46 protein-coding genes, 1 pseudogene and 1 other annotated feature (1 of these 48 cut by a window edge) are annotated in these 52254 nt (G+C 44.5%); of the genes and pseudogenes, 23 read left to right on the top strand and 24 right to left on the bottom strand.

All coding sequences use genetic code 11. The features are described from left to right. Positions 1-65: 65 nt before the first annotated feature. From EYS00_RS18660 to EYS00_RS18645, 4 genes are all read left to right on the top strand, one after another. Positions 66-3116: a TonB-dependent receptor gene (locus EYS00_RS18660; RefSeq protein WP_130639387.1), complete on the top strand. Its 3051-nt coding sequence runs from the start codon at positions 66-68 to the stop codon at positions 3114-3116. A gap of 115 nt (positions 3117-3231) precedes the next feature. Continuing rightward, positions 3232-4752, top strand: coding sequence for a tryptophan halogenase family protein (locus EYS00_RS18655; protein ID WP_130639385.1), 1521 nt, complete (start codon positions 3232-3234; stop codon positions 4750-4752). 33 nt (positions 4753-4785) lie between these two features. After that, complete coding sequence (locus EYS00_RS18650) at positions 4786-6300, top strand: tryptophan halogenase family protein (RefSeq protein ID WP_207301732.1); 1515 nt, start codon at positions 4786-4788, stop codon at positions 6298-6300. 99 nt (positions 6301-6399) lie between these two features. Then, positions 6400-7215: an SMP-30/gluconolactonase/LRE family protein gene (locus EYS00_RS18645; RefSeq protein WP_242618832.1), complete on the top strand. Its 816-nt coding sequence runs from the start codon at positions 6400-6402 to the stop codon at positions 7213-7215. Positions 7216-7223: 8 nt separating this feature from the next. Here EYS00_RS18645 and EYS00_RS18640 read toward each other — a convergent pair whose 3' ends face one another. The 3 genes from EYS00_RS18640 to EYS00_RS18630 all read right to left on the bottom strand — a co-directional run bounded on the left by EYS00_RS18640 (position 7224) and on the right by EYS00_RS18630 (position 10618). Further along, entirely contained in the window at positions 7224-8192 is a 969-nt protein-coding gene (locus tag EYS00_RS18640; protein ID WP_258313040.1) for a sensor domain-containing diguanylate cyclase, read from the bottom strand. Positions 8193-8326: 134 nt separating this feature from the next. Continuing rightward, entirely contained in the window at positions 8327-8761 is a 435-nt protein-coding gene (locus EYS00_RS18635; RefSeq protein WP_130639379.1) for a hypothetical protein, read from the bottom strand. Positions 8762-8791: 30 nt separating this feature from the next. Beyond that, a complete protein-coding gene (locus tag EYS00_RS18630) occupies positions 8792-10618 on the bottom strand; it encodes a serine hydrolase (RefSeq protein WP_165399429.1) in 1827 nt (608 codons plus the stop codon). Positions 10619-10788: 170 nt separating this feature from the next. Between EYS00_RS18630 and EYS00_RS18625 the strand changes: the two genes are divergently transcribed. Next, positions 10789-12912 carry a winged helix-turn-helix domain-containing protein gene (locus EYS00_RS18625; protein ID WP_130639375.1) on the top strand — a complete coding sequence of 708 codons (2124 nt, stop codon included), beginning with the start codon at positions 10789-10791 and terminating at the stop codon, positions 12910-12912. 196 nt (positions 12913-13108) lie between these two features. Further along, positions 13109-15343: an ABC transporter substrate-binding protein gene (locus EYS00_RS18620; RefSeq protein ID WP_130639373.1), complete on the top strand. Its 2235-nt coding sequence runs from the start codon at positions 13109-13111 to the stop codon at positions 15341-15343. A gap of 63 nt (positions 15344-15406) precedes the next feature. Here EYS00_RS18620 and EYS00_RS18615 read toward each other — a convergent pair whose 3' ends face one another. From EYS00_RS18615 to EYS00_RS18590, 6 genes are all read right to left on the bottom strand, one after another. After that, positions 15407-15961 carry a hypothetical protein gene (locus EYS00_RS18615; RefSeq protein WP_130639371.1) on the bottom strand — a complete coding sequence of 185 codons (555 nt, stop codon included), beginning with the start codon at positions 15959-15961 and terminating at the stop codon, positions 15407-15409. A gap of 77 nt (positions 15962-16038) precedes the next feature. Beyond that, positions 16039-16299, bottom strand: coding sequence for a hypothetical protein (locus EYS00_RS18610; protein ID WP_130639369.1), 261 nt, complete (start codon positions 16297-16299; stop codon positions 16039-16041). A 192-nt stretch (positions 16300-16491) separates the two neighbouring features. Next, positions 16492-17790 carry an ATP-binding protein gene (locus tag EYS00_RS18605; protein ID WP_130639367.1) on the bottom strand — a complete coding sequence of 433 codons (1299 nt, stop codon included), beginning with the start codon at positions 17788-17790 and terminating at the stop codon, positions 16492-16494. Further along, positions 17791-18423 (bottom strand): RNA ligase family protein, encoded by a 633-nt coding sequence (locus EYS00_RS18600; RefSeq protein ID WP_130639365.1) that lies wholly within the window; start codon positions 18421-18423, stop codon positions 17791-17793. 113 nt (positions 18424-18536) lie between these two features. Further along, positions 18537-19184 (bottom strand): peptide chain release factor H, encoded by a 648-nt coding sequence (prfH, locus tag EYS00_RS18595; RefSeq protein ID WP_130639363.1) that lies wholly within the window; start codon positions 19182-19184, stop codon positions 18537-18539. Continuing rightward, the gene (locus EYS00_RS18590; RefSeq protein WP_130639361.1) at positions 19181-20341 is read right to left on the bottom strand and encodes an RNA ligase RtcB family protein; all 1161 of its coding nucleotides are present in this window, start codon (positions 20339-20341) and stop codon (positions 19181-19183) included. Before EYS00_RS18590 ends, prfH begins: the two co-directional genes overlap by 4 nt. A gap of 424 nt (positions 20342-20765) precedes the next feature. Between EYS00_RS18590 and recR the strand changes: the two genes are divergently transcribed. From recR to EYS00_RS18570, 4 genes are all read left to right on the top strand, one after another. After that, positions 20766-21365, top strand: a complete 600-nt coding sequence (gene recR, locus EYS00_RS18585) for a recombination mediator RecR (RefSeq protein ID WP_130639359.1) — start codon at positions 20766-20768, stop codon at positions 21363-21365. Between the two features lie 108 nt (positions 21366-21473). Then, positions 21474-23396, top strand: a complete 1923-nt coding sequence (gene htpG, locus EYS00_RS18580; protein ID WP_130639357.1) for a molecular chaperone HtpG — start codon at positions 21474-21476, stop codon at positions 23394-23396. 304 nt (positions 23397-23700) lie between these two features. Further along, positions 23701-24345 (top strand): adenylate kinase, encoded by a 645-nt coding sequence (adk, locus tag EYS00_RS18575; protein ID WP_130639355.1) that lies wholly within the window; start codon positions 23701-23703, stop codon positions 24343-24345. Positions 24346-24462: 117 nt separating this feature from the next. Further along, entirely contained in the window at positions 24463-24858 is a 396-nt protein-coding gene (locus EYS00_RS18570; protein ID WP_130639353.1) for an MAPEG family protein, read from the top strand. A gap of 21 nt (positions 24859-24879) precedes the next feature. Here the strand turns inward: EYS00_RS18570 and lepB are convergent, their stop codons facing one another. Then, positions 24880-25527 (bottom strand): signal peptidase I, encoded by a 648-nt coding sequence (gene lepB / locus EYS00_RS18565; protein ID WP_130639351.1) that lies wholly within the window; start codon positions 25525-25527, stop codon positions 24880-24882. A 175-nt stretch (positions 25528-25702) separates the two neighbouring features. On the opposite strand from lepB, the gene EYS00_RS18560 reads away from it, so the two are divergent. Beyond that, entirely contained in the window at positions 25703-26416 is a 714-nt protein-coding gene (locus EYS00_RS18560) for an ABC transporter substrate-binding protein (RefSeq protein WP_165399428.1), read from the top strand. Here the strand turns inward: EYS00_RS18560 and hisIE are convergent, their stop codons facing one another. The 8 genes and pseudogenes from hisIE to hisG form a co-directional block, all read right to left on the bottom strand. Next, the gene (gene hisIE, locus EYS00_RS18555; protein WP_130639347.1) at positions 26417-27034 is read right to left on the bottom strand and encodes a bifunctional phosphoribosyl-AMP cyclohydrolase/phosphoribosyl-ATP diphosphatase HisIE; all 618 of its coding nucleotides are present in this window, start codon (positions 27032-27034) and stop codon (positions 26417-26419) included. A gap of 2 nt (positions 27035-27036) precedes the next feature. After that, entirely contained in the window at positions 27037-27837 is an 801-nt protein-coding gene (gene hisF / locus EYS00_RS18550) for an imidazole glycerol phosphate synthase subunit HisF (RefSeq protein WP_130639345.1), read from the bottom strand. After that, a pseudogene (locus EYS00_RS18545) lies at positions 27819-28495 on the bottom strand (1-(5-phosphoribosyl)-5-[(5-phosphoribosylamino)methylideneamino] imidazole-4-carboxamide isomerase); the annotation flags it as partial. The pseudogene EYS00_RS18545 and the gene hisF, both read right to left, overlap by 19 nt. 59 nt (positions 28496-28554) lie before the next feature. Continuing rightward, positions 28555-29163: an imidazole glycerol phosphate synthase subunit HisH gene (gene hisH / locus EYS00_RS18540; protein WP_130639343.1), complete on the bottom strand. Its 609-nt coding sequence runs from the start codon at positions 29161-29163 to the stop codon at positions 28555-28557. Further along, the gene (gene hisB, locus EYS00_RS18535) at positions 29163-30233 is read right to left on the bottom strand and encodes a bifunctional histidinol-phosphatase/imidazoleglycerol-phosphate dehydratase HisB (protein ID WP_130639341.1); all 1071 of its coding nucleotides are present in this window, start codon (positions 30231-30233) and stop codon (positions 29163-29165) included. The genes hisH and hisB overlap by 1 nt, the downstream gene beginning before the upstream one ends. Continuing rightward, a complete protein-coding gene (gene hisC / locus EYS00_RS18530; protein ID WP_130639339.1) occupies positions 30230-31306 on the bottom strand; it encodes a histidinol-phosphate transaminase in 1077 nt (358 codons plus the stop codon). Before hisC ends, hisB begins: the two co-directional genes overlap by 4 nt. Then, complete coding sequence (hisD, locus tag EYS00_RS18525) at positions 31306-32622, bottom strand: histidinol dehydrogenase (protein ID WP_130639337.1); 1317 nt, start codon at positions 32620-32622, stop codon at positions 31306-31308. The genes hisC and hisD overlap by 1 nt, the downstream gene beginning before the upstream one ends. 9 nt (positions 32623-32631) lie before the next feature. Continuing rightward, positions 32632-33534 (bottom strand): ATP phosphoribosyltransferase, encoded by a 903-nt coding sequence (hisG, locus tag EYS00_RS18520; protein ID WP_130639335.1) that lies wholly within the window; start codon positions 33532-33534, stop codon positions 32632-32634. 38 nt (positions 33535-33572) lie between these two features. Continuing rightward, positions 33573-33690: a sequence feature (His leader region), on the bottom strand. A 197-nt stretch (positions 33691-33887) separates the two neighbouring features. Here hisG and EYS00_RS18515 point away from each other — a divergent pair. Both EYS00_RS18515 and EYS00_RS18510 read left to right on the top strand, forming a co-directional pair. Beyond that, positions 33888-34211 (top strand): hypothetical protein, encoded by a 324-nt coding sequence (locus tag EYS00_RS18515; RefSeq protein WP_130639333.1) that lies wholly within the window; start codon positions 33888-33890, stop codon positions 34209-34211. Between the two features lie 41 nt (positions 34212-34252). Then, positions 34253-34789 (top strand): dihydrofolate reductase family protein, encoded by a 537-nt coding sequence (locus EYS00_RS18510; protein WP_130639331.1) that lies wholly within the window; start codon positions 34253-34255, stop codon positions 34787-34789. Positions 34790-34849: 60 nt separating this feature from the next. Here EYS00_RS18510 and EYS00_RS18505 read toward each other — a convergent pair whose 3' ends face one another. From EYS00_RS18505 to EYS00_RS18495, 3 genes are all read right to left on the bottom strand, one after another. Further along, positions 34850-36007: a carboxylesterase gene (locus tag EYS00_RS18505; RefSeq protein WP_207301731.1), complete on the bottom strand. Its 1158-nt coding sequence runs from the start codon at positions 36005-36007 to the stop codon at positions 34850-34852. A 105-nt stretch (positions 36008-36112) separates the two neighbouring features. Next, complete coding sequence (locus EYS00_RS18500; RefSeq protein ID WP_130639327.1) at positions 36113-36997, bottom strand: AraC family transcriptional regulator; 885 nt, start codon at positions 36995-36997, stop codon at positions 36113-36115. 180 nt (positions 36998-37177) lie between these two features. Next, the gene (locus EYS00_RS18495) at positions 37178-37852 is read right to left on the bottom strand and encodes a hypothetical protein (RefSeq protein ID WP_130639325.1); all 675 of its coding nucleotides are present in this window, start codon (positions 37850-37852) and stop codon (positions 37178-37180) included. Positions 37853-38111: 259 nt separating this feature from the next. Here EYS00_RS18495 and EYS00_RS18490 point away from each other — a divergent pair, with 259 nt between their 5' ends. Beyond that, on the top strand, positions 38112-40247 hold the full coding sequence (locus EYS00_RS18490; protein ID WP_130639323.1) for an ATP-binding protein: 2136 nt from the start codon (positions 38112-38114) through the stop codon (positions 40245-40247). Then, the gene (locus tag EYS00_RS18485) at positions 40244-40912 is read left to right on the top strand and encodes a response regulator (RefSeq protein WP_130639321.1); all 669 of its coding nucleotides are present in this window, start codon (positions 40244-40246) and stop codon (positions 40910-40912) included. The genes EYS00_RS18490 and EYS00_RS18485 overlap by 4 nt, the downstream gene beginning before the upstream one ends. Here the strand turns inward: EYS00_RS18485 and EYS00_RS18480 are convergent. After that, the gene (locus EYS00_RS18480) at positions 40909-41769 is read right to left on the bottom strand and encodes a TraB/GumN family protein (protein ID WP_130639319.1); all 861 of its coding nucleotides are present in this window, start codon (positions 41767-41769) and stop codon (positions 40909-40911) included. The two genes, EYS00_RS18485 and EYS00_RS18480, sit on opposite strands and share 4 nt — an antisense overlap. A gap of 153 nt (positions 41770-41922) precedes the next feature. Between EYS00_RS18480 and EYS00_RS18475 the strand changes: the two genes are divergently transcribed. Both EYS00_RS18475 and EYS00_RS18470 read left to right on the top strand, forming a co-directional pair. Then, on the top strand, positions 41923-42831 hold the full coding sequence (locus EYS00_RS18475) for a sulfite exporter TauE/SafE family protein (protein WP_130639317.1): 909 nt from the start codon (positions 41923-41925) through the stop codon (positions 42829-42831). A gap of 35 nt (positions 42832-42866) precedes the next feature. Beyond that, entirely contained in the window at positions 42867-44156 is a 1290-nt protein-coding gene (locus EYS00_RS18470) for an alpha-amylase family glycosyl hydrolase (protein WP_242618831.1), read from the top strand. Positions 44157-44206: 50 nt separating this feature from the next. On the opposite strand, the gene EYS00_RS18465 is transcribed toward EYS00_RS18470, so the two are convergent. After that, positions 44207-45478: an acetylhydrolase gene (locus EYS00_RS18465; RefSeq protein ID WP_130639313.1), complete on the bottom strand. Its 1272-nt coding sequence runs from the start codon at positions 45476-45478 to the stop codon at positions 44207-44209. 105 nt (positions 45479-45583) lie between these two features. Continuing rightward, complete coding sequence (locus EYS00_RS18460) at positions 45584-45922, bottom strand: hypothetical protein (RefSeq protein WP_130639312.1); 339 nt, start codon at positions 45920-45922, stop codon at positions 45584-45586. A 179-nt stretch (positions 45923-46101) separates the two neighbouring features. Between EYS00_RS18460 and EYS00_RS18455 the strand changes: the two genes are divergently transcribed. The 6 genes from EYS00_RS18455 to EYS00_RS18430 form a co-directional block, all read left to right on the top strand. Further along, positions 46102-46830: a hypothetical protein gene (locus EYS00_RS18455; RefSeq protein WP_242618830.1), complete on the top strand. Its 729-nt coding sequence runs from the start codon at positions 46102-46104 to the stop codon at positions 46828-46830. Positions 46831-47040: 210 nt separating this feature from the next. After that, positions 47041-48300 carry a GGDEF domain-containing protein gene (locus EYS00_RS18450; RefSeq protein WP_130639310.1) on the top strand — a complete coding sequence of 420 codons (1260 nt, stop codon included), beginning with the start codon at positions 47041-47043 and terminating at the stop codon, positions 48298-48300. Positions 48301-48476: 176 nt separating this feature from the next. Continuing rightward, entirely contained in the window at positions 48477-50396 is a 1920-nt protein-coding gene (locus tag EYS00_RS18445) for an ATP-dependent DNA helicase (protein ID WP_130639308.1), read from the top strand. Between the two features lie 4 nt (positions 50397-50400). Next, positions 50401-51090, top strand: a complete 690-nt coding sequence (tsaB, locus tag EYS00_RS18440) for a tRNA (adenosine(37)-N6)-threonylcarbamoyltransferase complex dimerization subunit type 1 TsaB (protein WP_130639306.1) — start codon at positions 50401-50403, stop codon at positions 51088-51090. A gap of 29 nt (positions 51091-51119) precedes the next feature. Next, positions 51120-51461: a hypothetical protein gene (locus EYS00_RS18435; RefSeq protein WP_130639304.1), complete on the top strand. Its 342-nt coding sequence runs from the start codon at positions 51120-51122 to the stop codon at positions 51459-51461. 160 nt (positions 51462-51621) lie between these two features. Next, positions 51622-52254, top strand: the 5' portion of a protein-coding gene (locus EYS00_RS18430) for a Slp family lipoprotein (protein WP_130639302.1). Its footprint extends 81 nt past the window's final position; the window shows 633 of its 714 coding nt (coding positions 1-633); the start codon lies at positions 51622-51624; the stop codon falls past the right edge of the window.

Raw genomic sequence — 52254 nt, 5'->3', positions numbered from 1 at the left:
AGCGCTGTCAATTATCGTGGTATGACAACGTTGTCATAAAATTTAAAAACAACAATGAGGCGATCATGAGAAAACTCAACAAGATCACATTTGCTGTTCAAATGGCCTGCGCCGCAAGCGCAATGGCTGTGGGAACACACGCGTATGCACAAGAATCTCAGCAAGGTGCCACGGCTGATGACATTGAAGTCATTCAGGTAAGCGGTATTCGTGGCTCTACAGTAGCGTCAATTAATACCAAGCGTTTTGCTGGCTCTATGGTTGATGGTATTGCTGCAGAAGACATCGGTAAGCTTCCTGATATCACTATTGCAGAATCACTACAGCGTATTACTGGTGTTCAAATCCAGCGCGTTGCAGGCGAGGGTGGTCCCGTTCAAATTCGTGGTCTACCTCAAGTTGACACCATGTTAAACGGTGAAGTTTTCTTAAGCGCCACGACTATCGACAGTTCAACGGTTGATTTTACAGACTTACCTTCTCAACTTTTCTCTGGCGTAGATGTTTATAAGTCTTCAGAGGCAAACAGCGCGACAGCCGGTATTTCTGGTGCTATTGACCTTCGTACTCGTCGCCCCTTTGATATGGATGAAGGCCTAACGTTCTCTGGCGGTGCCGAGTTGTCTCGTGGCAGTATCAGTGAAGAAAACAACCCAAGCATTAACGGGTTAGTCGCTTACAACAACGGTAAGGTAGGTATCTTATTTACCGCAGTTAGCACTGATGTAGACCTAGCCACCGATTACAACGGTTATTTCGATACCTCTGAAAACGGTGGTATTGGTGCAGCAAACAACAACTTTACGTGGGGCGCAAACCCACGTGGAGATGAAACACGCCATGTTGTTCCGCAAGGATTTGCTGCTTTCAATAAGCAAGAAGAGCGTAACCGTAAAGCATTCCAGCTTTCTGCCCAGGCTGATTTAGGTGAAGGCTTCGAGCTTACTTTTGACGCATTCTACACTGACCAAAGTCGTTTCAATCACCGCAGTGGTTTGTCGCAAAACAACCGTTGGTACACGTTCAACGACTATGCATACCCAACAGCGGATGGCTATACCGGTGACACCTTTACTGATGCCAATGGCGACCAATGGGGTGGGGTAAATGCTTTCAACCTAAGACCTTGGCGTTTACAAACGTTTACTCAGGCGAACAACAACTTTGAAGAGTCTGAAAACTACAACCTAGAGCTTAACTATGATAATGGTGGCCCATTAAGCGGTCAGGTGCGTATGACTCGTGCCCGTGCAACGGCATCAATGCGTCATGGTTACGGCGAAGGCGATTTGCTAAGCATTGATAGCGGTTCACTGGTGACTGGCCCAGGTCAATTCTCTCAAGGTGAAAACTGTGTCAATGGTGAAGATATTGTTGGTGACGGTGGCGGTTGTTTCGCACAGTTCTCACCGGGCGGTATTGCTGACCCAGATTTTATCCTAACCTACGATGCTTCTGGTGCTCACCCAGTATTTGGTGGATTCGATCAGTTGGTTAATGGCGGTATGGGGATGCAATCAGTTGCAGCCTACATGGCCGACATCAACTCATACCACATTGGTGCTTTCTCATCTGAAGGTAACACGGATGATGAAGGTGAAATCAATACCTTCAGTACTAAGTGGAATTATGCGCTCGACCATGATTACATCACCAGCGTTGATTTTGGTGTACGTCATATGGAACGTATTGTCGACCATGACCAGTTCACTTACACATCTGAATTCGGTGATGGTTGTGATATCGCTCAGTGGAAAGCGGTGGACCAATATCACACGGTTGATACCTGTGAAGGCAACCCTGCTGCGGGTGAATACCTAACGCAAGACGTTGTTCACGATGGCAATACCATTGCTGCGGGCACTTGGGTACCTTATACCTTATTGCCGCCAACCCGTTTGGACGAGCACACCACAGTAATGTGGCAAGACAACTTTGGTCCGGTGTCTGGTATTCCTGGTATGTGGGCGATTGATCCAAACAACTTTAGAGATCCTCGTCAGTTCCACCTAAATACGTTCGGTAACGTTCAGCGTATTGAAAATGCGGGTGCAAGTTACGATGTATCACTGGAAGAGCTTAGCTACTTTGCTCAGCTGAACTTCGAAACTGAAAAACTGCGTGGTAATGTGGGTCTACGCGTAATCGAAACCGACCTTTACGTAAAACAAAACCTTGTTGGTTCTAACTTACCGCACAGTGGATTAGGTCCAGATACAGGTGATGTAGTTACTGAGCGCAGCTATACCGATTACTTGCCGTCAGTTAACTTGGCGTATTCAGTAACAGAGGACGTTATCCTTCGTGGTTCTTACTCGAAGAACATGATGGCACTTGACCTATCTCAGTGGGGTGGTGGTAAAACGGTTGGTAAAACTATCGACGGAAGTTGTGACTGTTTGCGTGTAAGAAACGGTACGCTTACTGGTAACCCAGACCTTAATCCATGGCGTTCTGAAAACATGTCATTCTCGGCAGAATGGTATGCGGGTACTGCGACTATGTTGTTCGCAACCTATTTCGACATCGAAATTGAAAGCTTTACAGCCGCCGGTGAAGTACTTATCGACGAGCCAGATGATGATGGTATTCGTCGTGGTCCATGGCCATTCTCGACCAGCGTTCAAGGTAACGGTGGTAACGTAAGTGGTATCGAGCTTGGTGCAAAAGTAGCGTTTAGTGATGTCTCTGAAACGTCGACGTTCCTAGACAACATGGGTGTAGACGTTAACTACACATACACCGACAGTGAACAGGACAACAAAGACGTATTTGGCAACGACTTACCATTTGTAGGTATGTCTAAAGACACGTACAACTTTGTATTGTGGTACGAAGACGACAACTTCTCTACGCGTATTGCTTGGAACAGCCGTAGTCCTCGTTTGATTACGCAGGGTAGCGCAGCAGTAGGTGGTCAGTCACTTTATCAAGACGACTACTCGCAGCTAGACATTAGCTTTAATTACAACGTTAATGAAGACATCAGTGTGTATGTACATGGTGCAAACATCACTGAAGAGTTCCAACAAACCTATTTGGAATTCCCAGACCAAAAGGCGTTCCAAAACGTGTATGAAGCACGCTGGATCCTTGGTACTCGCATTAACTTCTAATGTGTCGCTTTGGCCGAACTACCTTCGGGTAGTCTCGGCCTTTTTTCGTTGTGGTTATTGAAAAAACGTTTTATGTTTTCAAAGCCGTTTTTCAATAGTCAGATGTAAATGTGTTATGACGACAGAAAAGAGAGCAATACAACATATTGCCATTGTGGGCGGCGGTACGGCAGGCTGGATGACAGCCGCTGCACTTAGTCACCACTTTAAACAGTCGAGTGTGTCAATTTCCTTGGTTGAGTCTAGTCAGCTGGGTACAGTTGGCGTGGGCGAGGCGACCATACCTACGTTACGCCGATTTTACGCCAAGCTCGGACTCACCGATCTCGATGTGGTCGCGGCTGCCGATGCTACCTGTAAGCTCGGCATTGAATTTCAAGACTGGCGAGGCAAGGGGAGCAGTTTCATTCATCCTTTTGGCTTGTTTGGTGATAAACAGCAGGATATTGGTTTTCAGCATTTTTGGTCGAAAGGACAGGAGCTGGGTGAAAATGCCGATATCAGCCAATATTCACTGGGCGTAAGTCTAGCTAAAAACAACAAGTTTACCCCGCCCAATCCAAAGCCAAAATCACGATTAGAAATATTCGACTGGGCACTTCATTTCGACGCAGTAAAGTTCGCGGCATTAATGAAGAAAGTAGCCACACAAAACGGTGTGACACACATCGATGGCAAAATAAGTGAAGTCACATTGTGTGCCGACGGAAGCATAGACTCGCTTAAGTTTGAAGATAATATCACGTCAGTAAACGCCGACCTCTACATTGATTGCTCGGGCTTTCATGGTTTATTGATAGATAAAGCCCTTAATACTCCCTACATTGATTGGACCCAATGGTTGTTGTGCGACCGTGCGGTATCAGTACAAACCCATGTTGATGAATCCCCCATTACTCGAACTATCGCAAAAGCAAAACAAGCAGGTTGGCAATGGCGTATTCCTCTGCAAACACGCCAAGGTAATGGCTACGTATACAGCAGCCAGTTTATTGACAAAGCTGACGCTACCGAAAGTCTGCTTAACGATGTAAAAGGCAGTCCGCTGCACGACCCAAGACACTTTTCGTTTACACCGGGTCGGCGTGAAGTTGCGTGGAATAAAAACTGCGTTGCAGTTGGTTTGTCAGCGGGGTTTATTGAACCACTCGAAAGTACGAGTATTGCGCTGATTGAGACCGCTATTGATCACCTGGTTCAAACTTTTAGGCAACCAGCATATAGCGCTGCCGATGTTCAGCGTTTTAATGAAGTGACACGAGACGAATACGAGCGGGTGCGCGACTTTATTATTTTGCATTACAAGCTTAATGGGAGAGATGACAGCGAACTGTGGTGCTATTGTAGAGATATGCCTGTGCCAGATACCTTGCAAGCAAAAATGGACGAATACCAAAGGGAAGGTAAACTCACTCGATACCCGTGGGAGATCTTTGGTGAAGACAGCTGGATAGCGGTGTATCACGGATTGGAATTCTACCCCAAAGGCTACGATAAGCGCTTAGCACGGGTTGATGAAGCCATGTTTGTCGACCAGCTAAAAGCGATGCGAACTTGGATAGCCAATGTCACCGAGCAAGTACCGCCCCATGAAGCGTTTCTTCGCTACGCTAAACAAGCGCAAGCGGCTAAGTGATCATCCGATAAAAAGAATATTAAGGAGCCGACTGTGTCTGCTTATCAACCGATAGAAAACATTGTTATTGCTGGTGGTGGCACCGCAGGTTGGCTGGCAGCCGCTACACTGGGCAATATTTTTGCGAACACGTCGACGCAAATTACCCTGATAGAATCATCGCAAATTGGCACCATTGGTGTGGGTGAAGCAACGATTCCTCCCTTTATTGCAGTCATTGAAAGTTTAGGCATCGACCTAGTCGATTTTATTCAGCAAACCCAAGCGAGTTTTAAATGGGGTATACAGTTTCCCAACTGGCGTAAAAAAGACCATAGCTACTTTCACCCTTTTGGCACCGTAGGCAAAACCATTGACGGTCACGACTTTTTTCAGTGTTGGTTAAAAACACTGGAAGGTAAAGATGCTATGCCACTGATGGCGCATTCAAAAGAAGCGATACTCGCTGAGCAAGGCCGTTTTTTCAAGCCATTTGAGGCTGCTAATACCCCCCTTGCCAGTGCTCAGTTTGCACTCCATGTAGACGCTAATCTTGTGGTTAAATACTTGAAACGTTTTTGCGAAGGTAAGGGCGTTAAGCATATCGATGGAAAAATAGAAAAGGTGAGCACTCATCCCAGTGGCGATATTGCGTCGTTAACACTAGATGACGGTCAACTCGTGAATGGCGACTTTTTTATCGATTGTACTGGTTTTAAGGGACTACTCATTGAGGAAACACTAGCCTCGGGTTACGAAGATTGGCGCTGTTATTTACCGTGTAACAAGGCGGTGACCGTGCCTACCCAAACCAGTGAGCCACTTAACCCCTTCACCATAGCCACTGCACAAGATGCTGGGTGGACATGGAAAATACCACTACAACACCGCACTGGTAATGGCTATGTGTTTGCTGATGATTACATTGATGATGACAGGGCGTTGAATACACTACTCAATCAGGTTGGTGAGCCTTTGCAAGGGGAACCTCAGTTTATCCCGTTTAAAACGGGGATCCGAAAACAGCCTTGGAAAGCCAACTGCCTCTCATTGGGATTAGCACAAGGTTTTCTTGAGCCTCTTGAATCAACTGCTATTCACTTGGTATCTAAGTCGTTAGCGCTGTTTGTGCGTACGTTTCCCAACAAAGAAAATAACGAACTATTGCGCAACGAGTTTAATCGCCGTTTGCGCGCTGATTATGAGGAAATTCGCGACTTTCTGATCCTTCATTATTGCGAGACTGAGCGGGAAGACACACCGTTTTGGCGCTGGTGTAAACATGAAATGCCCATACCAGCGTCGCTTCAACAAAAGTTGGATTTCTTCAAACGAGGAGGGGGTTTAATCCCTCAAGTAGAGGCACTTTTTCAGCCAACCAGCTGGTATGCCGTTTTTGAGGGGATGGGCGTTCGACCTGATGCGTATAATCCTACGCTTAATGCACTAGATGCTAATGCGTTAGGTAAAAGCTTATCGGCTGGGGCCAAATCACTACAAACGCTCGCGAATACTCAGCCGCTACACAAGGCTTTTCTTGACCAGTACTGCTGCGCGCCTAAGCCTTGAATGAGACGTTAGGGATTAAAGCTATAAATGTACGAGTTCAATACACGTTTTAAATGTTTTCTGACAATCCTATTAGTGGCAGTAAGCTGCAGCACACTAGTGTTAGCTGCATCACAAATTGATTCGACAGATTGGGTGACTGACAAAGTTTTCACTCAAGGTGTTGAAGGGCCTGTGGTTGATGAAAAAGGCAACTTGTATGCGGTGAACTATCAACAACAGGGCACGATTGGTGTTGTTGCGCCAAACGGTGAACATGCCTTGTTTGTTACGTTACCTGAAGGCTCCATTGGTAATGGCTTGAGATTTAACTCCCACGGACAGCTTTTGGTCGCTGATTACAATAGTCACAAGGTGCTTGTGATAGATATGCAAACGAAAGCAATATCGGTGTTAGCGCACAACACAAATATGAATCAACCCAACGACATTGCCATTAGTTCGAACGATGTGGTTTATGCCAGTGATCCAAACTGGGCAGACAACTCGGGGCAATTGTGGATGATCACACCGAGCGGCCAGTCTGTGTTGGTAGAATCTGATATGGGTACCACCAATGGCATTGAGGTTAGCCCCAGCGGCAAGGTGCTATATGTGAATGAGAGTGTTCAGCGCAGAGTATGGCGCTATGATATTAATGCTGAAGGTATGCCGATTAACAAATCGCTGTTCTATCAGTTTGACGATCATGGTTTAGATGGCATGCGCACAGACAACCAAGGTAACTTGTTCATTGCCCGTTACGGTGCGGGAGAAATTGCCGTGCTGTCGCCTAACGGAACACTGATAACAACCTATCATCTCAAAGGGCAGTTTCCTACCAATGTTGCCTTTGGCGGTGCGCATAAGAACGTGCTTTACGTTACCATGCAAAAGCGAGGTGCTATTGAGCGGTTAATGCTATCAGCGCAATAAAGGTGGCATCACTTGGCCTGTGACTTCTTAACAGTGGTTGATTGTTGGACTTTGTTTCTGCCTGCGTCTTTAGCTAGATACATTTGCTCATCAGCTTCTTTGAACAAACAATCAATAGTGAGTCCATCCTCGGCAAGTTGAGTGGTAATACCAATGCTTACCGTGACTGTACCTTCCATTTGATTTTCTTGCTGTTGCGTTAAAGAGGCTTGAATTTTTTGAGCAACGAGCAATGCTTGATCGTCTGCAGTATTCGGCAATATCACTACAAACTCTTCGCCACCAAATCGTGCTATTAGGTCACTGCCTCTGGTGGAAGATTTTAGAACGTTGGCAACCAAGCGCAGCACTTCATCACCAGTCTTGTGGCCATATTTGTCATTGAATATTTTGAAATGGTCGATATCGATGACCATGAAAGAAATTTGCCATTGGTGCCTGATAGCCTGCTCAGACAATGACTGCCAGCTCAAGTGCAGACCATGGCGGTTCGATACATTGGTCAGTGAATCTGTCAGCGCCATCGACGATAATTTTTCGTGCAAAATCGCGTTGTCTACTGACACCGCAATGTTGTCGCTGATTTTCGAAATGGTGTTGTACTCTTCGATAGAGAATGCGTTTGGCCGTCTCTGTTCGAGTATTAACATGCCAATAAGCTTTTTTCTTGAAACCAAAGGCACACCGATAACACTTTTTGCGGGACGGTTGCCATCGATTTGTATGAAGTTACTGAACTGAGAATCGATGTCGTTACACATTAACGACTTTTTGTACGTTGTAAGGATTGCGTGAAAACTGCGTCTATCCTCAATGGTGAGTATTTTTGACGCTAGCTCGCTTCTAACCCGATTAAACTCTGCCTCGTAGGAAATAATGACTTCTAAGTTGTCATTATTGAGTACCAATAAGGAACCCATATCAAAATTCACTAGGTTTTTAATTTCTTTCAAAATCTCTAAAGACAGAGTGTTGATATCGAGAGAAGACGCAATCGTTGCACCTATTTTAAGTAGTGTTTCAGACTCTCTGGCGAGCTTTTCAGCTTTTTGTTTTGCTTCGATTAACTCGAACTCACGTTGCTTTAACGCTGAAATATCAACTTCAGCACCTATATAGGCAACCGGAGCGCCAGATGTGTCGAAAGCGATAAATTTTCCTCGTGAAATAATCCAAGCGTAGTCGCCATTTTTTTTCGATAGCGATATATCTCTCGTTGCATATCGTTTTTGGCGTTATCTTCTAGGTGAATTCGTTTGACTAAAGTTTCCGCTTTGTCTTCTGGATGAATATTGTTCATCCAGTCGTTATCTAAGCTCATCTCTTTTTCAGTGTAGCCCCAGTTTTTCCACAACTGATTAGATAACACGCGGTTGTCTTTGTAATTGACGGCAAATACGCCAAGTTCAGACAGTAAACGCTTCAGCGTTTCATTGCCGTCAATTAACTCAAATAGGTTGTTTGGTTGATCATCCATCTTCTGTCGACATCCATTCTGTTGAGCTAGCTCACCTATTGGTATAGCAGCAAAACCTTGCCTTGTCATCGGAATGCCGTTTGAAAATATTGTTGGTTTTTACACCCATGTTTGAATACCAATAACACCAAACCAGGCGAGGTAGCACACGACCGCACTTTGACAAAGTACAAGAACTCCACTTGTCACGGTAGCGATACGACTGGTTTGGTTGCCTAGGTGTTTGATATAAAAATAGATGGCGGCGGCAGTGCATAATGCCATGAGGATAGTCGCGAGCATTAAGCCCACTGAAATCACGTTCATTGCGCCCAACCTCGGTATTGGGGCCTGCATTCCAATGAAGAGAAAAATCAGTACCAGCCACCCCGATAGAGCGACATACATAGTAATTAGTCGAGCGTTTTTTTGAATTGGAGAAGAATATTTTTTGGTCACTAACTTTACGAGCCAAAATAACGATATTGGAATCATGGCAACAAGCATTAGTAGCCAAAGCACAAGAACGACTTTATCTATCCAAGCAGCAAACATGGTCGTTTTAACGAGCACACGGTCGCCATAGTGTAGTACTTCACCCAATAACGGATCGACAGTATGCATTGCAACAGGTTCGCCTTTATCGTTGTACCAGGTGCCATCCTCTTGGTAGTGAAGTTTCCTATTCCATCCTATGGGTAACACACTAGAAAACACGGCTGAATCGTCGTATATGGTTAGCTGGTAAGGTGAAACCAGTCGCTCTAAAAACCAACGCATTTGGTTGCGAGGGTTTTGGTAGCGATAGTAACCTTGCAAAGACTTTGGTGGCGCTTGAAACGATTGTTCATCTGTCTTAGTTGAGAAATGACTGGTTGCGAAAGTGCGAATCTTATCAACAATGGCTCTAAAGGCTGCATTATTTTCAGTGTTTTGTAACACCACAAAGCCGGTACTGTTGTTTGGTGAATAACTCAGTTCAGAGCGCCAGCCTCGCATTGCGCCGTCGTGCCCTCGGAATCGCCAGCCGTCATAAAATCGCGCGTGGTTGAAGATACCGTACCCGGCATTGAAGTTCCCTACATTGGTTGATGTAGAGTATTCCATTCGTTTATAACTCGACTCAGATAGTAGCAGAGGATCCCTTGACACCAGAGCGCTTAGCAGCTTGGCCATGTCTGAAATGTTCATGATTAAACTGCCGGCGTGTGACATTAGTACTGGCTTATAGGGTTGGGGCGTAAGTTGTTGGGTATAACCAGTCGCAAGGAGTGGTGGTGCAATTTCATAGCTTGCGTTGGTTATATTCAACGGTGCGAAGATGTATTGTTGCGCATAGCGTTCAAAGGTCATTCCTGTCACGCGCTCTACAATTAAGGCTGCGACAGCTGCTGTAGAATTGGTATATGCATGGCGGGTACCTGGCGGCCAACGGGAGGTTCTGCTCGCAGGGTTAATGGCCAACACCTCGATAAGAGGAAGTTGTGCGCTGTTGTCGTAGGCAAATTCACGCAGTGAAATATCGTCCCACCCTGTCGTGTTTTCTACCAGATGAACTAGTTTAAGCGGGTGGCTGGAAGACCACGAATTTTCGAATTTAAGGTCAGGCAAAAGCGTCTTTATATTATCGCTCAATTGTAACTGTTTCGACTCTACCAGTTGCATAACAGCAATACCGACAATCATCTTGCTAATGGAGGCGATACGATAGCTAGTAGAATCGTTAACGGCAGAGTGTGTCTCTAGATTTGCAAAACCCAGGGTGTTGATGTGGGTCGGTTGTCCATTTTTTATGATGGCGTAGCTTACCGATGCAACGTTGTGTTGCTTTACCAGTGCATTGATTTCCTCATCAAGCTGATTCAATGTAGTGGTGTTTTGGGCGTGGGTATTCACGCTGATAAAAAGCGAGCAAATGATCCAAACGGCATTAATTAAACGGTACACAATGGACTCCTGTAATCTCTGTTAATTGATGTCCGTTGGAACCTTAGCGAGGCCCTTAGGTGTTTAGGTACAAAACTTTTGTTATCTCTTGTTATGCTGTGTCACACTGGTGACTTCACAAAAAGTCACAATGCTAAGTGTCTAATATAAATAGAGTTATGGAATAGAACGTGGAATCGAAAGGTTTTTATGAATTTGGTGAATTTCGTTTGTGCCCATCTACAGAACGGCTATGGAAAGGCGACGAAGCGTTAAAAATTGAACCACAACTGTATTCGCTACTTTTATTGTTTGTGAAACAACCAGGGGTGGTAGTGACCCGAGACACTATTGAACGAATAGTATGGGCTGGAAGACCTGTCTCAGATGAAGCGATAAGAGCTGCACTAAAAAAGCTCCGTGATGTTCTGGCAGATGACGCTCGATCACCACGATTTATAAAAACCATACCAAAGCAAGGTTACAAATGGTTGGCTCCTGTTTCTGAGAACCTCGACACAGGCAAACAGGATATAATAAACAAACCTGTCGTCTGGACTATTATCGCTATATGCATTGCATGTGTTACTTCACTGTTCTTGGTGACGAGTTTTTCTGTCGAAAAAACATATGACAGTGATAAAACGGCTTCTCCGGTCGTTAACCGTCTTACTCAGCTCACGGGCTCCGAGGTAAATGCAGACTATAATGCAGCGCAGAATAAGCTGGCATTTTTACATCGAGACTCTCGTTCTAGTCCCCAGCAACTTTATATCAAAACGCTCAATGATGGTGTGGTCACTCGGCTAAGTTGGGATAATGCCAACTACAGTGATAGCCGTTGGTGTCCCAAAGGTGAAAAGCTAGCGTTTACTCGACTAGATGAGCAAGGTTACAGTTTTCATATCGCTCATTTTCTTCCTGACGGAGAAGTATCGCGGGTTGAAAACATAGATTCAGAATTGCTACAAAACAAATTTGTAGTGGGGTGGTTAGCCGACGACAAGGGCCTTTTACTGGCAGAAAAACTCACTCAGGGCCAACAGCATAGTATTTATGCGTTTACTTTTAGTGACAATCGCTTGCAAGCACTTACGTCCCCTAATGTTGCTGGGCGAGGCGACTACAATGCCGCGCTGTCATTTAACGGAGAAATGTTGGCGGTATTGAGAGAGGAGGTTGCCAAAGAGGCGAGTTTGATTATCACGTCTTTGGTGAGTGGTGATATGGTCGCCAAAACAAGGCTTCCATTTGTGCCCAGTCGCCTTGCATGGCACGAAAACACGTCAGTAGCCATGACCAACTTTTACGGCGAACACGTGCGATTTAATCTCTCAACTCAGTCATTAAATGAGGCACCAGTATTGCCAGACAATAGTCTGGACATATTTTCAACCTGCGGTGAACAATGTTATGTGCTCAGGCAACACAATGGAAACTTCTTGGACTTGCAAGAACAACCAATGTCGTCTTTATTGAAATCAGTTCCAAAGTCAGAACAAACTCCTCTATTGCAACAAGGTCGACTCATTAGGAGAGCTGGTGCGCAAGACTTTCCCCAGTATTTTAGTCAAGGCAATGGATTGTTATTTGTATCGCTCCACGGTAAGCGACTGCTGTTTCAAAGAACGTCAACGAGTAACATCATTGAAAGCATTGCGAGTTTGGATGCTACGAATCCAATTAGCGCGATTGCACTATCTCCAGACAGTACGCGTTTTGTAGGTATTAGTAATGGACGTATTTTTACATCGTCGCTTAATAACGATTCTGCTGATGTTGAGCATTCGGTGAACTTCATCACTTCCGCTATGGAACGCTATGAAAATCCTGTGTGGGACTCAGACAGCCAACATCTCTTTGTTACACGTATCTCTGGGAATGTGCCGAGTATTGTTAGACTAAATATTGATACATTGGAATCGAGCCATGTAGTGGACGGACTCATTGCATTTACTCTCGAACCTGATACTACCGATATGGCGTATGGTATTTTGTCTACGCTATCGCTCGTAGAATTGCATCGACAGGACGGGCAATGGGTAAGGGGACAAACCATGGGCCAAGTTGCTGCTGCCAGCCCAAATCGCTGGAAGATTGCCAATAATATCTTCTACTATACCAAACACGTAATGCCTGAGGCATTTATGTGTGCAATACCATTGGGAAAAGTGCAAGCAGCAACAGAGGAAGTCTGTTGGAGTATCGGCGACAATAGATTTCGACTACATTTTGATATTGATTTTCATCGACAAAAAGTGATGTTAGTGGAGTCATTAAGCGCTGAAAGCGATGTTATTAAGTTAACCTGGTAGTTGGTTAACTTTTTGCGAATTTTTGAATGAATAGCTAGTCTTTATAGAGTGTTATTGTATCGAAAATGGTCGCAAGTTATTTATTGGGTCTCGTTTGTAGATTTGCTCTACAGACACTAATTAGCAAAACATTAAGATAAGTTGGGAGAGCTCAATCACACTGCAAAAATTTGGTAGTTACATCGCCGTGCTACTTATGTCCATGTTATCTGCATCTGTCATTGCCGACGAGCGAGTCGTAGTGCAATTGAAATGGTACCACAGCTTCCAGTTTGCGGGTTATTACGCCGCCCAGAAACAAGGTTACTTCAAAGATGCAGGTATGGACGTTATTCTCAGAGAAATTCAGCCTGGTCGATCCGTTGTCGATGAAGTGCTGAATAATAGTGCTGATTTTGGTGTTGCTGACTCGAGTATCGTGTTGCATCGATTGAACAATAAACCGGTTGTTATCGCTTCAACTATATTCCAAAGTACTCCTTTCGTTTTTATCGCCCTACAATCTTCTGAAATACGTACGCCCTATGATTTTGTCGGCAAAAAGGTTATGTATATCCGCAACGCAGATGATGCAGTATTACAAGCGCTGTTAATGCAGGCCGGGGTGGCCGAGAGCGACTTCCAATATGTTTCTCATACCTACAATGATTGGGCGTTAAGAGACGGTCATGTTGATGTGATGTCGGCCTACCGCTCTGATCAACCACTGCTTTATAACGAGAAAGGGATTGGGATAAATATTATCGATCCTGCCAGTTACGGTATCGACTTTTATGGCGATATGGTGTTTACCAGTGAGAAAATGGTCAAATCTGACCGCGTGAAAGTTGATCGCTTCGTGAGTGCATTACATAGAGGTTGGCTATATGCACTAGAAAACCCGCTAGAGATTGCTCAGTGGATTGCCAAAGAATACCAACAGCCCTTCAATGAATCGCTAGCACTGGAAGAAGCGCGGGTAATTAGCAGTTTAATCAACGCCAAGTTTGTACCTATTGGTACCGCTTCGAATTCACGCCTACAACAAATTACCAATATTTATCGCCAGTTAGATATGGTTGACGGTTCCGCCAGCATTGACGGCATACTCCTAAGTGATTACGACGACAAGCCTTTTGAATGGGATGTGCGATATTGGTATGGCATTGTTATTATTATTGGTGCAAGCCTGTTGATATTTTTTGCCCAACATAGCTTTAATTTGCGCTTAAAGAAAATCGTCACCGAGAAAACCCTAGAACTGGCGGAAAAAAATACTCTTTTGCAAGCCAATAATCAGGCGCTGAGCGATGCAAAGATAGAAGCGGATGCCGCTAATCAGGCCAAGTCGACGTTTTTATCCAATATGAGTCATGAAATCCGCACGCCACTAAATGCCATTCACGGCGTGCTACAAATCCTCAAACAGCGCAATACGGATACCCAAAATACCCAGCTCATTGAAAAAGCGACGCTGTCTAGTAGCAGCTTGATGACTATCATCAACGATATTTTAGATGTTTCGAAAATAGAATCAGGCAACATAAATCTCGAAATTGTGCCCTTCGAAATGACGAAAGTCATTGAGTTGGTGATGTCAGAGCAATTGCCTTTGGCACTCAATAAGGGAGTTTCAATTAGTCAGTCCATGCCAGATAACTGGACGGATGGTTGGCTTGGTGACCCCGTTCGCGTTAAACAGATACTGCTCAACTTGGTGTCTAATGCAGTGAAGTTTACCGATGCTGGTAATATCACAATAGAAATTCAGGAAGATAATGAAAATCTTAATTTTAAGGTGACTGACACTGGCATTGGTATGAACCAAAATGCCATCGATAAGTTATTCCAGCGCTTTGAGCAAGCAGATGAAACCATTACGCGTCGCTTCGGTGGTACGGGGTTAGGTATGTCGATTACCGCCTCATTGGTATCTTTGATGAAGGGGGATATCAAAGTGAAAAGTGTGGAGGGCAAAGGCAGCACCTTCACGGTAAGTCTTCCATTAGTGCCAGCCGATATCAGCTCAACGAACAATGGAAAGGAATCTGATCTGACCCCTCCAGCATTAGCCAACCATTATGTTGTGATTGCCGAAGACAACGAAATCAATCAGGTGATTATACGCAACATGTTAGAGCCCACTGAGGTAGACATTGTTATTGTGGACAATGGCCAACTAGCGATTGAACAGGTCGAACTACGCCAACCTTCGTTACTCTTGATGGATATCCAAATGCCGGTTATGGGGGGCATGGCAGCATGCCAGGCGATAAAAAGGCACTACCCAAACTTGCCGATTATTGCGCTAACCGCCAATGTGATGGAAGACGATGTTAGAGCTTATTACGATGCTGGCTTTGATGGTCACATTGGTAAGCCTATCGATTTAGGTACTTTGTATCGGGAATTAAAGCGCTGGTTAGTGTTAGATGAGAGTAGCGCTCATTGAGTAGACAGCTGCGTATTTGATTGCTAGCTGTGTACCTAGAGCGCTCTTGTTGTCATAAAGCCTTTATAGTTCCTCAGTAAAGTTACTCCACGAACCATATGTTTCGGCGTGAGCAAGCTCGTAATTTGATTTTGCTATAGTTAACTCGGTCAAGACTGCCTTAAATGCCTCGTTTTCGGCGGCCAAGTTTTTAATGAGTTCACTCTTTTTTTGTTTCAAGAGCTCCATTTCTTGCGTACCTAAAAAGGATGAGGTCTGCGCTCTGTTGAGTCGTGAAAGTAAACCCCACGAATTATTAATCTCTCTTCTGAACAGCTCTTCTTTAATTCTGATATCGAAGGCGTTCTGACAGATCGTATGGTGAATTCGTGAGTTGATTAAACGCTCCCTCGCACATATGTAATGCATGTCCGTATCTTCAACATAGTTGTTGAAAGTTTCAAAAACGGCAAGTCTTGCGTCATTATATTCATCGCGAAAACGCGCTAGGGGTTTTTGCCCCATTACCTCTATTAAATCCACTTTCTCATACTTAACAATATCTTGCTCAATCGCCTTCGCTTCAGAGACCAAGAGAAATCCGAGAAATAGAATAACAACCGTATAGTATTTGTTCACTGTACTAATCTCCTTTAAATACAGGGTGGTACTTGACGTAAAAAATTTACGCGATTTAGTAATATGAGTACACGCAGTTACTCAGATCCAAAAAGTATGTCTCCAGTCGGGTAGGCTCCGAACCTATCAGCAAACCACGGCTGAGAACCATAGTAATCACCCTCAAGTGTTCTAAATTCAACAATAAACTCAGCACTAGTTCCGTTGTTTGAATTATAGCCAAAATCCCAACTGACAGCGGTATAAGGTGTAAATAATCCCGAGCTTGTCGTTCTTATTGACTGCTCGTCGGCAATAATAATCACAGCCACGTCTTCAAACGCATGAGAATTAGACACAGTGGAAGTAAAAACTACCCCCAATGCAAATAGACATTTTTTTGAACATCTATCTTCCTTGAAAGTTGTATTTAAATGGTTGCACAAACGACGAATATGATTTCGTTTGTTACATCTCTAAGCTTAGGAAGCAGCAGTAAATGAGTCAATCGGGGGCAATTAACATGAATCAAATTTAACCTGTGTAGTCTCTCATATAGTATTCAGGAGCTCCGTGGTATTGATAGATAAACTAAAAGAACCATGTCGGCTTAGCTCAACACCCTGGTTATCTATGACTAGCATTCGGTGAGCTTCTGTTCTTGACGGCCACTGAAACCTCTCAATCTGCTGGTGGAGTACTTTGTCTGGAACACTGCTTTTACGTTTTGCGTTGTTCTTGATTAGCATGTCTGTAGATAACTGAAATGCGACTATTGTGGTTAGCGCATTGTATTGCATACCGATCTGACAAATCATTTCTCTAAAGTCCGTTCGAAGATTAGTGGCATCCCAAACAATGCTTTGTTTCTTCGCGAGCGCGGCTTTCAAGCGTTGCTTGGCTAACTGCAATACCTGTCCCTTGTTTTTCTGACATTCCCTTTTGCCGTTCAATTCTTCACGAATGTCATCTAACGACACTACCTCAACGCCTTCGAGGTTACGTTGTATCCAAGTGGATTTGCCACTACCACTGACGCCACACATTAAGAAAAGATGTGAGTACTGCTGGCTAGCTTCAAAGTTCTTAGCGATAGCCTCCTCAATTTGATAGATCTGATTGAAGGCTAATTGACGCAACCCACAGCCATTCGTGTAAATCTGCTCATCGGGTGACGTCTTAATTTGAATGCTACTTAGTAATTCGTGTTCTGACCAATCGATCTCCCATAAACCATAGTCCTCTGCGAACATTCGAAACTGTTCAAGTAACTCTATTTGGGTAGCTTTGTCTTTACATATACGGCCTTGCATATCTGCTAGCTCCAGCCAGTACATCAGCTCAAGATTGGTATTCAGTGCAAGTTGCAGATAATCTCCATAGCCCTTGTTTTTGATAACCAACAACTTGGGCATTTGATGGTGCCCCACGAGACCCATTATCGATTCAATGCTCTGCTGACTTAGTCCAAGCAACGGGAGGCGAGTTGCAAGATAACTCATTCCCATGGCTTCATGCCTGCTCGCAACGACTCGTTCTATACCGTTAATCTCACGCCGTACTGTACTAATGGGTTTGGCAATATCATGTAGCAATGCCGCTAATATCAAAATTAAGCGTTGTTCTCCATGAATATGTGTGGCGTTGTTTTCCAACAATTGATAAAGGGCTTTCAGTACCATGTTTGTATGAATGGCGACGTTACCTTCTGCGTGCCATTCATTGTCTTGTTCAGTGCTTTCAAAATCATGGAGTAATGGAAAGTAACTCCCTAATACTGCCAGACATTCACTAAAATCTGGGCTATGGCTTCGTGCCAGTGTGTTCAACCATAGGTTAACTTTGTCCATTTATTGGCCCTCCTTTTGTTTAAGGCCATTGGGCGTAACATCGACGTGCATCCAGTGTTTATCGGTGGTGACGTGATTTGGCCTTACCCATTTGGCAATAGATTTGGCGAAATCCTTATAGTCAAAGCTAGCTGCTAGCCTTACCACGTAGCCTTCTTGTTTGTCTGTGTCTAACACTAGATTCCTTATTGTGGTTTCGTCCCAGATCCCGTCATAAAGTACTTCAGGCGTTGCTAATCCTAACTGTTTCGAAAAACATACTGTTTCTTCCCACGATAGGCTGTAATTTTGGTCGTTCCACACCGAAAATACGAGAAAGTAGCTCGGTAAATTCGCGTAGTAAATCGAATGTTTTGCGTAAAGGTTTTCTCCACACACACGCCAGCCATCAGGTATTTGATAGCCAATTTTTCCCTGTAGTGCTTTTACCCAAGCACGAGACGGATGAAAACGACCATCAACAGAACGGGCGTGGGTGTAATCGGTGTAGAGCGTGGTGTTCTCACCATCCATTTTTTCTGTGACGATGACCTTTTTGCCAACAAAGCACGAAGTGCTCGTGGTGCATAGGTCATCCTTGGTCGCACCCTTTGACCATGGTAAATGTGGGGTGCGAGGGTATTTAACTCTCATTATGTTATTCCTTCTATTAGTTCAAATGTTTGAAGCTCACACAGCACCACACTCATCGAGTGCGCTACACTCAATGGTGTGATGGTGCCAGCGATAGAAGGAATTACATTGTCTTATCCTCGTACTTCTATGAATTTAATGCCGCGGAATAACCTAGTTGGGTTACCTCGCTCTAAGGCAGTGTGTTGTTGCCAGCGAGCTTTTTCACTAACGCTTCGGCTCTCGGTGCGTAGCTCGTCTAGTTTTTGGTAGAGCAGTGCTAGTGCTCTGCGCTTGTTAGCATGTTGGCTCCGCTCGTTTTCTACCCGTACACTTATACCCGTTTCATTGTGTATAGCTTGTACGGCAGAGTCGGTGGTGTTGACGTGCTGACCGCCAGCGCCGGATGCTCTGCATGTTTTGAACGACACCTCCCGACCAAACGCAGGTTCGTCTATCTCAAAAACGCTCCCACTGAAAAACCAGTTTTTGCGTTTGTGTTTCGGTCTTAACTGACTCTCGCAAACCCAAAGCATAGTTCCACTCCAACGTTGCGCTAGTGTCTTCGCCTCCCTCTCGTTTGCTGTAGCCGCGCGTGGCGAAGCTCCAAGCTTTAATAGCACTGATTTGTAACAATGCCTGTGGGATGTAGTCACCATCTCCATTGGCTCTAGATTTACCTTGCTTTCGGCGCACTCTTTTTCAATATGCTTGAGTGCGTGGCCTACCGCCTGACAACATTCAAGCGGGCCTTGGCCCGCTGATATTTGGAGTAAAATCATGACGAACACTCCCCATGAGTTTTGAATGTCAACACGGGTTTCAGTCGTGCTAAAACTTCAACAAGCCCAGCATCAACTAAATCCGAGATGATAGATGCACATTTTTTATAAGCCTGAGGTGCTTCTTCATACAACAGATCTTTACTTCCACAAACCACTCGGCTGCCAAATGTCGTGCGGGTTAAGTCCTCCCGTTTGAATTTGTGACTTAACCGGCTTTGACAGTCTCCACGTTTCCATTTTCTTCCTGCGCCATGGGCCAGAGAATACAAACTGGTTGTGTTACCAACATTTTCTATCGGCTTCACAAGGTAGCTGTAATCACCACGAGATCCAGGAATCACCACACAACCTTTGTCACTGGGCGTTGCGCCTTTTCTATGTAACCAACCATCAATGCCATCAATCTGTTTTTGGCATACCAGATTGTGGTTGACGTCCAATACACATTTTCCTGAAGTCCGTGTAGCTTCTAAAAACCTGAGTGCAATAAGCTCTCGGTTTAGCTCTGCCCAACGCAATGCTTCGTTATGTCTTTGCATGTAATCAGTGAACTCGTCACTTTCAATCTGCAAACCATGGTGATTAAAGGCTGCAACATGTTCAACCAATATGCGCTGTCCAAGACCTCGAGAGCCAGAATGCACTAGTAGTTGTAAAGCATCTTTAACCAACCCAAGCTCGTTAACTGCGCTCTGGTTGTATATCTCGTCAATGGCTTGGAATTCGGCGAAATGATTTCCACCTCCAATGGTGCCAAGTGCTTTATCAAAGCTATCAATATTTATCTGACGGCGTGCTTTTTGCTCATTAACGTAATCGCTCCAGCTTTCATCAAGGGGAGACTCTACATCTGAGAGCTTTTTCACCATTTTGTCGAGATTAACTTTTGACACTTTCATTGTGGTTTGCCACTGAGACATACCACAACCAATGTCATTCCCCACCAATGCGGGGTAAATAGTATTTTTAGAAAAAAATGCAGCCCCAATGGGATAGCCTCTACCGGGGTGCAAGTCAGGCATGCCAGCAACACGCTGCATGCCAATAAGCTCTGATGTTTTAGTGAGTTGTTGAATTGCGTCCCCTTCAATCCAGGTGTCGGCGGATGCAATAAGACTCACCCTATCAGTTATTTTTTGGACGGATTTGCCCATAGTACCAATTCCTTGCCCATAACAATGAGCGAGTAAATTTTTAAATCAAAAACGAATTGGCAGATCTATTTACACACGTATCTGAATATCGCGTGACCGAAATATAGCTTTCAGAAAAAGCTAATCGATGGTTTGAAAAGCTTTTAGCTATTTAGCGGGCTAGACCTGCAAAGGAATTTGATAAATACAACATAATATTTTCTCCTCTGCTGGTGATGTGATGATAATTGCTGAAAAAATGTTCGCTTGTTGAGTGAACGGGCGCAGTCTATTTCTTCATCAATGTGATTGCAAGAAAAACTAAAGATTAAATATTGTCGATTATTCGTTATAAGGTTCAGTTGCATTCAGTTCAGCTAGTTACAAAGTTCGATAACCGTATTAGAATGAGCGGGATTTTCGTAGCTGATGAGTACCCACGCCCTTGAAATACAGTCCTTTGTTAACCGAGCTAATAGACAACTTAACCTGCCTTTCAGGTGTTGGTAAAAAAACAGCTCAGCGCATGGCATTTCAACTACTTGAACGCAACAGGGATGGGGGCAAAGCGTTGAGTGCTGCACTGCATAACGCAATGGAGCACATCGGACATTGCCAACAGTGTCGTAATTTTTCAGAGAATCCATTGTGCGAAATCTGCGCCCATCCGCAACGTGCAGAAAGCCGGCAGCTGTGCGTGGTTGAGAGCCCGCAAGATGTGATGGCTATTGAACAAACGTTGACCTTCAAAGGAACGTATTTTGTGCTAATGGGACATTTGTCACCCATTGACGGTATCGGCCCAAATGAGATTGGCCTAGATATACTTGAAGGGCAGATTGGTGATGACCGTTACGATGAAGTCATTCTAGCGACAAACCCCACGGTCGAAGGGGAAGCCACCGCCCACTACATTGGTCAGTTGTGTGATAAACACGGTGTAGAGGCAAGCCGTATAGCGCATGGTGTTCCTGTAGGTGGAGAACTAGAGTTTATCGATGGCAATACGCTCACCCACGCTTTTTCAGGGCGAAGAAAACTGTAATTTCGAACCGGTTGCCAATATTTTTTTGTCCCTACTGTTGAAAAATATCTTCTCTGACCACACCTGTCTGAATGTAACAAAATCCATTCAACGAGGAGATCGTGGATTATGGCTGAAGCAGCCCAAAGAGAAACCCATGGCTTTCAGACAGAAGTAAAGCAACTTCTACATTTGATGATCCATTCTTTGTATTCAAACAAAGAAATCTTTTTACGTGAGTTAGTATCAAACGCTGCTGACGCAGCTGACAAACTTCGTTTCCGTGCACTTGAAAACGACAGCCTTTATGAAAATGACGGCGAGCTTAACGTTAAGCTAAGTGTTGATTCTGATGCGAACACCATTACCATTACTGACAATGGTATTGGTATGAGCCGCGAAGAAGTGATCGCCAACCTTGGTACTATCGCAAAGTCTGGTACTAAAGACTTCTTTAGCAAGTTATCAGGCGACAGTGCAAAAGACTCTCAGTTGATTGGTCAATTCGGTGTTGGTTTTTATTCTGCATTCATCGTAGCTAGTAAAGTCACTGTTCGCACTCGTGCAGCAGGTGCAGATGCTTCTGCTGGTGTAGAGTGGATTTCAGAGGGTGAGGGCGAATTCACCCTTGCTGAAATCAACAAGCCTACTCGTGGTACTGAAATTACGCTTCACCTTCGCGAAGAAGAAAAAGAATTCGCCGACGCATGGCGTTTGCGTTCTATTGTAAGTAAGTACTCTGACCACATCAGCATTCCTGTGCAAATGTGGAAAGACGAAGTGCCTGAGAGCGACGACCCAGATGGTGAAAAAGTACCAGCTCAGCCGGGCGAATGGGAAGTGGTAAACAAAGCAACTGCGCTTTGGACACGCGACAAGTCAGATATTTCTGACGAAGAGTACAGCGAATTCTACAAGCATATTTCACACGATTTTGCTGATCCGCTTTCATGGGCCCACAACAAAGTCGAAGGTAAAACTGAATATACGAGTTTGCTTTATATTCCGGCAAAAGCGCCTTTTGATATGTGGAATCGCGAGCAAAGCCACGGCCTTAAACTTTATGTTCAACGCGTATTCATTATGGATGACGCAGAACAGTTTATGCCGACATACCTACGATTCGTTAAAGGTTTACTAGACAGCAACGATTTACCGTTGAACGTATCTCGCGAAATTTTGCAAGACAACAAGATCACTCAAGCGTTACGCCAAGGTTGTACTAAGCGCGTTTTACAGATGCTTGAGCGTATGGCGAAGAACGATGCTGAAAAGTACCAGTCTTTCTGGAATGAATTCGGCAACGTACTTAAAGAAGGCCCTGCGGAAGATTTTGGTAACAAAGAAAAGATTGCTGGATTGCTTCGCTTCTCATCGACACACGATGAGTCAGATGCACAAACTGTGTCACTCGCTGACTACATTGAGCGCATGAAAGACGGCCAAGAGAAGATTTATTATGTGACTGCTGACAGCCTACAAGCGGCTAAGTCTAGTCCACACCTTGAGATCTTCCGCAAGAAAGGCATTGAAGTGTTGCTAATGGGCGAGCGCATTGACGAGTGGTTGATGTCTCACTTAACTGAGTTTAGCGAAAAACAGTTCGAGTCTATTGCGAAGGCAAACTTAGATCTTGGTGATTTAGAAGACGAAGAGTCTAAGAAAGCGCAAGAAGATGCCGAAAAGCAAGTAGAAGGTATTCTAGAACGCGCTAAAGCGGCATTAGGTGAAAAAGTCATTGATGTTAAATTTACCCATCGCTTGACTGATTCTCCTGCATGTATTGTGGCTGATGACAATGGCATGACTACGCAAATGATGAAGCTGATGCAAGCGGCAGGTCAAACCGTACCAGATGTGAAGTATCACTTCGAGCTTAACCCAGAGCACGCGCTAGTTAAGTTACTCGCTGATACGCAGGAAGAGCAACTGTTCAATGAGTGGGTGAGCGTACTGTTTGATCAGGCTGCACTATCTGAACAAGGTAGCTTAAAAGACCCAGCGACCTTTGTGCAAAATCTAAACACTTTACTAATGAAGTTGGCTAAATAGGGCTGATTTTCTATAGTTTTGATACGAAAAAGCGGACTTAGTGTCCGCTTTTTGATTTAAGACAGTTTATTTTAAATTTTACCTAAGAAAATAAACCTACTTTGATTTGCTTAGGTTTATAATTTATCAAGTTTACGTTGGACAGATAGAGATCTTTAGTTGTTCTCGCATTTTTCGAATACATATTCGCTATTAGTCTTATGATAGGTATGAGTATATGGCTTACACTTGTCACTCGACTTATGAATGTGTAAAGTGCCGACAGTTTAAAAAAGTTTAAATAATACTAGCGGAGAACGCACACATGCGAATCATTCTTCTCGGCGCACCAGGCGCGGGTAAGGGCACTCAAGCTCAGTTTTTAATGGGCAAATTTGGTATTCCACAAATTTCTACCGGCGATATGCTGCGTTCGGCAATCAAAGCAGGCACAGAGCTTGGTTTGGCGGCTAAAAAGGTCATGGACGAAGGCAAGCTAGTTTCAGATGATATTATTATTGGCTTAGTAAAAGAGCGTATAGCACAAGATGACTGTGCAAAAGGCTTTTTACTTGACGGTTTTCCTCGCACCATTCCACAGGCAGACGCAATGAAAGACGCGGGTGTTTCTGTTGATCACTGCATTGAATTTGACGTTGCTGATGACGTCATTGTTGAGCGTATGGGCGGTCGTCGTGTGCATCCAGCGTCGGGTCGTGTTTACCATGTTGTTTACAACCCACCAACGGTTGAAGGTAAAGATAACGAGACTGGCGAAGATCTCATTATTCGCGATGACGACAAAGAAGAAACCGTTCGCAAGCGTCTTGGTATTTACCATGAACAAACAAAACCGCTAGTGGACTACTATTCAGCAGAAGCTGAGGCGGGTAACTGTGAGTACCACAAACTTGACGGTACACGTCCTGTTGCTGAAGTAAGTGAAGAACTTGGTTCACTACTAGGTTAATAGTTTCAGTAATCTACTGAGCATTGTAAAGGTCGCTTCGGCGGCCTTTTTGTTGCTTGTAAGTTAGACCTAAATAGCGTTTAATCGCTTTACATTTATTTTACAAGGAACCGGTGGATGATACTGCCAATTACCGCATTTTACGTAAGCCTACTTGGCATATGCTATTTGTACCTTTCATTTTTGGTGATAGGCGGTCGCAGAAAGTTTCAAGTCAGCTTGGGTGACGGTGGTAACGAAGACCTCAAGAGACTGACTCGGGCCCACGGTAATTTCAGTGAATACGTTCCGATTACTCTGATAATGGTTGCCTGTGTGGAAGCCAATACGGGACCACACTGGACCATTCATGGTTTAGGCTGTGCGCTACTCTTTGGTCGCGTATTACATGCCTATGGGTTGCGTAATCATGGTGGAGCGAGCTGGCAGCGAGTTTCAGGCATGTTACTCACCTTTGCGGCCATGGCCTGCTCGGCGGTAGCCAATTTAGTACTCATTCACTACAGCCTGTAAATGAGCCCTATTGACGCGCTGTTAATTCAGCGCGCTAAAAAAACGGTCGCTACGAGGCAAGTAGCTATCCTCTTTATCTAGTGAAAAGGCGACGCCAAATGCTCGCCCTTGTACTTCAGAAGTTGGTATAAAGCCGTAGTAACGTGAATCTACACTGTTGTTTCGGTTGTCCCCCATCACCAATATATGCCCCTCAGGAACTGTAGTTTGCTCAAATGAAGGGAACTGGGGTTCAATTGGCATCATTTTAATCGTGCGTTGGTGGCCCGCTATCTTCTCAACGACTAAGTCTTCTCCCTTTTCGGAAGTTGTCCAATCTGCGCGATCACCGTTAATGTAAAGTCGATTGTTTCGCAATGCAATTGAATCTCCAGCCGTGGCAATAACTCGTTTCACAAGGCGCATATCAGCAGCGGTGCTATCAATAATAACGATATCACCTTTCTCAATATCACCAGTATTAGCAATTACTGCGTCTGTGAAAGGAAATTCAAAGGTGTAGGCGACTTTATTGACCATGATTCGGTCGCCCACCATTATCCCTGGTTCCATGGAACCCGATGGCACGTCATACCAATCGGCTAAACTGCTTCTCACTGAAAACAGTGCAAGAATTAATACAACGAAAGAGATATTTTCTCGAATGAAGGTTTTTACCGATTTATTCATGATCTATCCATTTGCCTCGCAAGTTTATATATTATTGGTAGTTGTTGAAGGTCAATAACTTAGCCATTAGTTTAAAGTTTAGACTAGTGAAGCATAAATTGATTCAAATCACTTTGTATCAATATGTTTCGGTGGTTAAATACTCACCAGACTCAAACGTTTTAGGGACAAGTTAGTGATACGGACAACTTTTGTAGCCATACTATGGTTTGCTTTAGCCGATGTGGCTTGTTCTCAGACATTGCCTGTATTTACAGAGTTCTCGCCACCGTATCAGTATACTGACGAAGACAACAGAGTTGTGGGATTGTCTACTCAGCGGGTGGAAACTATCTTTGAATTAGCTCAGGTGACTCCCGACTTCTATCTGTTTCCTTGGGCTCGAAGTCTTCATCTAGCCCAAACCACACCATCGGCGTTAATTTATTCCATAGCGCGCACACCTGAAAGAGAGTCACGCTTTTTTTGGATTGCGCCAGTAGCTAAGTTTAAGCTTGCTTTGGTGTCTCAAAACAACGACAGATTACCCGCTATCACCGATTGGTCTCAGCTAACCAATTTTCGCTTTGCCGTGCAGCGAGGAGATGTAGGCATGGCCTGGCTGGAATCTCAGGGGCTCACCGAAGGTAATGAGTTAGTTGTTTGTACAGATATAGCCTGCTCCTGGGAATATCTAGATAAAGGTGTTGTAGACTTTATTATCGAAGACCCTGCATTAATTAAAGAAACTGCGGAGAAACTCAACTTACCTATCGATAGGTTTAAGGCAAATGCAGTGATTCCAGAGTTGGAAGTGGTAGGGTATTTGGCGGCTAATAGGGCTACGCCAAAGAATATTGTTGAGCGACTACAAAAAGCAGCCGCACAACTTGCACAAGCAAACCATTAATTACTTGTGTCGCTCTCGCAGCACGCTCAGTGCATCGTCGAGAGACATATCGCTCGCTTGAAGCAATACCGTTAGGTGATACAACAAGTCAGCCGCTTCATTTTTGAGCTCTTCTTTGTCATGCACCGTTGCGGCAAGCGCTGTTTCTACGCCTTCTTCCCCGACCTTTTGCGCAATACGTTTAATCCCTTTATTGTACAAACGCGCTGTGTAGCTACTCTCTGGATCTGCACCTTTACGAGCCGCAAGTACACGTTCTAAATCTGCCAAGAACGTGAAGCTCGGCGTGTTGCCTGAAAACCAACAGCTTTCAACGCCTGTGTGACAAGTAGGGCCATTTGGGTTAGCCAATACCAACAGTGAATCTTTGTCACAGTCGGCGGCCACACTGACTAAATCAAGTGTATTACCTGAGGTTTCGCCTTTTTGCCACAAGCGCAACTTAGAGCGGCTAAAAAAGGTGACTTTTTCTTGCTCTAATGTGGTCTTCAAGGCTTCTGGATTCATATAGCCTTGCATTAACACTTTACCTGACAGGGCGTCTTGAACGATGGCGGGTAGCATATTGTCCATTTTTTCCCAGGCTAATTCTTGACTGTTTTCTAGCGTGACTAGCATGGTTATGCTCCTACTACATTGAAATTTGGACGTTTACGCATTGGTACGTCATTGCTGACTAGCACGGCTTTTAACTCGTCGATATCGATGATCCCTTTGTGGAATACCGATGCCGCGAGCGCGCCATCCACATCAGCTTGCTGAAACACTTGGGTAAAGTGTTCTATTTCTCCAGCACCACCGGAAGCGATAAGTGGGATATTACACACATCTCGCACTGCTTTGAGCTGTGTTACGTCATAGCCCTTGCGCACGCCGTCTTGGTTCATACAATTCAGCACTATTTCGCCAGCGCCACGTGATTGAACTTCTTTTACCCAATCCAATGTTTGCCAAGCGGTTTGCTGTGTGCGACTTTCGTCGCCAGTGAATTTGTAAACTTCGTATTGGTTGGTGTCGTTGTTGTAAAAACTGTCAATTCCAATAACCACACATTGCTGTCCGTAAACATCGTGCAGTTCGTTGATTAAATCTGGGTTGGTCAATGCAGGCGAGTTAATGGATATCTTGTCGGCTCCCATTTCCAGAATACGACCCGCATCTTCAACAGATTTAATCCCGCCAGCTACGCAAAACGGAATATCTATCACTTGTGCGATACGACTTACCCAGCTTTTATCAACCACTCGTTGGTCTGAGCTTGCGGTAATATCATAAAAAACCAATTCATCAGCACCTGCTTTAGCGTACTGCTCTGCAAGTGGAACAATATCGCCAATGATTTCGTGGTTGCGAAATTGCACACCTTTAACCACTTTACCATCGCGAACATCAAGACAAGGTATTATGCGTTTTGCCAGCATGATATTGCCTCCTTCACGGTAAATTTACCTTCGAGCAATGCACGGCCCAGAATAACACCACCCACATTAGTAGGCTTAAGCGCGCTGATATCATTCAGGCTACCAATGCCACCCGACGCCTGCCAGCTCACATTGGGGAAGCGTGCTGCCATTTCTTGGTATAGCTCTACATTCGCACCCTGAAGCGTGCCATCACGGCTTATATCAGTACACAGTACGTGTTTAGCACCAACGCTTGCAAAATCATCCAAAAGCCCTTCTAGCGCAACGCCTGAGTTTTCTTGCCAACCGTGAGTGGCAATAAGCTTTTCGCCAGTCTCGCTAATGTTGATATCTAGCGCCAACACGATGTGCTCTGGGCCATACTTTTCTACCCAAGATTTTACCAATTCAGGCTGCTTTACTGCGAGTGAACCAATCACAACACGACTAACACCTGTGTCTAAAAGTTGTGCTACTTCGTCTTCACTGCGAATACCGCCACCAGCTTGAAACTGCATGCGTTTGGTTTCTACCATACGCTTGATAAGTGCGAGTTGGCGTTTGCTGGTGTCTTTTGCGCCGGTTAGGTCAACAATGTGTAACCAGTTTGCGCCTTGGTCAGCATAGTCATGAACAACCTCAACAGGGTCAAGTTCATACTGGGTTTTTGTTCGTAGTCGCCCTGATACAAACGGACGACTTTTCCTTCGATTAGGTCTATTGCTGGAATAATCATTAGAGGTTCACAAAGTTAGTCAATAACTGCGCACCAGCTTCGCCCGAGCGTTCAGGGTGAAATTGTACGCCAAAGAAGTTGTCTTTATTTATCGCTGCCGAGAAAACACCGCCGTAATCACAGCGGGCCAAGGTGTGTTCGTACTCGGTGACTGCAAAGCTGTGTACAAAGTAGAAATAGGTGCCTTGGTCAATGCCTTTAAATAAGGTCTCGTCGCTGTGGGTAATGGTATTCCATCCCATATGCGGTAACCGCTGACCTTCGGCAGTCATTCTGGCTACGTGGCCTGGCATCAACGACAAACATTCAATATCACTTTGGGTTTGTGCGCGTTCAGCTGAAGTCTCAACCATCAATTGCATACCCAAACACACACCAAGTACAGGTTGGGTTAATGACTGCAACGTACTTACTAGGTCTTTTTGTGCAATACTGGACATCGCCGCAGCGGCTGTACCTACGCCTGGAAGGAAGACTTTGTCAGCGGAAGTGATCACCGACTTATTGTCAGAAACTTCTACTGCCACGCCCAAACGTTCCAGTGCGAATCGTACTGAAGAAATGTTGGCGCAACCGGTATTTACAATAACGATTTTCTGTTTTTGCATTACAGCGCTCCTTTGCTGCTCGGTAGTGCATCGCCCTGACGTGTTACGGCTTGACGCAGCGCGCGACCAAACACTTTAAACAAGCTTTCTACTTGGTGGTGAGCGTTACCTTCTGTGGTTGATAGGTGCAGCGACAAACCCATGCTCTGTGCCAATGAGTAGAAAAAGTGCGGCACCATTTCAGTGGCCATTTCACCCACTTGGTCACGGGTGAACTCAGCGTCAAATTTGAGGTGAGGGCGATTAGAAATGTCCATAATGCATTCAGCACGGCACTCATCCATTGGCAGTGCAAAACCAAATCGACCGATACCGCGTTTGTTACCTAAGGCTTTCTTCAGTGCTTCGCCGATGGCTAATGCAGTATCTTCAACGCTGTGGTGGTCGTCGATGTGCAAGTCACCGTCAACAGTAACGTCTAATTGAATACCACCGTGAGTGGCTATTTGGTCAAGCATGTGGTCAAAAAAGCCTAAGCCCGTTTGAATCGTCGACTTTTTCGTTGAATCCAAGTCTACAACCACTTTAATGTCGGTTTCTGAGGTGGTACGAACCACTTCTGCAATACGAGACGATGCCAGCAGTGATTTCTCAATATCATTCCAGTTCAGGCTTTTAGGGTTATACTGCAGGCCTCGAATACCCATATTTTCGGCAAGTTGCATGTCAGTAATGCGATCGCCGATAACATAAGAACGGGTGAAGTCGACTTTACCCTGTTGAAGATATTCTTGTACCAAACCAAGTTTAGGCTTACGGCAGGTACAATTGTCTTCGTCGAAGTGCGGGCAAATCAGTACGTCATCAAAGGTAACGCCTTGGCTTTCGAATACCGCCATCATAGCATTATGAGGTGCGTCGAAGTCCGCTTGCGGGAAACTGTCGGTACCTAAGCCATCTTGGTTACTTACCATCACCAACTTAAAGCCAGCGGCTTTTAGTTTGAGCAGTACAGGAATGACATTTGGCTCAAAAGCGAGTTTTTCTAGACTATCGAGCTGCTTGTCTATGGGTGGTTCTTCAACGAGCGTGCCGTCACGGTCAATAAATAAAATAGCTTGCTGACTCATGCCGCGTCCTCTTGTAAAAATGCGTTAATCAAATTCATTAAACGTTGGTTTTGCGCTTTGGTACCAATACTGACCCGTAGACAGTTCGACAAATTTAACTGTTTTGATTGGTCGCGAATTAGCATACCTTGCGAAACCAAATACGCCATCAGCGCTGAAGCTTTAGCAAAGCGGAACAATATGAAGTTGGCTTTGGTATCGCCGACCAACGTTATACCGTCTACAGCCGCTAGCGCAGCGGCAAGTGCAGCTTTTTCTTGATTAAGCTCACTCACTTGCTGTTGTAATCGCTCGAGTGCATCGCTACTCAGTGCTTGGGCAGCAATTTGTGCTACCGGTTCTGGAATAGGGTAAGGTGCAATAACTTTTAATAGCGCCTGAATTACCGGCGCTTGCGCCAACGTAAAACCACAGCGTAGGCCGGCTAACGCAAATGCCTTAGACAGAGTACGCAGTACCACAAGGTTGGGGTAGTTGTTTATTTCAGTGGCCCACGTGTTGTCGGCATCAAACTCAATATAGGCCTCGTCGACAACAACGAGCGCACTTTCACTAAAGTGTTCCAAAACTGTTTTGATGTCGGCTCTAGCGACCTGTGTTCCGGTAGGGTTATTTGGCGCACAAATAAATACCAAATTAACATTATCCGTGGCACAAATACCTTCTACATCTAAGTTGAAATCGCTTTTCAGCGGCACCGTTTTTACGCCAATATCACACGTTTCTGCGCTAATAGCGTACATACCATAAGTCGGTGGGCAGATAAGAATATTATCTTTTCCCGGGGTGCAGAAGGTACGAATGAGTAGTTCAATACCTTCATCAGCTCCGCGAGTAACAATGAGTTGCTCTTTTGTTACGTTTGCATAACTGGCGTAGCCATTAACTACACTCTTTGGTTGGCAAGATGGGTAGCGATTGAAGCTACTGCTATCTACGCCATAATCATTTGCAAAAGGCGACTCGTTGGCATTCAACCAATCTTGACCGCCAGAAAACAAACGTCGCGCTGATTCGTAAGGTTTTAACGGCACTAGGTTGTCGTTAATCAGTGTATCGATGAGCGTGGACATTACTTTCCTTCCTCGTTGCTCAAAGCATTGAGCTTGGCCATTCTTACCGCCACAGCTTGCTCGTGAGCGTCTAAACCTTCTGCTCGGGCTAGCGTCATAATTGCAGGTCCCAGATTGCGCATACCATCAGCAGATAAAGTCTGAATCGTATAACGGCGCATAAAGTCGAGTAGACCTAAACTAGAATAGTTCTTTGCATAGCCATAGGTAGGCAGAACGTGGTTAGTACCCGACGCGTAATCACCAGCAGATTCTGGAGACCACGGGCCCAAAAATATAGAGCCTGCGTACTTAATTTGATTGAGATAGCGCTCTGCGTCATCAAATTGAACAATCAAGTGTTCCGGTGCATAGGCATTGCTAATGAGTACTGCGTCGTCAACGGATTCTGCAAGAATGTAGCGCGCGTTTTCCATGGCCGGGCGAGCAATATCAGCTCGACTTAACGAGGCTAATTGGCGCTCTACCGCGGCTTTGCTGGCTTCGATGACCTCGGCACTGTTACTGACTAAAATAGCTTGTGAATCAGGACCGTGTTCAGCTTGAGATAAAAGATCAGCGGCAACAAATTCTGGGTCGGCATTGTCGTCAGCAAGGACAAGCACTTCTGAAGGTCCTGCCGGCATATCAATGGCAGCACCGTCAGCGCGTAAACTCACTTGCTGTTTTGCTTCAGTGACAAAGCTGTTGCCTGGGCCAAAGATCTTATCTACTTGAGGAATGGAGTTTGTACCTAGCGCCATGGCTGCAATAGCTTGTGCACCGCCGCATAAGAATATGCTGTCGATGCCACATTTGCGCGCTGCATAAGCGATTTCAGGCGCGATTAAACCTTTGCTATTGGGCGGTGTACACAATACTTTCTGCTCACAACCCGCAACAAGGGCAGGTACGCCAAGCATTAATACAGTTGAAGGCAACGGCGCGCTGCCTCCTGGGATATATAGGCCCACTTTATCAAGGGCGGTAAAACGCAGTTCGCAATTCACCCCAGGGGTGGTGGTCAATGCAATGTCAGTGGGCTGTTGTGCGTCGTGAAATGCTTTGATGTTATTGAACGCAGTGTCTATTGCCTGAGCAACATCATCAGCTACGCTGTCAGCGAGTGTATCTGCAGCGTCTTGTGAAAGCACTAATGAGGTAAGCCCTTCGCAGTCAAATTGCTGCGTGTATCGCAATACGGCGTCGTCACCTTGCTGCTCAACGTTTGAAATTATGTCTTTCACTGTCGCAGCAAGTTTGGCACTTTCAGCCATAGCAGGGCGGGCAAGCGCCTGCTTTTTTTCGTCGTTGGAAAGTGATGACCAAGTAATCATAATCGGTCCTTAACCCATCATTTTTTCAATTGGCATAACAAGAATTGAGCTACAACCTAGGGCTTTCAGCTTTTCCATAGTTTCCCAGAATAAATCCTCTGTGCTCACTACGTGTATTGCAACACTCTCTTCGTTACCGGCAAGTGGTAATACCGTTGGGTTTTCTGCACCTGGTAATAGGCTTTTCACTTGCTCTAGATACGCTTTTGGTGCATGTAGCATGATGTACTTACTTTCTTTTGCTAGCATTACACCGTCAACACGTGGCATTAGACGATTAATAAGCGCTTGCTTTTCTGCGCTCATACCGCCGTCGGCACGTTGAATTAAGACTGCTTTTGAACGGAAGATAACATCTTCTTCCACAAGGCCATTGGCTTCAAGTGTTGCGCCAGTTGACACTAAATCACAGATGGCTTCTGCAACACCTGCGCGCGGTGCAACCTCTACTGACCCTGTTAGCATGACGGCTTTAGCGTTGATGTTTTTCTCTTCGAAATAACGCTCAAGAAGGTAGGGGTAAGTAGTAGCAACGCGCTTGCCTTCAAGAGATTGAATGCCCGCGTATTCCATTTCGTTAGGTACGGCGATAGACAAGCGGCAACCGCCGTAATCGAGGCGACGCAATACTTCATAGCTAGAAGGTTTGTTTGCCGCTTTGCGTTCTAGCATCTTTTCTTCAAGTTCGTTTTCGCCGATAAAACCAAGGTCGGCTACACCATCCATGACTAGACCTGGAATGTCATCGTCACGAACGCGAAGTAGATCAATTTCTTCGTTAGTAGAGTGAGCAATCAGCAAACGGTCGCGGATATTCAGTTTTATCCCGATTGCTTTGAGAAGGGCAATGCTGTCATCACTTAAGCGACCTGATTTTTGGATCGCAATTCTAAGTCTGTTGCTATTACTCATTGATAATTCCTTAACACTTTATTGTGCGCCTAAAAACGAAAAACCCCCGAAAGTTGCCTTCCGAGGGTCGAGAATTTTTTCATCTGCGCCGTTGGAAGGAAACAATAACCTTCCAGCACGAACCTGAAAGGTTATGCTTTGTGATGATGGTGGTGTAGCGCAGCGCAATTTAACATTTAGATAGACAATACCTGTTTTTTGAACGAGCGAAACATTATCGTTTTGCTTGTGGTTTTGCAAGGCGAAATTGAACTCTTTTCGCCCAAAGCGTCTAAATTTTAGTATATAAGCTAAAACTATTTAGTATGAATGCCGATGATCCATGTACTAATCGCGTGATTTTGGAGTAAATCATGAGCAATGATCTATTGTTTTCAGTGCTGCCAAGAAATACTAGGCCGACTATTAAGCCTGACGAACGTCTCAAAAAAGTGGACAAAAGTAAGCGTGACGAGCAGCTCAATGAGGACGAAAAAGAACAGCATGAAACTGTGCATCATGTCGACGACGATGCGCAACGAGCATTACACAAACGAGTAGAGGAGCGAACGGGAGACAGACAAGGAAACGATCAAAAACAGTCAAAGGAGCATTCTTCTAAAGCACAAGAGACGTCTGATGAAGAAGGGGAAAATAGTAAGCCTGACGCGCGTAAGCATTTTGATATTTACATCTAGTATCATGAGCTTACCGTTGCCCAGTACTTAGTGGAGTTACAATGGCGAATATTGTTTTTATCGCGGTAAGTCTTGATGGTTACATTGCTGATAAGCAGGGTAGCTTAGAATGGCTCGATGCTATACCTAACCCTGACAATGTAGATACTGGCTTCGGGTGTCTTATCAACCGAGTAGATGCGGTAGTGATGGGGCGAAAAACCTTCGATGTTGTAGCGGGTTTTAGTGGTGAGTGGCCGTATACTAAACCAGTATTTGTTGTCAGCAAGACGTTGACACAGCTCCCCAACGGTTACGAGAACAAAGCAACACTAATCAACGGTACTCCAACCTTCATCGTAAGCCATCTCGCTGAAAAGGGTTTTACTAAGCTCTACATAGACGGAGGCACTACGATTCAGCACTTTTTAGCGGCTGATTTGATTGACGAGATGGTAATCACTCAGTTTCCTATTTTACTCGGTGGAGGTTCCCCCTTGTTTGGAGCGTTGGTGCAACCACTGTATTTCAACGTTAGTAAAAGTGAAGTCGTGCTTGATAATCTGGTACAAACCACATTTTTGAGAGAAAAAACGTAAACACAGATTTATTAACGAATGCTGGTTTAACTGCGGTTCATACCCAATTGTTTATTCGTGCTACAACCTACTCATTGCATCTTCTAACGCTCGGTAGTAGGGGTTCCACGTTAACCTTGCGTGAATCTTTCCGTCCTCCTGATAGCCCCAGGCTGAGAACCACACTCCTTCACCTCGCTCACAGGCCTCTACTGCGTTTTTGTCAAACGAATTAGCACACATTTTATGTTCGCCACCAACACCGTAAAAGGAATTGTCGGGAGAGAATAGCGGACTCATGTGAGACCCCGTGCTAATTCTGTTATCCGGTAAACGCATACTCAGGGACGTTATTGAATCGTGTGTAAACTCAGATTCGCCATACCACAGCATGTGATTTTTTGGATTGTTGAATCTGTTGAGGTAAAGATCTTTAATTGCAAAGGGGTCGACTACACTGTCGGCTTCACTTATCGCAATAAGCGTTGGAATATCAATCGTCTTGTCTTTGAGTAACTCGCGGACTTTAACCGCACTATTTGAATAGGCGATTGCGCCATTTAGAGGAGCGGAGGTATAACGCGCGGCATTGCGCTCTTCGGCTTTGTAACCGTCGATAAACACTGCTGCTAGCGGTGCCAAACGCTCGAGTTTGGGTGTTTTAGACTGAAAACCTGGTGAAAACAGTACTAGCCCATCTATATTGCCCTGCTCGATAGCGTGAATAGTCACTAGGTTTGCTCCGGTTGAGAAACCACCCAGCAACACAGTATCGAAATCTTGCTTCAACAAATTGGCGTAGTGGTCAACAATGCGTTGCCAGTCCGTATAGTTTGGCAGCATCAAATCTTCAGGTTTACTACCGTGACCTGGTAACAAAAGCGTTTGTACGTAAAAGCCCTCACCTTCGAGTGATTTTCCAATGTCAGAAAATGAATATGGAGAGTCACCAAGACCATGAACAAGTAACACTGCCTTTCGGCTGGTGTTCTTATTACCTCGCTCCGAAGGCATATTCATGGCAAGTTCTTTATCGGAGTTATTAGAAATAAAGTTTCGGTTTGAGACTAGCCATTCGCGTGTGGCGACAACATATTCAGTAAAAGAAGGTTGGATGTAATCATAGTAATAACTCGACTCATGTAACGCATCATCGCTTGCACTGTGAGACACCGAACATCCAACAAGACCGATAACTGACACGATCGCAATAATACCTACAACAATATTTACCCACATTCTCATACCCTAATTTTACCTCCGCCTATTTCGTAGTGCGCATAATAGTGAATGTTGTAGCTCGAGTCGTTACACAAAACCGCGTATTTTGTATACATAACTTCTTTAATGAACTTGATTGCGAAATTGTGTTGGGGTTTTGCCGACTTTTTTCTTGAACAAACGAGCAAAATACTGCGGATACTCAAATCCTAGAGCGTAGGCAATAGTGGCTACAGAATCATCGGAGCCTAACAGCATATTCTTGGCTCGTTCTATTTGATAGGCGTGAATGTTTTCCAGCGCCGTTTTTCCTGTTTCTACTTTCAAGCCGTCACTTAAGTAACGTGGTGTCACGTGAAGTTTATCAGCTATCTCTTCGACTGAGGGGATATGATCGGTAGCTAGTGCTTTCAAGCAACTAAAAAACCTATCCTCTAACGAGGACATTGGACTTTCCATTCTTTGCTGAAACTGCCGCTGATAAAACCTGTCAGTATACGAGAGCAAGGTTGCCAACTGAGATACCATAATGTCTTTGCTGAAAGCATCGTGATTCTGCGAGTATTCTTGCTCTAAAGCATCTAACAAACCTTTGACCAGGCCTTCTTCTCTAGGGGACAAATGAAGTGCTTCATTGACGGCATAGGTGAAATAGTTTGCCGATTCAATTGTCTTTTGAATACTAGTGCCGCGCAGAAAATCCTCATGAATTAGAATCGTCCTCGCGTCTGATTTAATATTGAGTTTGGCTATTCGTACAATTTGACGAGGCGACATGCAAAGTAGACTTCCCCCCTTAAAGTCGTATTGTGTCCTGCCGTAATGAATTTCCCCCTCAATAATGTGTTTCAAGCTTATGGCGTAAAAATCCGTACTAAGCTCTATTTCTTCATCAACACAACTCGCATCAGAATCAACACTAGACACGGATATTAAGGGGTGTTCTGGTGCGGGCATACCAAAATAATCATGATACTCTCGAATAGAACTAAAATGTTTTTTCTTCATTTTTGACCCCCTAAGTACTTTAGAAAAAACGTTATTCTAGATGTAAATTATTGCCAGTTTAGCGTGTTGAGATAGAGAGTCAGTGCACAAAACAGTTCAATCTGTGCACATTTTTGCGAAAAAGTAGTTTTGTTGATAAATGAGGGTTAGTAATTATATACGGAAAAGCGATAGCAGCGATCAATCACTTATTTTGTTTTTGTAAATTTTACCTAGCTTGACCACAGGACTTTTTCTAGTTCGGACTCTGTGGGTGGTGATTGAACCAAATAGCAAAATGACAAACACTATGGTGATGATAAGTGCCTGCATACCCGGAGAGGACACTTCGGTGATTGCAGTGTAAGACAGCGCATCAAAGCCGTAAGTGGAATTGTTAGTTAGGTCACCACTTCCTACCAAGGAAAAAGATGTAATAGCGGTATCGCTAATAATTCCAAAGAAAGTACTTTCGTTCCAAACACTGGTGACCTGAAATGCCTCGAGTATTTCGTTACCAGCGCTGTCTATGTAGTCCAAACTTGTTGAATTGAGCTCATTTAGGTCAAATCCAATGGCAAATACCTCGTGGTTAAAGGTGATTGTGAGCGTGTCTCTTTCACGAAGTGATAGCGCGTGAGTACCTTCACTCACGTGGCTAGTTGTTGTTCTGTAGCGCTTGAATCCTGAGGTGGTGTCGATTGATATGACTGTGAGCGCACTATCGTTAAAGCCGTCAAAGTCTAGTTCTCCCCCTACGGCGTTTTCGAAGGCTTCTCTATCCGTAAATAGAATATAGCCCGCTTGAACAGATTGACTTATTAGGCAAATAATTATTAGTAAAGTTGTTCTTAAACGGTAGCTTCTCACAATCATATCTCTCGACGACAAAGCATAATTAAATCGGAAAACTGGTTATTGGGTTGAGGTGTTGCTTTTGCGGATTTAACGTGAGTAATACATCCACGGGGACAGTATCGCAGGCAATTGTGAGTAAATTATGAGGTGATCAAAAAAGCTAAATTTTAATAGTTTCCGAGGTTTTTTTTGATTATCTTTGAGCCATAATTTTTTGTTAAGCATTAAGCAAACTTTCGTTGATGCGAGTTTGTGAGGCTCATAAGGTTGTTTATTTATGTTTCGCTGGCTTTTACTCCTGATGTGTATTTCGCTTCTTTGCGATGAGTTAATGGCCCAGCAGGCAATACCTCCTGAGAGTGAGGAAGTGCGATCGCAGATTCTGGACAGCTCCTTATCGAATTCAAAGCGTCTGGCTACCATCATAGAATTTATTAAAACGCACCGAAGAAGCGATCCAGATACCTCACTGGAGTACGCTGATCTCGGATTCGAACTTCTCAAAATTACCGCTGACCCATCTCTCGAATCACAACTCGTCGGGTACATGACTAAGATCTATTTAGAGCGAGGGGAACTTAATCGTGCAGAAAGCCTGATCAAACATGGGCTATCAGCGGCAGATCGTGCAAATTCGCCGCAAGGGTTAGCGATAAATCTATTCAATCAGGCATTACTTTATCAGCTAGATAATAAGCTTGTACTGGCACTCGATAGCTACAACGAATTGAAACGAGCCTATATCGCTACAAAGGATATTAGTGGATTAGCGGCAGCCCATAACAACATGGGTATTATCTATCAGAACTTAGGTAATTTAGAAGACGCACTGTCCCACTTTCAACAGGCTCTTCCTTATTACACGGAGTCAGGAAGTAAGGTACACGAAGCCAATACTATTATGAATATTGGTGAGTTACTGTATTTGATTGGTGATGTAAAACAGGCCGAGCAAAACTATCAACAGGGATTAAGTTTAATTACACGGGATAGCGCACCTCTCAGTTTTCTTGAAGGGCACCTGCGGCTCGCTATCTTGTATGGCGACCAACAAGCATTGAGCCTTGCATCAGAGCATCTGTCTCTGGCCACTTCTGTCGCTAAAGAGTACGACTTAATTGCCTCCCTGTTGAGTATCAACTATGAAGAAATAAAGCTATTGAGTAAACAAGGTGATGCTGACAAGGCATATGCTGTATTGCTAAACGTGGAGGAACTTCTGCGAGATGACGTTCAACCTGAGCTCGCATTGGGGGCATTCTATTTCAGAGCGCTTGTTGCCGTGGAACAAAAAAGATGGAGTGACGCTGAGAGGTACATAGATGCACTGTTTGAGAATCATGTGTATGACTTTAGGTTTTTTGAACTTCAAGATGCTTTGTCGTTGGCATTTTTGATTAAACGTCAATTGGGCAAAGACGCACAGGCGAATGCCATTATTTCTGAATGGTTCAGTCGATATCGAGATCATCAGAAAGACAACCGAGATGCACTTATTGCTCAATATGCGCAGCTTTACAAAGTCAATGAAGCAGAACGTGAAGTAGAAGCACTCACTCAGCAAGCTATCGAAAATGAAAATGAAAAGTTGCGCTCTCAACAGCAAACCCGGCAAGTCGTGTTCATTTTTGTTGTAGTGAGTGTAGTGCTATCAGCATGCCTATTATTGATATGGCAGAGAGGTAAAGCGCTAAAACGAGAAAACTCCTTAACTAACGAGCTAATTACGCAGAAAAAGCGCTTTTTTGCAGACATTTCTCATGAACTTAGAACACCCTTGACCGTGTTCAAGTTAAAGATGCAAGAGCTTGAATACAATATTGCGGATGATCCAAAACGAATATACAAGCTGCTCAACGAGAGAATAGATAGCTTTAATAGTTTGATTAACGACATATCTTTGCTCGCTCAAAATGACAAAGGCGAAATAGAGCTACACTTTGAGCACGTCAATCTGCGAGAATTTTTTGAACGGCGAGGCGATGAATTGTCTAGCCTCGCCGCCGAGAATGGCTTAAATGCAATAGTTGATATCAGACTGACTAATGCCGACGAAGGCATCATCGATGCAGCTAGGGTGCGGCAAGTGTTGGCAAATTTGTTTAGCAATGCTTGCCGTTACACCCATGCTCCCGGAAAGGTGCGATTCAAAGTTAAACTGTCTGAAAGTCGATTGTATTTTCGAGTTGAGGATAGCGCTCCCGGCCTGAGTATTTACGAGCAGCGCAGAGTGTTTGATCCCTTGTATCGCGTAGATAAATCTCGCAGCCGAAAATTGGGTGGTAGCGGGTTAGGGTTGTCAATTTGTAACGACCTTATCAAAGCACAGAATGGAACTATCTCTATCGACAACAGCGAACTAGGCGGCGTTATGCTGTCAGTTGTACTACCGAGAAATGGCGGGAATACATGAATAATAAACATATTCTGATTGTAGAAGACGAAGTAGATGTGGCAGATAGTGTAAAAAACTTTCTGCATAAAGCTGGATTCAAAACGTCGCATTTGGAATCCGGTGAGCCAGTGATCGAGTTCGTCAATAGCACACCTGTAGACCTAATCCTACTGGACATAATGCTGCCAGGCATGTCTGGGTTAGAAGTATGTAAAGGGCTGCGTAGTTTCTCAAATATACCCATATTCATGTTAACAGCCTGTGCAGAGGAATCGCAGAGACTAGAGGGGTTAGAGCTGGGGGCAGATGATTACATCAGTAAGCCATTTAGCGCGCCGGAGCTGGTACTCAGAGTAACCAATTTTTTAAAGCGATTTGGCGGGGGAGAGCCAACGCTTGGATTGAGCGTCAACAAAGACGAATTTTCCGCGTCATTCAACGGTGAAAAGATTGGGCTGACGAAAGCTGAGTTGGAGTTGATTGCACTTTTACAAAAGCGGCCCAATCAGGCGTTTACACGTGAGCAGATCCTAAATTCAATTTACAGCGACTACCGAGATGTGAGTGACAGAACTGTCGACACTCACATAAAGAACTTACGCAAGAAGCTAAAAGCGGTATCTCCAGAGCATGAGTATATACAAGCTGTATATGGCGTAGGATACCGCTACGTGCTGGCTTAGCCTTTTACCTTCTCGACGGTATAGCCTTGAGCTTCAAGTAATGCCAATACACCGCCATTGCCAGGTAGATGAAGTGCACCGACTAGCACGAACTCAACCTCAGGAGAGTCAAAGAAGCTGATTAAGTGAGGGAGCCAGTTGTGGTTTCTCTCTACTAGAATGCTCTTGTAAACTTCAGGGTAATCCTTCGCAAAAACGTCCAGAATGTCTGTGGTCATTCCTTTTAAATCACCTTTGAACCAATAGTCTTTCATCAAGGAGAGGTTCTCTGGCAGAGTTTTGATATCTTCCAAGGTGTACTGAATTAGTCCATCAGGATCGTCTTCACCCATGGCGACAATAAATGCGAGTTGTTGCTCTGGCGACTCTAACCATGCCAGTGTCTTGCCCGCGCCTTTGGCTTTTTGTGCATAGTGAGAATCAACGCCTTCGAGTGTCAGTCCTAAACGCTGAAGTTCACCAATCGTCAAAGTGAGAGAAACAAGCTGTGGCTTTAGCAAACTCACACTCTCAATTGGCCAGCCCCTTGATGCAAAATGACTCGCTAGCGCATTGTATGTGTCTTCCGATAGATGTGATTGTATGGTTGAACCGTCAGAGTAGCTTAATTGCTGAAGCAATTGCTGAGAAAAAGCGGGTGAGTTAACAGCGTCAAGATCGGTCTCTAGAACAATACTTGATGCCTTATCAAAAGCGATTTCATAGGGTGTTGGTAACGGATAGTCGCCTTCACTTAACAGGTGAAGTGTGCCGCCGACAAATATCGTACTTTCACCCTTTGAAACCTTCCACACGGATGCTGAGAATGCAGGAGCCGCAACTACCACTGCAGCTAAGAGCAAGAATATCCTTTTCATTTTTAAATACTGATTAAGAGTTAGGGGGCACTTACTCTAACGATAACGTCTAAGGAAAACAAAGGTTTCATAAATTTATTGTTTAAAAGATTGTATTTTTATCGCTGTCTGGCAAAGTGCCTCAAAATGTAAATTTATTGTGTGGAGGTTCGTTTGCGTCGTTTTGTTAATCTGGTTGTGGCTCACCCGATAAGAGCATTATTGCTCGTTGTGTGGCTATGTGCAGTTGCTGTTCAACAAAACGCTGTCTCGCTGATTACTGATTACGGACTCTTTACGGTATTGGGTATCATCGGTGCAATTTTTGCCAATGCCACTGGCGCAGGTGGTGGAGTAGTCTTTGTTCCCTTTTTTAATTACTTGGCGTTTGATGCAACAAGCATTGTTGCCACGAGTTTCGCTATTCAATGCTGTGGTATGACAGCAGGAGCAATCACTTGGTGGCGATACAAGCAGCATAACCACCCATCTGATCCAGAATGGCATCCGGTAGTCTCAGGCTTGGGGCTAACCTTGCCATTTTCTGCGTTAGGTTTGTTCTTCGCTCAGTTTGGACCTCAGTATTTTTCGCTATTGGCTTGGCTACAGGGCGGAGTAGCTGAACTGCATATAGGTTTTGGTATCTTTTCTATATTTCTCGCCGTTGCGATTTTTGCCTCTATTCCCTTAATGGGAAACAAAAGCTATCACTACAGATTTACGCGATTGGACACGCTTTGCTTACCTGTGATTGGTTTCGTGGGGGGGATTATCACTGCATGGCTCTCAGTGGGCGTCGGCGAGCTAGTGGCTGTGTATTTAATCATTCGTGGCTTTAATATTACTATGGCAATTGCAACTGCAGTTATCTTGTCTGCATTGTCAGTTTGGTGCGCAATTATTTACCACATTACTATTACTGAGGCGGTGATATGGCCGGTTGTTCTATTTGCCGGAGCAGGTGCTATTATGGGAGGAATGATAGCAAAATATGTAGTGCTGGCATTTTCACCGCAAAAATTGAAAATTTTCTTTGGTGCTTGGGTCTTAGTACTCGGTGTTGCAGGACTACCCGTGTTCTAAAAATTTAACGAGAGACTGCTATGAATGAGTTTTCAATGGATAATAAGCGCTCGTCTAATCAGCCTCAATGGTCAAAAAACGCTGTAATTTACCAGGTCAATACCCGTCAGTTCTCACCTCAAGGTACCTTTGAGCAAGTCACCAAAAAGTTAAACCATATAAAATCTCTCGGCGCTGACATTGTGTGGCTTATGCCTATTCACCCCATCGGTGAAATGCATCGCAAAGGCACATTAGGCAGCCCTTACTCCGTTAAAGATTATTACGGTATCAATAGTGATTTCGGAACAGACTGCGACCTAAGAACACTTATAACGGCTGCCCATGATTTGGACCTCAAGATTATCCTAGATTGGGTGCCAAACCATAGTGCATGGGATAACGCACTCGCAGACCTCCATCCTGATTGGTATGCCAAAGATCATCACGGTAATTTTCGACCGTCACCTTGGTGGGATTGGTCAGATATTATTGAGTTTGATTACAGTGTCCCTGAACTGCGAATTTACATGATTGATGCAATGAAATACTGGGTCGACAATTTCGACATAGATGGATTTCGTTGTGATGTGGCGGGTTATGTACCGAACGATTTCTGGCAGCAAGCCTGTGATTCACTGTGTGAGATAAAGCCAGTCTTCATGTTAGCCGAGTGGGAAAATCGCGACCTTCATAGTGCTGGTTTTAACATGACTTATGCGTGGTCTTGGAATGAGACTGTTCATGAAGTTACCCAAGGAAGGTGCTCACTCGATAGGCTGAGAAAGTATTATTCGTGGAATGAGCGTTCGTGGCCTGCCGACGCTTATCGCATGACCTTCGTGAGTAACCATGACAAAAATGCATGGGATGGTACTCAGCATGAACAGTTTGGTGAAGGTCTGGAAGCGGCGATTGTGTTATCAGTGGTGGGGGAGGGAATGCCACTGATTTACAATTCTCAAGAAGCAGGTGAATCTAAGCGGTTAGCCTTTTTTGAGAAAGATTGTATAGCGTGGAAAAAACACTCCATTGGAACCTTGTATCAAGAATTGATTGCGTTCAAAAAGCGCACTTCGGCCCTATGGAACGGTGATTTTGGTGCAAGAATGATTCACGTACCAAATTCTAAAATGGCGCAAGTAATTAGCTTTGTTCGTCAAGATAATGCGAGTAAAGTCGCCGTTTTGATTAACTTCTCTGGTTCATGCGTACGGGTATACTTGCAAGATACTGTGGTGGAAGGTCAATACGAAAATGTGCTCACCAGAACACCATGCAAATTGGATACGCAAAGTGAAGTGACTTTAGGGCCTTGGTGTTATCTGGTTGCTGTTCAAAGCTGAGCTCCAAAGGAAGAGCCCAGCGGGTTAAACAATCTAAAAAGAGTATATGACTAGCGTTTAGATTCCATGGTTAAACCCAGTGCATAACGATGGTCGAATCCTTTCCACTGCTCAGGTACTTCACCATTTACCGGTGCTTGATTGCTGTTACCTTCAACATTCAGATAGTCGCAGAAGTCTGCTTGCGCTTTTACGTGGCAATTCATCAGTGCGAGTGCAAAATGCTCATTAATGGCATTCATGCTCTGTGAGCGCCATGCAGGCTCGATGTAATGACCAATATCAAGCTCGTTACCAAACGCCGCGCTTGGTGCCGGATGGGGCGCAATGTTGTGTCTAGCATTGATAAAGGTGAGTAATTTCGAGTCTTTGTTGCCTGTGCTCTCGAACAACCAACGCATGCCCTCGTAACCTGATACGTCATCGTGATCACCGGCCACATAAAGCACGGGCACCTTTACTTGATTTAACGCTTCTTCAGAAAATACGCGATGTTGACCACCCCAAGGTGCTAGCGCCATCATAGCTTTCCAGCGTGAATCTACTGCAGACGCGTCTGCGTTACCACCTGCACAGGTGTTAAGTAAACCTTTGATGGCTTGAATCGTCTGTATATCTTCAATGCCAGTAAATGCACCAACAGCCTGGTCCGAGAAGGCAAAGCAGCCGCCCACAGTATTCACTGCGCCGTATCCACCCATTGAATAACCGATCAATCCTGCGCTGTTTGGATCTGACACCTGCTTAAATTTATCGTGTTCAATAATGCTGCTAAGTGTCAATACTTGGTCTCTGGAACGATTTAGTAATGTACTTGGAAACCCTGTGAAAGGGGCATTTATGAGGTCGACGTCCATATTGGTTGAATCGGTGTGGTCTATCCCGGCAACAATATAACCGTGTGACGCAAGGTGCTCTCCGAGGTAGTACATAATTGTACGATAGCCAGTGTAACCGTGAGATAGCACAATAACGGGGAACTTAGCATCAGTAGCAGCGACGTCTGCATCTCGATACGAAGTACCTTGAATGCTAAAAGGAATACCACTACGGGTTTCATTGTCGTAAACGGCAAGTTGACCTTCCGCCTCGGCTGGGTACCACACTTCAAGAGTCAAGGCTCTATCCACGGTTTGTCCCGTGAGTGTCATTGTGGGCTGAGGGTAAGCTATAGAAAGTGTGGTTACACCAACGGAGTATTCCCCCTTATCACTAAGCTCTGGAGTAATATCGGCGGGGTAATTTTTGTATAAATTTTCAGTAGCTTTTAGTTGTGGAGTCACTAATACCAACAGCGTTACAAGTAGGGTAAACGTTTTCATTGTTTTGTCTATTTTTGGGCAGATTTGCTTGTAGATATTACGTTGGCGTTTTTCAATTACAATAGCTTGCCTATTCTATCTATTGATACTTAGCTATAACGATATTCAATGGCTAATCGTCCGATTGTGTCTGTCTTGCCATGGCAATATGGCTTCAATACGTCGATGCATAGCGCGCTGACATATATCTGCACATATGGCTTCTAGCTCTTGCTCAGTGACGGGCTGGTTTAATTCTAGTGAAACCTCTGCTTTTCCAGCAACGTGATGAAGCGATGTTGATAATACTTGCAGATCATCCACTGCAATAGACTCAACGATAGGGTTTTCAGTATTAAAACACAGTCTTCCTGCCACTGTGGCAATATCTATTTTCTTTGAAAAACGGGTGAACACTTCAACTTTGTAAACGTTGAACGGGTATTCGTTAGCAGTATTGAACATTTTTTAGTCCTCGTTTGAGCTGCAAAAAATCACTCACACACCTCGACACTTTTCCGATACGACTATTGAACATACACAGTTCATTCATTAAATATTTAAAATGTAGCTACCTGGTTTTTTCGATCAATCTCATGACTTTGAGCGTAAAAAGAGTGATGTAAATATAAGGTGTGATTATTGTGAGGCTGCTACTTGTTAAGTTTGTTGTTACTACTGGTATGTTTACAGGTTCCGGTGTGAATGCAGCGTATCTAGAAGGTTGTGATGATCCAAAGTATCACCAATACATCGAACAGCGGTTTGAGTATTTTGAGTCGCGAAATAGACGATTGTTAAATGACACACAGCGCGATTATCAAATGAGTGTGTCACTCAATAACAACGCTTATCAAGTACTCACTCACCTAAGCCGACACATTAAATACAGTGCCCAGTTTGAACCGATTGAAACAGCGCAAGAGAAAATTGGTCTCGCCTTTGAACATGCTGCCCAGATGAGTATTGAACAAAAGATTGCGGGTGAGGTTTATGACGGATTTAGTGTTGAAAATCACAACGTCGAAATTGCGCGAGCATGGATTGCATACAGGCAAGGAGACATCAAACGAGCCATTGAAAAGCTGAGTAGTGCAATAGAGGGGGTAGACTCAGCACTGTTGGGCGCTTTTGGTCCAGACTTTGATTTTGCGCGACAACTCTACCGCGACGGTCACACTGCGTCCGTGGTGGAATATATTAAACAGACTGAATATTTCTGGACGGGCGAGCGTCCGGACGCATTGCGTGCGGCTTGGTTAAATATGATCGAGGCTGGCTGTAAAATTCAATTTGATTCCATAGATGTCATTACCGCCGAGCAATTAGGGCTGGGTACTGTTGATGTTCAACACGTATTGGGACTAGATTGATACATCTTATTGGCGTTGACCATTTAACCAACTCTTCTCATTTGAAGGCTAAATCTAGTTCTTCGTCACTTATTGTTTCAAACCTTCTATAATACTAACGGTGGCTACTCACACAGCAGGGTTTCGGAATCGGAGATTTCTTAAGTCTGTTGCACCTATATCCGCTTAACTGAACGAGACAACTTTTTCTGCAATTTGGAGTACTTCAAAATGCCCAGTGAATACATTCCTTTGTCACAGCAGTGTTGTTTTAAGTTGTTTGATAGTTTGGTTGACTCAATTGTTGTATTCGATAGTGAAGGAAAACGGGTATATAGCAATAAAGTATTTGATAATCATAGTGATAGCTTTAAGCAAACAGTGGTTGCAGAAGCAAAACTTCACGCTAGTCCAGAAGCAACGACGTTTTGGAAGGACGAAAAGCTTATTAAACAAGTTGATTTGGACGACGGCTTTGCATACATAATTTCTCCTGCACGAATGGAAACGTCCATTGCAGACTCGACACTGAAAATGCTGTCAAATGCCCTAGAACACTCAGACAATGTTTTCGATGCAGCGGTTGAAGCTATCTATGAAAGCTTGGGGTGGAGGTGGGTCTCTGTTACTCGTTTTCTTTCAAAAGATAGGGTTGAAGTGCTGTCTTCTTGGGACACCAATAAGCGAACGGATAACTATGAATTTAGTGTTTTAGGAACGCCCTGTGAGCAGGTGGTGAATACCAACAAATTCATCCAGTTCGACGATGTAATTAGCGCTTTTCCAACATATCAACCACTGCATGACATTGGAGCGAAAGTCTATGCTGGATTAGTCTACAGAGGCGCCGATAATCAACCATTGGGCCACATCATGGTAATGCATGATCACAAAGATGTAGATTTTGTGCTTGCAGAAGAAGTCATCAGTGTCGCTACATTAGCTTTATCGTCTTATCTTCAGTTGCACAAAACCAACAACAAGTTGAGAGAGGTCGAAGCCAAAGCAAACATTGATGGCTTAACTGGCATAGGTAACAGACATGCTTACCAAGAGGCGATGAAGCAAGTCAGCAAGGATTATCTTATCCAAGGCAAAGGAGAGATGACCATTGCCGTATTAGACTTGGATAACCTCAAGCCATTGAATGATAAATTTGGCCACGCTGCCGGAGACAAATTTATAAAGCTAATGGCATCAGAACTTTCTCAGATTGGTAGGCAAAGTGATTGTGCATTTAGGATAGGTGGTGACGAGTTTGCAGTTATTTTTAGCGAATATTCTGAGGAATTTGTTGAACAACTTAAGCAAAGGATTAGTGAAATTACTCAACGAGTATCTGAGCAATTAAGTTACAACGTTGGGGCAAGTGTTGGTTTCTCCTCTTTATCTGAGGTCAATGGAGATGTTGTAAGATGGGCCTCGCTCGCAGATGAGCGAATGTATGAAGCAAAGAAACTAAAAGCTGTTGAAAGCTATACAGGCGAGTAAAGCTTTACCCTCCAAAGGTGCTTAATTCTGCGCGGGTGATTTCATTGCTGCGTTTTCAAAAATATTCTATCAATTGTATCTGTTTGTACCTGAAATCTTATTTAATTGTGCCACTTACTCATGATTATTTGGCATAATGCGACGCTTTAACATCTGAGCACATAAAGTTTCAATTTATGCCTTCAATTAACGACGTTTTTTCTTCTGATGGTTTGCTTGCCAAGGCGATCAATGGATTTGTTCCACGCCAAGCGCAAACAGATATGGCCATTGGTGTTAAGAAGGCAATCGATGACAGTAGCAGTTTGATTGTTGAGGCCGGTACGGGAACAGGTAAAACCTTCGCTTACCTAGTGCCTGCGCTGTTAAGTGAAGGCAAAGCTATTGTTTCAACGGGAACCAAAAACCTTCAAGAACAACTGTTTCACAGGGACTTACCCATAGTAAAAAAGGCGCTTAAAAGTCGCCGTAAAACCGCATTGTTAAAAGGGCGTGCTAACTATTTATGCTTGCACCGGATGGGGCAACATGGCGGTAACTCCACCCTTGTCGAAAAGGAAGTGCTAGGGCAATTATCCGAAGTGCGGCGTTGGTCTACTACGACGAAAACCGGTGACATGGGAGAGTTAAAAACACTGCCCGAAGATGCCAAAGTGTTACCACTGGTGACATCAACTGTCGACAATTGCTTGGGTAGAGACTGTCCCGATTATGAGGAATGTTATTTAGTTCAAGCTCGCCGAAAAGCCCTTGATGCCGATATTATCGTGGTAAACCATCATCTGTTTTTTGCAGACATGGCGCTCAAAGACACCGGATTCGGTGAGTTGATCCCTGAAGCTGATGCCATTATCTTCGATGAAGCTCATCAGATTCCCGATATCGCGAGTGATTACTTTGGAGAGTCACTTTCAACTCGCCAGATTAGTGAGCTCGCAAAAGATATCACTCTAATCGTGCGGACCGTACTGAAAGACGCTGGGCAATTGGATAAAGCAGCGGATAAATGCAAGATGATTGCTGCTGACTTACGCTTGTTGTTCCCAGAAACGCCCCATCGAGGTAACTGGGCTGAAGCGCTCCAGCGAGATGATGTAAGAGATTTAATTGGTCGATTGAGTGAAGCGCTTGGCGTGCTTCACGATGTTTGCAAGCTGCATGTGTCTCGCGATAAAGATCTGGATAATTTGTACGAACGAGTCGTGGCTGCTCGAGAACAGCTCGACGCCTTGAGCGATGATAAACAAGAAAACGTCAGTCTTTGGTACGAAACGACTAACCGTCATCTGATCATGCACCTGACTCCTTTATCTATAGCGGCAAAGTTTAGACGTTTTGTATCTTCACCACCTCGGGGATGGATTTTTACTTCTGCGACGTTAATGGTTAATGAGGGATTCGAGCATTTTCAACGCCGAATGGGTTTGGAAGACGCAGCCACCTTAGGTTTGGACAGCCCTTTTGACTACCAACAGCAAGCTATGCTTTGCGTGCCTCGATACCTGCCTGAACCCAATAGCCCAGGTATGAAAAAGACCCTTTTTGACACCGCTAAACGGTTAATTAAAGCGAGTCGGGGGCGTTGTTTCTTGTTGTTCACTAGCCATGCCATGCTGCGGGAAATCGCTGCTAAATTAGAAGATGCTATCGACAACCCATTGCTTGTGCAGGGTACTACCACAAAACAGGCATTATTGGATGCGTACCTAGCTGATGAAAAAGCTGTGCTTATGGGGACTGGCGCTTTTTGGGAGGGCGTTGACGTTCGCGGCAGTGATTTGGTGTGTGTGATGATAGATAAACTCCCTTTTGCGTCGCCAGACGACCCCTTGCTTCAAGCCCGGATGGACGACGTGAAAAAAAGAGGTGCTAATCCTTTCGCTATTATTCAAATTCCCCAGGCTGTCATTACTTTAAAACAAGGTGCGGGGCGATTAATTCGAGATCCATCAGATAAAGGTGTTTTAGTAATTTGTGACAACAGGTTAGTCACCAAACATTACGCCCAGTCATTTGTGGGTAGCTTGCCTGACATGCGAAGAACGCGAAGCTTAGATGAAGTAGAAGCCTTCCTTGAGACAATTGATAATGAGTAACACTATGAATATTTTGGCCATAGATACCGCCACCGAAGCCTGCTCAGTAGCTTTGAAAACTGAAGACGGCACCGTATTCAGTCGTTTTGAAATTTGTCCACAACAACATAGCCAGCGTTTGCTACCCATGGTTGATGAAGTATTGGCTGAATCCGGACGTACACTCGCTTCACTTGATCTACTGACTTATGGTCGTGGGCCGGGGAGTTTTACGGGAGTGCGTATTGCCACAGGTATGATTCAAGGGTTGGCCCTAGGCACTGGGCATTCAGTTGTGGGCGTAAGTACACTCGCGGCAATGGCGCAGCAACAGATTGCGGCTACCAGTGCTCGTTTTGTCGCAAGTGCCATCGATGCGAGGATGGGCGAAGTCTATTTTGCCGTGTACGAAAATACCAACCAAGGTTTGGTACTTGTTGTCGAAGAGCAAGTTTGTCCCCCTGAAACCGCCGCTGAATTACTCCAATCTCTCAGTATTGAGTTTGATACGGTAGGAACGGGATGGGCCGCTTATGAGGCTCTTGGTTCACTTACTAATATTGACAAAACATCCGTGCTGTATCCGAGTGCCGAACATATGCTCTCACTTGCGTTAGTGGCTAACGATAATGGAGAGGCAACGAAAGCCATCGATATTGAGCCTGTATATTTGCGTGACAAAGTGACGTGGAAAAAGCTTCCCGGAAGAGAGTAATCGTTATTTCTACCGCTCAGGCGTGATTATTGCTACAGCACTTTTTTGCGTCAAAAAGTGTTGGTAGATTAACGTCAATGGAAATTCGCTCCACAGGGCTGGTCTCGTTATCTGACCCTACATCTGGGAAAAGCACCAGAGTAGAGAAGGCTGGTGATCGCCCCTCATCTGACAATAGTTCGCCCAGTCGAGGGGGCGTAGTCATTGCGCCCGATGAGCAGTCTGCGAACAACGCGCAAGCTTATCAGCGGTTTGTCAAAGAGGAATATAGCTCGTTTAGTCAAAACGCCATCGCTTCATATCAACACTTTGAAAAACAATCTGAGCGCGAGAACCTTCAAGCCATGTTCGGCGTAGACATTTATGCTTGAGAAGTGTAAATCCTACATATTATTCATATTTAATGACGGCACTTTTCTTCCGAATTATACTCAAACGTGTAGAATCTGACTGTAGTTACTGTATGCTTTCTCAACTAATCATTTGCTAGTGAGTCACGTGTTTTCCATCGCTAGCGACAGGGGATTATGTATGAATATCAAAATATTATCGATTCTTTCGGTGTTGTTTTTCACTGGCTGTGCCATTGTTCCCGAAAGTATCAAAGTCGAAAATGAAGAAGGTCTGGTGAGTTACACTCAAGCGGTAACGACAAGTGCCACTTCAATGGGAAAACCAGCCCGTTGGGGGGGAGTGATTGTCGGTGTAGAAAACAAACCAGATAAAACCTATGTAGAGTTAGTTCACTTCCCACTTAATAATTATGGCAAGCCGATTCAGCGTGCTGAGACTATTGGGCGCTTCAAGGCTGAGTTAGAGGGGTTTGTTGACCCCATTTTGTTTGAGGAAGGTCGAAGCGTGACGTTTTTAGGAACGTTAGATGCTCCTCTCGCTGGGATGATTGGAGAGCAACCATACTCTTATCCAATAATCCAAGCTGAGGATTATCATATGTGGCGAAAAGATTCACCTTATCATCCAAGCGGATTACACTTAAATTATCACGGTGGTTGGTATTCACCCTTCTTCTACCCTTATCACTTCCGCTATCACCCCTGGGGACGTATGTGGTTGACGTATGATTACGTTCCGCGCCCAGTCAGATATGTTGACCATAGAGCGGTGAAAGTTAATTTGCGTAATCCCGCACCGAGACTAAATATA

It is taken from the genome of Alteromonas sp. KUL49, assembly GCF_006538345.1.
Classification (GTDB): domain Bacteria; phylum Pseudomonadota; class Gammaproteobacteria; order Enterobacterales; family Alteromonadaceae; genus Alteromonas.
The sequence above is the reverse complement of the archived record's forward strand: the minus strand, read 5'-3'. Positions and strand labels throughout refer to the sequence as shown.

Bases quoted from the DNA above. Each gene is read 5' to 3' on its own strand.
- EYS00_RS18660 (WP_130639387.1), top strand. From the start codon at position 66: ATGAGAAAACTCAACAAGATCACATTTGCTGTTCAAATGGCCTGCGCC.
- EYS00_RS18655 (WP_130639385.1), top strand. From the start codon at position 3,232: ATGACGACAGAAAAGAGAGCAATACAACATATTGCCATTGTGGGCGGC.
- EYS00_RS18635 (WP_130639379.1), bottom strand. From the start codon at position 8,761: ATGACAAGGCAAGGTTTTGCTGCTATACCAATAGGTGAGCTAGCTCAA.
- EYS00_RS18620 (WP_130639373.1), top strand. From the start codon at position 13,109: ATGTCCATGTTATCTGCATCTGTCATTGCCGACGAGCGAGTCGTAGTG.
- EYS00_RS18605 (WP_130639367.1), bottom strand. From the start codon at position 17,790: ATGGACAAAGTTAACCTATGGTTGAACACACTGGCACGAAGCCATAGC.
- EYS00_RS18600 (WP_130639365.1), bottom strand. From the start codon at position 18,423: ATGAGAGTTAAATACCCTCGCACCCCACATTTACCATGGTCAAAGGGT.
- prfH (WP_130639363.1), bottom strand. From the start codon at position 19,184: ATGATTTTACTCCAAATATCAGCGGGCCAAGGCCCGCTTGAATGTTGT.
- EYS00_RS18590 (WP_130639361.1), bottom strand. From the start codon at position 20,341: ATGGGCAAATCCGTCCAAAAAATAACTGATAGGGTGAGTCTTATTGCA.
- htpG (WP_130639357.1), top strand. From the start codon at position 21,474: ATGGCTGAAGCAGCCCAAAGAGAAACCCATGGCTTTCAGACAGAAGTA.
- adk (WP_130639355.1), top strand. From the start codon at position 23,701: ATGCGAATCATTCTTCTCGGCGCACCAGGCGCGGGTAAGGGCACTCAA.
- EYS00_RS18570 (WP_130639353.1), top strand. From the start codon at position 24,463: ATGATACTGCCAATTACCGCATTTTACGTAAGCCTACTTGGCATATGC.
- lepB (WP_130639351.1), bottom strand. From the start codon at position 25,527: ATGAATAAATCGGTAAAAACCTTCATTCGAGAAAATATCTCTTTCGTT.
- hisIE (WP_130639347.1), bottom strand. From the start codon at position 27,034: ATGCTAGTCACGCTAGAAAACAGTCAAGAATTAGCCTGGGAAAAAATG.
- hisF (WP_130639345.1), bottom strand. From the start codon at position 27,837: ATGCTGGCAAAACGCATAATACCTTGTCTTGATGTTCGCGATGGTAAA.
- hisH (WP_130639343.1), bottom strand. From the start codon at position 29,163: ATGCAAAAACAGAAAATCGTTATTGTAAATACCGGTTGCGCCAACATT.
- hisB (WP_130639341.1), bottom strand. From the start codon at position 30,233: ATGAGTCAGCAAGCTATTTTATTTATTGACCGTGACGGCACGCTCGTT.
- hisC (WP_130639339.1), bottom strand. From the start codon at position 31,306: ATGTCCACGCTCATCGATACACTGATTAACGACAACCTAGTGCCGTTA.
- hisD (WP_130639337.1), bottom strand. From the start codon at position 32,622: ATGATTACTTGGTCATCACTTTCCAACGACGAAAAAAAGCAGGCGCTT.
- hisG (WP_130639335.1), bottom strand. From the start codon at position 33,534: ATGAGTAATAGCAACAGACTTAGAATTGCGATCCAAAAATCAGGTCGC.
- EYS00_RS18515 (WP_130639333.1), top strand. From the start codon at position 33,888: ATGAGCAATGATCTATTGTTTTCAGTGCTGCCAAGAAATACTAGGCCG.
- EYS00_RS18510 (WP_130639331.1), top strand. From the start codon at position 34,253: ATGGCGAATATTGTTTTTATCGCGGTAAGTCTTGATGGTTACATTGCT.
- EYS00_RS18505 (WP_207301731.1), bottom strand. From the start codon at position 36,007: ATGTGGGTAAATATTGTTGTAGGTATTATTGCGATCGTGTCAGTTATC.
- EYS00_RS18500 (WP_130639327.1), bottom strand. From the start codon at position 36,997: ATGAAGAAAAAACATTTTAGTTCTATTCGAGAGTATCATGATTATTTT.
- EYS00_RS18495 (WP_130639325.1), bottom strand. From the start codon at position 37,852: ATGATTGTGAGAAGCTACCGTTTAAGAACAACTTTACTAATAATTATT.
- EYS00_RS18490 (WP_130639323.1), top strand. From the start codon at position 38,112: ATGTTTCGCTGGCTTTTACTCCTGATGTGTATTTCGCTTCTTTGCGAT.
- EYS00_RS18485 (WP_130639321.1), top strand. From the start codon at position 40,244: ATGAATAATAAACATATTCTGATTGTAGAAGACGAAGTAGATGTGGCA.
- EYS00_RS18480 (WP_130639319.1), bottom strand. From the start codon at position 41,769: ATGAAAAGGATATTCTTGCTCTTAGCTGCAGTGGTAGTTGCGGCTCCT.
- EYS00_RS18470 (WP_242618831.1), top strand. From the start codon at position 42,867: ATGGATAATAAGCGCTCGTCTAATCAGCCTCAATGGTCAAAAAACGCT.
- EYS00_RS18465 (WP_130639313.1), bottom strand. From the start codon at position 45,478: ATGAAAACGTTTACCCTACTTGTAACGCTGTTGGTATTAGTGACTCCA.
- EYS00_RS18460 (WP_130639312.1), bottom strand. From the start codon at position 45,922: ATGTTCAATACTGCTAACGAATACCCGTTCAACGTTTACAAAGTTGAA.
- EYS00_RS18450 (WP_130639310.1), top strand. From the start codon at position 47,041: ATGCCCAGTGAATACATTCCTTTGTCACAGCAGTGTTGTTTTAAGTTG.
- EYS00_RS18445 (WP_130639308.1), top strand. From the start codon at position 48,477: ATGCCTTCAATTAACGACGTTTTTTCTTCTGATGGTTTGCTTGCCAAG.
- tsaB (WP_130639306.1), top strand. From the start codon at position 50,401: ATGAATATTTTGGCCATAGATACCGCCACCGAAGCCTGCTCAGTAGCT.